Here is a 56,077-nt window from a genome sequence, read left to right as displayed (position 1 = left end):
ACGACGGCGAGCCAGGACATCCCGCCGTCGACGGCCGCGGTGAACCCGGCGAGCTTGCCCGCGAACACCACCGTCGGCGGGGTCCCGACCAGCCCGAGCAGCCCGACGGCGAGCGCCACCGCGAGCACCGGGTGGCGCCGGGCGAGGCCGCGCTGATCGGCGACCTCGAGGGCGTGCGGGCGCGCGGCCAGGACGGCGAACACCGCCAGGTTCGTCACCGCGTAGGCGGCGAGGTAGCCCAGCAGCGCGGGCAGCGCGAGCGGGGTGCGCGTGGCGACGGCGACGGGCACGAGCAGGTAGCCGACCTGGCTGACCGTCGAGTACGCGAGCAGGCGGCGCAGCGAGGTCTGGGCGAAGGCGGCCAGGTTCCCGAGCGTCATCGAGGCCGTGGCCAGGACGGCGACGAGCAGCGGCCAGGGGACGGCCGTCGTCGGGACCGCCGCGAGCAGCCGCCAGGCGGCGACGAGCCCGCCGAGCTTGGCCGTCGTCGTGAGGACGGCGCCGGTGACCGGGTGGGTGCCGTCGACGGCGTCCGGGACCCAGAAATGGGCCGGGACCCCGCCGATCGTCATGAGCAGACCGGCGAGCACGAGCAGGAGGGCGACGGCGACGACGACGGGCGGGGTGGCCCGGCCCAGCGCCGCGTACGACGTGGCGCCGGTCAGCCCGAGCAGCACCGTCACCCCGGTGAGCAGGACGAGCCCGAACAGCGCCGAGGTCAGGAAGTACTTCAGCGCGGCCTCGGTGGCGCGGCCGTCGCGGGCCAGGCCGGCGAGCGCGGCCAGCGGGAGGCCCGCCAGCAGGACGGCGGCCGCGAGCAGGAGCAGGTCCGACGCGCCGCCGAGCACCATCGCGCCGACGCCGGAGAGCTGGACGAGGACGGCGAACGCGGTGTCCGTCCGGCCGGTCGACGGTGTGGCTTTCCGGACACCGAGCGTCTGCGATGCGACACCGCTGACGTCCCCCGCCAGCACCAGCGACACCCCCACCGCCCCCGCCACCAGCACCCGCACGGTCGTCGTCGCCACGTCCACCGTGTACGTCCCGCCGAACGCGCTCGGCCCACCGTGGACGACGAGCGCCACCACGATCGTCGCGACCGACGCCGCGATCCCGATCCCGCGCACCGGCGCCTCGCGGCCCGGCGGCAGGAACGACCCGACGAGCAGCCCCAGCACCGCCCCGAGCGCGAGGACGACCTCGGGCAGCAGGGTGACGACGTCGGCGGTCATCGGCTCACCAGGGACACCACCTGGGCGGCGGCCGGGGCGATCGTCGTCGTGAGCACCGCGGGCGCCACCCCGACGGCCACCGAGCACGCCAGCAGCAGCCCGACCGCGGTCGTCTCGACCACCCGCAGGTCGGGCGAGGACGGCGCCCGGAACCGGCCGATCCGCGGGGCGGGCGCGCGCTCGGCCGCGGCCGGGAGGTGGCGGTCGCCGAGCAGCATCGACTGCAGCGCCCGCAGGAAGAGCGCCGCCGTGACCGCGAGCCCCAGCGCCGCCACCACGACGGCGACCGGCACGGCGGGCAGCGAGCCGGCCAGCAGCGAGAACTCGCCGACGAAGCCCGAGAGCCCCGGCAGGCCGAGCGAGGCGAACGCGGCGAGCGCGAACGTCCACGAGAAGCGCGGCATCGGGCCGGCGATCCCGGACCAGGCGGCGATCTCCGACGTGCCGCCCCGCTCCCGCAGCACCCCCGCGAGCAGGAACAGCGCCGCGGTGACCAGGCCGTGGCTCACCATCTGCACCGTCGCGCCGGTGACGGCGAGGGTGCGCGCCTCCGGGCCGGCGGCGACGACCCCGGCGGCGCCGACGGCGAGCACCACGTAGCCCAGGTGCGTGATCGAGGTGTAGGCGATCATCCGCTTGAGGTCGCGCTGGGCGAGGGCGACCAGCGCGCCCCAGAGCACCGAGACCACCCCCAGCACCACGAACACGATCGCCGCCGAGCGCCACGGCCCCGGCAGCAGCGGCATCGCGATCCGCACGAAGCCGTAGGTGCCCATCTTCAGCAGCACCGCGGCGAGCACCGCGGAGCCGGCGGCGGGGGCGTCGGTGTGGGCCGGCGGCAGCCAGGTGTGCACCGGCCAGACCGGCGTCTTGATCGCGAGTCCCACCCCGATCGCGACCAGGGCCAGCACCCCGGCGGGGCCGGTCACCGGTGCCCGGGCGGCGAGGGTGGGGATGTCGAAGGTGATCCCGCCGCTCGTACGCCCGCCCACCGCGAGCACGAGGAACCCCAGGAGCATCACGAGCGAGCCCAGGAACGTGTACAGGAAGAACTGCAGCGCCGAGCGGACGCGGCCGCCGGACCCCCACCCGGCGATGACGAAGTACATCAGCACGATCGACAGGTCGAAGAACACGAAGAACAGCACGAGGTCCAGGGCGAGGAACACCCCGATCCCCACCGCCTCGAGCGCGAGGAAGAGCAGCACGAACGCGCGGGTGCGGGCCGCGTCCTCGTCGGGCGGGCGGCGGAGCGCGGACAGCGCGACGGCGAGGAACACCACCGCGGTCATCGCCACCAGCGGCGCGGAGAACCCGTCCGCGCCGAGGTGGTAGCCGACCCCGAACGCCGGGATCCACGGCGCCGCGACCTCGAACGCGAACCCGCCGCCGCGCGGCACCGCCGCCCACACGACCCCGGCCCCGCCCACCTCGGCCACCGCGAGCACGACCCACGCGCCGAGCACGACCTCCCGCCGCGCGGCCGGCACGGCGACGAGCACCGCCGCCACCGCCAGCGGGGCGAGCCACAGCGCGGTCAGCATCAGCGCACCCCCGTCACCACGAGCACCGCCACCAGCACCCCCAGCGTCCCGAGCACCACCACGCCCTGCGCGTAGTACTGGTGCTGCTGGCCGGTCTGGGGACGGCGGGCGAGATCCCCGAGGCGGCGTACCCCGCCCGCGACGCCGGACACCGCGGCCGCCAGCGGGCGCTCCCCGCGCCGGTCGACCTCCCGGGCCAGCCGCGGCACCGTCTCCGCCGCGCGCGGCAGGGCCGCGCCGAGGGCACCGTCGGCGCGGTCGAGGACGCGGGCCAGGGCGAGGACCGGGCGCACGACGACGGCCCGGGTCGCCGCCTCGAGCCCCAGCCACCCCCGGGCCGCGGCGGCGAGACGGGGGAGTACGGCCGAGCCCAGCCGGATCGGGCGGGAGTGCAGCGCCCACGCCGCGGCGGCGGCGAAGACCACGACGACGCCGGTGGTCACCAGCTCGCCGGCGTCGGCCCGCGGCACCAGGCCGGTCCACACCCCGACACCCCCGACGGCGGCCGCGGGCACGGCGAGCACGACGACCGCGGCGGTCACGGCGACCGGGACGTGACGGCGCGGCCGGTCGGCGCCGCGGCGGATGGACGGCGAGCGGGTCGGGCGCCAGAGGAACCAGGCCGCGCGGGTGGCGGCGACCGCGGACAGCGCCGTCGCCAGCAGCCCGGCCACGGTCAGCAGACCGTCCCCCAGCGGCACCCCGGCCAGCACCGCGTCCTTGGTCCACCAGATCGACAGCGGGGGCACCCCCGCGAGCGCCGCCGCGCCGACGGTGAACGCCACCCCGACCACCGGGTGCCGCCGGGCCGCGCCGCGCAGCACCGGCAGCGAGCGGGTGCGCAGCACCGCGAGCCAGCCCCCGGCGGCGAGGAAGAGCAGGGCCTTGACCGCCGCGTGCGCGACGAGCAGGCCGGCCGCGCCCGCCGTCGCACCCACCCCGGCGCCCAGGACCATGAGGCCCACCTGCGCGCACGTCGACGCGGCGAGCAGCTGCTTGAGGTCGCGCTGGGTCGCGGCGACGACCCCGAGCACGACCGCGGTCAGCGCCCCGACCCAGGCCACCAGCGTGGCCGCCCAGCCGGTCGCGGCGAGCAGCGGGCCCACGCGGACGAGCAGCACCGCCCCGGCCGCGACCATCGTCGCCGAGTGCAGCAGCGCCGAGACCGGGCTCGGCCCGACCATCGCCCCGGAGAGCCACGCCGAGAACGGCAGCTGCGCGGACTTGCCCAGGGCGGCGACGACGAGGCCGGCCGCGAGCAGGTCGCGCCAGCCGCCCGGGGCGTCGGCCGTCGCGGCGAGGGCCAGGCCGGGCACGCCCGCGGCCAGCGCCGCCCCGACCGCGACGTAGAGCCCGACGTCCGCGGTCCGCGTCGTCAGGAAGGCGCGGGTGGCGGCGGGGCCGACGGCGGGGTCGCGCCGGTCGAAGGCGATGAGCACCCAGCTCACGGCGCCCATCACCTCCCACGGCGCGAGCAGCGCGGGCAGCGTCGCGGCGGTGACCGTCGCGAGCATGGCCGCGACGAAGACCAGGACCGCGCCGACGAAGCGACCCTCCCGCAGCCGCGGCTCCCCGGCCGCGGCGAGCAGCACCAGCGCGCCGATCACGGCGACCGTCACGACGAGCACCGCGGCCAGGCCGTCGACGGTGTACCGGAACGCGATCGGCCCCAGCAGCGGGACCGAGAGCGTCGGGGCCACCGGCGCCCGCCCGACGACGGCCGCCAGCTCGACGGCGACGACCGCGGTCACCGCCGCGGTCACCCAGCCCGCCGCGACCACCAGGACGCCCTGGACGCGGGGGAAGGCCGAGAGGAGCAGGAGCCCGGCGAGCACGGGCAGCGTGAGCAGGAGCGCGAGGAGCAGTGTCATGCGGCCCTGTCCGTCGGGGTCATCGGGCGAGCTCGGTGGCGTCGTCGGTGAGATCGACCCGCCGGGCCCGGTAGAGCGCCAGCGCCACGGCGAACCCCATCGCCATCTCCAGGGCCATCACGGTCACCAGGACGACGACGAGCACCGACGCGTTGCCCGGGTGCCCGCCCGCCCACCAGATTCCCCCGGCCGCGAGCACCAGGCCGTTCACGACGAGCTCGAGCCCCATCATGATCATGACGATCGACTGCTGGGAGAGCGCCCCGTACAGCCCGGTCGCCACCAGCGCCGCGGCGACGACGAGCACGACGCGCAGGGTCAGCTCCGTCATCGCCGGCTCCCTCGGGTGGCGGACACGGCCACGGTCCCGACGATCGTCGCGAGGATCGCCAGCCCCAGCACCGTCATCGTGAGCATCTGGGGGCCCATGAGGTCGGCGCCCAGGGCGGTCGTGGGATCCCCCGGCGGGCCCGGCCGCACCGGCCAGGGGACGACGAGCGCGCCCGCGGCCAGCACCGCGAAGACGGCCAGCGCGATCAGCCGGGCGCCCCACCGGTTGTGGACCATCGTCATCGGCTCGAGGCCCGCGGGGTTCATCATCAGCATCACCATGAAGACGACCATGATCATCATCTCGATGGTCATCATGAGCACCACGACGATCCCGAGGTAGGCGAGGCCGAACGCGAGCAGCACGACCGCGACCGCGACGAACGAGGCGAGCAGCAGGAACGTCGCGCGCGCCATCGAGTCGGCGACGAACACGCCGATCCCGGTGACGACGGCGACGACGCCCAGCGCCGCGGCGAGGACCAGCAGCGTCACAGCAGCACCACCACCGTCACCACCAGCGCCTGGGCGACGGCGAGCGGGATCAGGACGACCCAGGCCAGCGTCACGAAGCGCTCCATCCGCAGCACCGGCATGACCCGGCGCAGCCCGAGGAGCACGGCGAGCACGACCAGCAGCTTGACCACGACCCACGCCCACGCCGGACCGCCGAACGCGTCCGGGCCGGTGATCGGCGGTGGCGCGCCGCCGCCGAGGAAGAGCGGCACCGCCATCGCCGCCGCCGCGACCAGCAGCATCCAGCGCCCCGCGCGCAGCAGCAGGCGATCGAGGCCGGCGTGCTCGGCGGCCGCCCCGCCGGCGAGGTCGCGTCCCAGCGGGGCCGCGAACGGCCCCCAGAACGCCATCGCCGCGGTGGAGACGAGGTAGAGCACGAACGCCACCGGCATCCACACCGCGTACCAGAGGCCGTGCTGGGCGCCGGCGACCGTCGCCGGGTCCAGCGAGCCGGCCGCGATCGCCGGGGTGATGAGCGCGAGCATGTGCGGCAGCTCGTAGGCCAGCCCGAGGGGCAGCATCCGGTAACCCCCGACGAGCGCCGTGACCGCATTCGGCCCCCAGCCCGCGGTCCACACCGCGAACCAGGCCAGCACCTCCATGGCGTTGAACCACACGATCCCGACGTCGAGGCCGACCGGCGCGCCCCGGGGCAGGCCCAGCGGCACGACGGCGAGCGCGAGCACCGCGGCCACCGGGAGGACGGCGAGGCCGATCCGGGCGAGGAGCGGGTCGTCGGCCGGGGTGCGCCGGCGCTGCTTCGCCAGGAGTCGCAGGGTCTCGACGACGGGTGCGGTGGGCCGGTCGCCGGCGGTCACGGCACCCGCAACGGCGGCCAGCCCCGCGGCGAGGACCAGGGCCGGGGCGAGCAGGAGCAGGGGGAGGAGGGTCGCGGGGTCAGCCATGGTGGTGATGGCCGCTCCCGGCGGGCTTGAAGGGTGCGACGGGGCCGGCGCCGAGGGCGGTGTCGGGGTCCAGGGCGGCGAGGGCGAGCCGGGCGGCGCCGAGCTCGAGCCCGACGAGGGCGGCGGCGGCCCGGTGCGGCGCGGGGCGCACGGGCGGGGCCAGGCTGCCGCCGAGACCCGCGGCGAGCGCCCGGACGCGGGCCTCGACGGTGGGCTCGGGGACCGGGACGTGGTCGGTGGCCGTGAGCGGGATGCCGCGCAGGGTCCAGGCGAGGGTGCGCGAGCGGGCGATCCGGCGGCCGAACGCGGTGAGCTCGCCGGGGCCGGGGTGGCCGTCGCGCAGGGCCCGGGCCCGGGCGGCAGCCCGGTCGGCGCCGGCCAGGGCGAGGACGCGGACGAGGGCGTCGAGCCGGAGGTGGTCGGGGCCGCGCGGGGTGCGGCGGCGTCCGGCGCGCTCGCGGGGTCCGGGGACGTCGAGGACCTCGGCGCGGGCGTCGGTGACCAGGTCGCCGGCGAGGGTGGCGTGCACGACGAGCCCGGCCGGCCAGTGGGGGAGCACCGGCCCGAGGGCGGTGTGGACGACGTCGAGGGCGAGGCCGTCGCGGTCGTCGTCGGCGAGGCCGGCCATGACCGGGGTCGCCTCTGGTGCAAGCGAAGCGTCGTTGCTTGCGTCCAGTGGGAGAAAAGCCCCGTCGTCGGGGGAGCCCGTGATCATCGAGAATGCGGCGTTCCTGTCACTGGATGCAAGCAACGACGCTTCGCTTGCACTCAGGGGCCCGCCACCACTCAGGGGCCCGCCACCACTCAGGGGCCCGCCACCACTCACGGGGCCGGCACCGCCCCGGGCCAGCTCCGCCACCGCCGCGTCCAGGGCGTCCCCGAGCTCCGACGGCGCGCCGACGCGGACCAGCACCCGTGGCGCCGGCACCGTCGCCCACACCGCCCGCACCACCTCGGCCAGCCGCGGGCCGACCTCGCCCGCCACGAGCACCAGGTCGGTGTCGGCGGGGGAGTCGGCGGCGGGCCAGCCCCGGGACGCGAGCGCCGCCTCGGCCGCGAGCCGCACGTCGAGCAGGCCGTCGCTGACCGGGGCGGGGGCGATGACGAGCACGTGGGGACGGCGGGCGGCGACGCGCAGGAACGGGCGCGCGAGGCTCAGGACCACCGGAACGCGCCCTCCCGCCACGCGTAGAGCACCCCGACGAGCAGCACGCCGAGGAACGCGAACATCTCCACCGCCGCCCCGGCCCCGCTGCGCGCGAGCACGAGCGTCCACGGGTACATGAAGATCATCTCCATGTCGAAGGCGAGGAAGACGAGCGCGATCGTGGACCACCGCACGTGGAAGCGCGAGACGGCGTGCTCCACCGGGGGGAACCCACCCGCGTGCGGCGCCGCGACCAGCGGCCGGCGCGCCACCCGCACGAGCCACGACACCGCCACCACGACGCCGACTCCGACGACCGCCGCCCCGGCCACCACCGCGAGCGCCAGGACCCCGCTCACCCTCGGACGCCGGGGGTGAAGCGGCGCAGGCGCAGGCTGTTGGTCACCACGAACACGCTCGAGAAGGCCATCGCGGCGCCGGCGATCATGGGGTTGAGCAGGCCGAACGCCGCGAGCGGGAGCGCGGCCACGTTGTAGGCGAACGCCCAGAACAGGTTGCCGCGGATGGTGCCCAGGGTCCGGCGGGCCAAGCGGAGCGCGTCCGGGACCGCGCCGAGGTCGTCGCGCACCAGCGTCACGTCGCCCGCCTCGATCGCGGCGTCGGTCCCGGCGCCCATCGCGAGCCCGAGGTCGGCCTGGGCGAGCGCGGCGGCGTCGTTGACCCCGTCGCCGACCATCGCGACGACGTGGCCCTGCCGCTGCAGCTCGGCGACCGCGTCGGCCTTCTGCTCGGGGAGCACCTCGGCGCGGACGTCGTCGATCCCGGCCCGCGCCGCCACGGCCCGGGCCGCGGTCGGGTGGTCACCGGTGAGCACCACCGGGTGCACCCCCAGCTCGCGCAGCGCGGCGACGGCGGCCGGCGCGGAGTCGCGCAGCGTGTCGGTCACCGGCAGGACCTCGCGGGCCGCGCCGTCCCACCCGACGACGACGGCCGTGGCCCCGCCGGCCCGCACCGCCTCGACGTGCGCGGCGAGCGCGGGGGAGAGCGGCATGCCGTGCTCGGCGAGCAGGCGCGGGCGCCCGACGACGACCTCGTGCGCGGTCTCGCCGACGTGCACCGTCCCGACGACGCCGAGGCCGTCGACGCTGCCCGCCCCGGTCACCGTCGGGAGCAGACCCGTCGTCCGGGCGGCCTCGGTGATCGCCCGGGCCAGCGGGTGCGACGAGCCGTCCTCCACCGCGCCGGCCAGCCGCAGCGCGGTGCGGTCCACCCGCTCGGGGTGGGCCAGCCGCATGACTCCCGTGGTCAGCGTGCCGGTCTTGTCGAGGACCACGGTGTCGACCCGCCGCGTGGACTCCAGCACCTCGGGCCCGCGCAACAGGATCCCCAGCTGCGCGCCGCGCCCGGTGCCGACCATCAGCGCCGTCGGGGTCGCGAGCCCCAGCGCGCAGGGGCAGGCGATGACCAGCACCGCGACCGCCGCCGTGAACGCCGCGGTCAGCCCGCCGCCGAACGCGAGCCAGCCCGCGAACGTCGCCGCCGCGATCACGACGACCACCGGGACGAACACCGCCGACACCCGGTCGGCGAGGCGCTGGACCTGGGCCTTGCCGTTCTGGGCCTGGGCGACCCGGCGCGCGATGCGGGCGAGCTGGGTGTCGGCGCCGACGCGCGTGGCGCGCACGACGAGCCGGGACCCGACGGCCACCGTCGCCCCCACGACCTCGTCGCCCGGGGAGACCTCCACCGGCACCGACTCGCCGGTCACCGTGCTCGCGTCGACCGCGCCGATCCCGTCGACGACGACGCCGTCGGTCGCCACCCGCTCCCCGGGGCGCACCACGAACTCGTCGCCGACGGCGAGCGCCTCGACCGGGATCCGCCCCTCGACCCCGTCGCGGAGGACCGCGACGTCCTTCGCGCCGAGGTCGAGCAGCGCGCGCAGGGCGGCGCCCGCGCGTCGCTTGGCCCGCGCCTCGGCCCACCGGCCGGCGAGCACGAACGTCGTCACGGCGGCGGCGGTCTCGAGGTAGATCGCGTCGCCGGCCCCGGGCGCGAGGCTGAACCCGTGGCGCATGCCGATCATCCCGGCGTCGCCGAACACCAGCGCCCACACCGACCAGGCCAGCGCGGCCAGCGTCCCCAGCGAGATCAGGGTGTCCATCGTCGCCGCGGCGTGGCGCAGGTTCACCGCGGCCGCCCGGTGGAACGGCCAGCTGCCGAGCAGGACCACGGGCGCCGCGAGGACCAGCGACACCCACTGCCAGGCGGGGAACTGCCAGGCCGGGACCATCGCGAGCGCGATCACCGGAACGGTGAGCACCAGGCTCATGAGCAGCCGCGTACGCAGGAGACCGGCCTCGTCGTCGGCCTCCTCGTCCCCCGCCGGGAGGGACGCGCCGTAGCCGAGGTGCTCGACGGTGCCCACGAGGTCGGCGAGCGCGACCGACTCGGGGTGGCTGACGCGGGCGCCCGCGGTCGCGTAGTTGACCGTCGCGGTGACGCCCTCGAGCCGGTTGAGCTTCTTCTCGATGCGCATCGCGCAGGAGGCGCAGGTCATCCCGGTGATCGCGAGCTCGGTCGTGCTCCGCCGCCCGGCGGGCGCCGCGGCCGTCGTCATCGTCGTGCCTCCCCTCACCGGCCCCAGGAATACCCCGAGGGGGTACCCGCGTCAACGCCCGACGGGATACCCCACCTGGGTATCATGCACTCGTGAGCGAGACACCGGACGAGGCGCCCGCGCCGCCGCACGGCTACTCCCCGCACAAGGAGGCGCACCTGCGTCGCCTCAAGCGCGTGGAGGGCCAGGTCCGCGGCATCGCGCGGATGATCGAGGACGACAAGTACTGCATCGACGTGCTGACCCAGGTGTCGGCCGTCACGGGGGCGCTGCAGACCCTCGCGCTGTCCCTGCTCGAGGAGCACATGGGGTCTTGCGTGGTCGACGCGGCGAAGGCCGGGGACGAGCAGGCCAAGGAGAAGGTGGCCGAGGCGTCGGCCGCGATCGCCCGGCTCGTCCGCTCGTAGAGTCGGCCTGGCGACGGCGCGTCGTTCCCGGATGATGGCCGGGTGAGTGCGGGCTTCGGTCACCGGTCCAGTGACGTCCCGTGGATCAGTCGTGTCTGGTGGTGCCGGCGCGACGCCGCCGCCTCGATGACCTCGCTGGCCCGCGCCGAATGGGACCTCGTGCTGCGGTCGGGCCCCGACGGACCGTCGGCCGCTCTCCAGGGCGCCGAGTCCGTGGCGTCCCGGGTGTCGGTGCCGGCCCCGTCGGCCTACCTGGGGATCCGGTTCGCGCGCGGCGTGTCGCTGGTGCCGCACCGCGCGGCGGCGATCGTCGACACGTCCGTCCCGTTGCCCACCGAGGACGGCGACCTCCTGCTGGGCCAGCGTCGGTGGCGGTTGCCGGAGGTCGACGAGGTCGAGGCGTTCGTCCTGGGGCTGGTCGACGCCGGCCTGCTGACCATGGCCGAGCTCCCGCCACCCGACCGGACGACGAGGACGGCCCAGCGCCACCACCGCTCGTCGACCGGTCTGACCCGCGACTTCGTGCGGCAGGTCGATCGGGCCCGCCTCGCGGCGGCGTCCCTGCGTGCCGGCGAGGCCTGGCCCTCCGTCGTGGAGGAGCTCGGCTACGTCGACCAGGCCCACCTCACCCGGGCCATGCGGCGCTTCGTGGGCCACACCCCCGGAGAGCTGGGCTCGGCCGGGGGGATCCCGTTGTCGTTCCTGTACAAGACCCCTCGCGCGGAATGTTCGTAGGGTCCTCCCGACAGATGCCGGCACCGGGTGCGTGAGGACCGTGACGATGACCGACCGCAGCGTGGTGCTCTACGAGCTGGTGTCCCTCGACGGGTTCGCCGACGATCCCGGCGAGGGGGAGTGGTTCGGCGACGCCGACGGTCGGATGATCGATTTCCTCGGTGAGGTCATCGCGGGACAGGACACCGTCCTGCTCGGTCGGCGGACGTACGAGAAGTGGGCTCCGCACTGGCCGACCTCGACGATGCAGCCGTTCGCCGACTTCATCAACCGGACCCCGAAGTACGTGTTCTCCACGGCGGCCCCCGCGCTGGACTGGACCGCCACCACGCACGTGTCCGGGCCCGCGGTGCCGTTCGTCGCCGAGCTCACGCAGCGCGCGGGCGGTGACATCGGCGTGCACGGCAGCCTGACCCTGGCCCGCACGCTGCTGGCTGCGCAGCTCGTCGACGAACTCCGGCTCGTCGTCGCCCCCAGCCTCGCCGGCTCCGGGACGCCGCTGTTCGGCCACGACGCCCCGCTGCAGCGCTTCGAACTGCTCAGCCACGAGCGCTCCGGTGACTGCTTGCTCCTGCACTACCGCCGTCGCCGCTGAGGGCGCCGCCATGCGGGTCCACCGGGTGCCTCCCGGCGGGACCCGCCTCGTCGAGTGGGCCTCCACGGCTCCCGGCGCCGCCATGCGGGTCCACTGGGTGCGCCGCGGCGGGACCCCGCCTCGTCGACTGGACCTCCACGGTCCCCGGCGCCGCCACGCGGGTCCACTGGGCGCGCCCCCGTCGGGTTCGGTCCAGCCGCAGGCACGGGCGGCACCTCACCCGGCTCCCACTGCCCGACGTGTCGCCGTGCGAGAGAGCTCGTCCGGCCGGTCAGCCGGCGGTGAGCGCGTCGACCCGGGCGCGCAGCGTGGCGGCCACGTTCTCGACGCCACCGAAGCGCCGGTCGACCACGTACTGGCCGAGGCAGGACAGCGCGACCACCGGCCACTCCATGAGCCCCACCGCACCGGCGGCCACGAACAGCCCGTAGAGCAGCAGGCTCCCCGAGTCCGGCGTGTGCGCCTCGATCCAGGCCCACACCGCCGCGTCGTCGCCCCGGTCGAGGGCGGCGAGCAGGTCCGGCGCGGTCGCCGGCGATCCGTGCCGCTCGGGCGGCAGGGCCGGAGCCGTGTCGGTGCGGGCGATCTCGGCGGCCGTCCCCGTGGGGACGCTCGTCAGGGCGCGGTCGGCCATGCAGTCCTCCGGGACCTCGGTGAACGGCCCACGCTACCTGCGGTCCACCGCCCGTGTCCCCGTCAGCCGACGGGATGTCACCGGGCCGTCACGTCGGCAGGTCCCAGACCCGGCGCAACGCGTCGCGGCGCTCGGCGCGGTCGAGGCCGCGCAGGTCGGCGACGCCGTGCTCGGTGACGACGACGTCGACGTCGTGGCTCGCCGTGGTCACCGGCCGGGAGAGCCGCCCGACCAGCGTCGGCGCGCCGCGGTGGCTGCTCGACAGCGCGATCACCGAGAGGCCCCGGCGCGAGCGGGTCGCGGCCGCGGCGTAGTCGGGGTGCCCACCGATGCCGCCGACGAGCGCGCGGGCGGTGCCCTCCACGTTGACCTGCCCGTCGCGGTCGATCTCGACGGCCGTGTTGACCGCCACCAGCGGCGGCTCCGCGGCCAGGCGGACCGGGTCGTGGGTGTGCTCGACGCCGTGGACCACCGGCCGCCCGGCCCGCCCGCGGGCGTCGGCCCAGTCGTAGAGCCGCCGCGTACCGACGAGGTAGGTGGCGACGGCGTCGGAGGCGAGCAGCCCGGCCTCGTCGAGGTCGACGACGCCGTCGCCGAGCAGCCCGGAGTCGACGTGCACCGGCCGGCCGCGCTCGAGGACGGCCGCCACGACCGCCTGCCCGAGCTGGCCCGGCGCCCACTGCAGGCGGGCGTCGCGGGGGAGCAGCCCGGCCACGTGGCGCCCGATCGCGCGATGCTCGGGGCTGGGCTCCGCCGGACCCGCGATCTCCTCGGGGCCGAGGCGGACGTGCCCGACGACGTAGGTGCGGTCGTCGGGGAGCGGCGCCCCGGCCGCCGCGCGGGGGAGGGCGTCGTCGACGACGGCCGCGATCGGCACGCCGGCGTCGATCACCGACCGCACCCACGACACCTCGCTCCCGAGCACGAGCCCCCGCGGGTCGGGGGCGGCGCCCACGAGCAGCAGGTCGGGCCGCAGCGCCCCGGTGACCAGGGCCGGCGTCGCCGACAGTCGTGCCGGGACGGCGCGCACGTCACCCGCCGTCACCGCACGGCGCAGGCCCCAGCCGGGCATGACGGTGCGCGCGTCGGCGAAGGCGGCCAGGTCAAGGCCCTCCGGCGCGGCCGGCATCCAGCCGAGCAGCGCACGGAGGTCGCCCCGCTCCCGCGCCAGGGCCGACAGCGCGGCGAACGCGGCGCGGGGCGTCCCGCACCCGTCGGCGATCGCGATCCGGGCTCCGGGGCGCACGAGGGCGGCGAGCGCGGCGGCGTCGATCGGGTCCGGGGCGGGGGAAGGGTTCACGGACGGGTGCTCCGAGGGGTCGGCGAGGGTGGGGAATCGGCGCAGCGTGATCATGCCGGACGGGTCGGCGCGACCCCGGGTGGTCTCTGGGACACCTGTGGGTGATCACGCGTGGCGTGGCGCGGCGGCGTGGCCCGACCTTCCTAGCGTGCCGCCACATGGGGGTTCAAACTCGTCCGAACGGGCGCACTGGCCGTCGCGCTGCGGCCTTCGTCGTCGCCGTCGTCGCGCTCGTCGTCGTCACCGTGGGCCGCACCGCGGTGGCCGCCCCCGTCCTCCCGATCTCCCCGGGGCTCCCGACGGCGGGCGGATCGGCCCAGCCGGTCGCGGTGCAGCGCGCGGCAACGGCCAAGGTGGCCGACCTCATCGGCAAGGGCTCCATCAACGACACCGGCACGCGCTGGGGCGTCGAGGGCACCGACCTCGGCCACATGTTCATGGTCGGGTCGAAGATGGCGATGACCTTCGGGGACACCTTCGGCGCGCCCGCGGCCCAGGACTTCTACTCGGTGGCCCACGGGGACTGGCGCTCCAACGTGATCGCCTCGATCGACCCCCCGCTCACCCCGGCGCTCGGGCTGCGGTTCCGCGGCATGATCACCGACCGTCCGGGCCACGCCAAGGAACTGATCGCGTCGAAGAAGGTCAAGGGCGTCCAGGAGACGGTGATCCCGACCTACGGGATCGCCACCGGGGCGAACAACGCCACGATGAACCTGCAGTACATGTCGGTGCAGTCGTTCGACCAGCCCGGCCACTGGCGGCTCACCGGCTCCGGGATCGCGACCTCCACCGACGGCGGCGTGACGTGGAAGGACCAGCCGGCCGCCCGGTGGCCCGCGAACTCGAAGTTCGGCCAGGTCGCCTACGTGCGCCCCGGCGGCCCGGACGACCCGAAGGCGCCGGTGCCGGCGGGCTCGACGCCGGGCGACACGGTCTACGTCTACGGCATCCCGGGCGGGCGCTACGGCGACCTGTCGCTGGCCAAGGTCCCGGCCGCCCAGCTCACCGAGGCCGCGGCCTACCGGTACTGGAACGGCTCCACCTGGGTGGCGGGCGAGGCCAACGCGACCCCGGTGATCAAGGGGCCGGTCGGCGAGCTGTCCGTGCGCTGGTCGTCGTACTACAAGCAGTGGATCATGATGTACCTGGTCGACGACACCGGCGAGATCGTCCTGCGCACCGCGCCGGCGCCGACCGGGCCGTGGAGCGCCGCCCAGGTCGTCACGACCACCAAGGAGTTCCCGAAGGCGTACGCGCCCTACCTGACCCCGCGGTGGAACGACGGCCCCGACCTCTGGTTCACGATGTCGCAGTTCACCACCTACCGGGTCGAGCTCATGAGGACTCGCCTGCAGGTCCTGCCGGCCGGCGCGTCCGTGCCCGCGGCCGACCAGCCGCAGTCGCTGTCCGCCCGGTCGCCGTCGCTCTCGGCGCCGCCACTCCCGCAGGCGGCCGCGTCGCCCACGACGACGACCGCGCCGACCGCTCCGGCGACCACGACGACGGCCCCGGGCTCCACGACCGCGGCTCAGGTCGCCCCGGCCGCCGCGACGCCCTCCACCGTCTCGACGGTGTCCTCCCCGGCGCCACCGGCGACCCCGACGACGGCCGCGGCGGGATCGGGCTCGTCACCGCCGGCGGCCGCGTCGGGCTGACCCCTCCCGGACGACCGTGATCACGACGTCGGTGGCGACGCGCGCAACGAGCGCCAGGACGCGCCGCCGACGTCGTGATCTCCGTCAGGACGACGCCCGCCGCCCGACGCGCGGGCCGGGCGCCGATTGCGCGAGGATCGTCCCCTCCGTCCACCCGAGGTGAGGGCCAGCCGATGCGCTACGACGACGACGCCCAGCTCGACACGTCCGAGGTCACCGACGACCGCGGCGAGGGCGGCGCCGCGGGCTTCGGCGGCGGCGGGCTCGGCGGCGGGGGACTGGGCGGCGGGCTGCTGCCGCTGCTGATCGGGTTCCTGTTCCGCGGACGCAGCGGCAAGGCGAGCTGGGTCGTCATCCTCGTCGTCGTCGTGGGGTTCTTCGCGGTGCAGTACCTCGGCGGCGGCAGCGGGACCTCGTCGTCCGTGGCCAACGGCTTCGGCGACCCGGGCGGGCCGGGACGGGCCGGCACCTCGGACCTCGCGAGCGAGTGCCGCACCGGGGCCGACGCCAACTCCAAGCTCGACTGCGCGATCGTCGCCGACATCAACTCGATCCAGTCCTACTGGTCGACCACGGGGTACGCGCCCCTGGCGCGGACCGTGCGGGGAGCGGCGCCGCGCTACCAGCCGGTCGACACGGTGTTCTTCACGAACTCGGTGAACACCCGCTGCGGCAGCGCCGACGCGAGCGCCGGCCCCTTCTACTGCCCGGGCGACAAGCTCGTCTACATCGACCTGAGCTTCTACGACCAGCTCAAGAGCCAGTTCGGCGCCGAGGGCGGCCCGCTGGTCAACGCCTACGTGCTCGCCCACGAGTACGGCCACCACGTGCAGGACCTGCTCGGCACCGAGGCGAAGGTCCGCTCCCGGCAGGGGGCGTCGTCGGACTCGGTGCGCCTCGAGCTGCAGGCCGACTGCTACGCGGGCGTCTGGATGAACCACGCGTCGCAGCCGGCCGGCGGGAAGCCCGCGCTCATCACCGGCATCACCCAGGCCGACCTGGCGAGCACCGTCGACGCCGCCCAGCGCATCGGCGACGACTACATCCAGGGCAAGCTCGGCGGGGGGACGGTGAACCCCGACTCGTTCACCCACGGCACGTCGGCGCAGCGCAAGAAGTGGCTGACCACCGGCTTCACGGCCGGCGACGCCACCCGCTGCGACACCTTCTCGACGAACGACCTGGGCTGAGTTCTCCCGTTCCGCCCCATGGCTCGCCGCGGCCCTCCTAGCGTCGCGGGCCATGGGACGAGGACGAACACTGCTCCTGGCCGCGGCGCTCGCCGGGGCCGCACTGGTGGGGTCGGCCCCGGCGGCGCTGGCCGCCGAGCCGCCGTCGCCGATCACGCCCGACGGCGGCGGCTACGCGACGCTCGGGTGCGCCATCGGGTCCACGATCGAGGCCGGCATGGGCATCCCGGAGAAGTACCGGTCCTGCCACACCATCGGGCAGCTGAGCCGGCGCTTCCCGCAGACCCCCGACGGTCGGATGGCCGGGGACGACCCGAACATCGGTCCGGACGGCCAGTACGTGGGGCCCCGCGAGTAGCCCGGGCCCGCCGTCATCGCACCCCGCGCATCGCCGTCCGGATCCAGGGCGAGAGCGCGAACAGGATCCCGCCGAGCACCAGGGCGACGACGCCGAGCGTGGCGAAGTAGGTGCCCTCGACCGAGGGGTCGTAGAACGACGCCAGGCTCCCGGCCAGCGCCGACCCCAGCGAGATCGACAGGTAGTACAGCGCCACGGTCTGCGAGCGGAACAGCGCGGGCCCGATGCGGGTGGACAGCGAGAGCCCGACGGGGGAGAGGCACATCTCGGCGAGCGCGAACACGAAGAGGATCAGCACGATCGCGAGCACCGGGGTCGTGGCGCCGGTCCCGCCCGCCCAGGGCAGGAACAGCAGGAAGGCGACACCCATCCCACCGGCGCCGAGGGCGAACTTGACCGGCGTCGACGGCCCGCGCTCGCCGAGCTTCGTCCACAGCAGGGCGAACAGCGGCGCCAGGACGATCACGAAGAACGGCTCGAGCGAGTTCACCCACTCCGTCGGCATCTCCCAGCCGCCGAGGAAGCGGTTCAGCCGGTCGTCGGCGTAGATCTCGACGACCGAGAACTGCTGCTGGAACAGCGACCAGAACACGACGCTGCCCAACCACATCGGGATGAACGACCGCACCCGGCTGCGCTCCTCGGGGCCGACGCGCGGGCTGGACAGCAACAGCGCGAAGAGGCCGATCGCGATCACGGCGACGACGATCGCGACCGCGGTCGAGAGGTTCCCGGGGGAGAGCACACCGAACACGAACAGCAGCACGACGACGACGGCGGCGGCGACCACGCCGAGCACCGGGCGCACCCAGGCGCCCGGGGTGAGCGGGTTGGGCACGACCGACGCCGTCGCGGGCAGGTTCCGGCGGCCGGTCACGTAGATCGCGAGGCCGATCGCCATGCCGACCGCGGCCAGGCCGAACGCGAGGTGGTACGAGTTCAGCCCGGTCTGGACGAGTCCGGTCAGCAGCGGTCCGACCAGGGCGCCGATGTTGACGCCCATGTAGAAGATCGAGAAGCCGGCGTCGGCGCGGGGGTCGTCCCGGCGGTACAGCGAGCCGACCACCGACGTCGCGGCGGTCTTCACCCCGCCGGAGCCGAGCGCGACCAGCACCAGGCCGACGGTCACCCCCGTGAAGCCCGGGAGCACCGCGAGGGCGATGTGGCCCAGCATCACCACGCAGGCCGAGAAGAAGAGGGTCCGTTCGGCGCCGAGGACACGGTCCGCCACCCAGGCGCCGGCCACGCAGGCCAGGTAGACCGTGCCGGCGTAGGCGCCGACGATGCTGGTCGCCTCCGCCTTCTCCAGGCCCAGGCCGCCCTCGGAGACCGCGTGGTAGAGGTACAGCGTCATCACGGCCTGCATGCCGTAGAAGCTGAAGCGCTCCCACAGCTCGACCGAGAACAGGTTGGCCAGCGCGAGCGGATGGCCGAAGAAGCGGCGGTCGGCGGAGAAGTCCTCGCCGGGCTCGGGGGCGGTGGTGACGGTGCCGTCGGCGGGGTCCTCCGCCGCGGGGCCGTCCGGGGAACCGGGGGTCGTGGTCACGGGCCGACAGGGTGGCGGATCAAAGTGGTCCGCACCAGTACTCCGCCCGAAAGATGACCGTCCGTGCACGCCCGCGCCTCGTTCGTCACTCGCCGGAGGCGAAATTCCGGCACGAGGAACACGACTCGACGTCCTGCGACCACTCCGTCACCATGCGTCGCACTCACACCGATGTGACGTCGAGACGGAGGTCCCGGCATGGACCAGCCCGCGTACGTACAGCACTACTCACCGGTCCTGGGGTCGCTGGCCTGGAGCTCCTTGGTCGCGGCCCTGCCGCTGTTGGTGCTCTTCGTCCTGCTCGGCGGGCTGCGCGTCCGTGCCTGGCTGGCCTCGCTGATCGCGCTCGCGGTGTCCCTGGTGATCGCGATCGTCGTCTACGGGATGCCGGCGGGGATGGCCGTCCTGTCCGGCACCGAGGGCGCGGCGTTCGGCTTCTTCCCGATCCTCTGGATCGTGATCAACGCCCTGTGGATCTACCGGATGACGGTGCGGAGCGGGCACTTCGACGTTCTCCGCCGTTCGTTCGGATCGGTGTCGTCGGACCAGCGGGTCCAGGCGGTGATCATCGCCTTCTCGTTCGGCGCCCTGCTCGAGGCCCTGGCCGGGTTCGGCGCCCCGGTGGCGATCTGCACGATCATGCTGATCGGGCTGGGCTTCCGGCCGCTGCGGGCCGCCGTCGTCGCCCTCGTCGCGAACACCGCACCGGTGGCCTTCGGCGCGATCGCGGTGCCGATCACGACGCTGGCCCAGGTCACCAACCTGCCCGAGGACGCGCTGGGCGCGGTCGTCGGCCGCCAGACCCCGATCCTCGCGCTCTTCGTGCCGTTCGTGCTGGTGGCGCTCGTCGACGGCGCCCGCGGTCTGCGGGAGGCCTGGCCCGTCGCCCTGACCGGCGGCCTGACCTTCGGGATCGCCCAGTTCGCGGTGTCGAACTACCTGTCGGTGCCGCTGACCGACATCGTTGCGGCGCTGGTCTCCGCCGGGGCCGTCGTGCTGGTGGTGCGGGCCCGGGCCGGTGCGACGACCACGCGCGACCGTGTCGCAGTCCCCGCGGGCGGGCCCGACGTGGAGTCGTCCGGTACCGGCTCGTCCGACGACGGCGCCCACGGCGGCCCTCCGTCCGAGGGCGCCTTCGGGGCCGGCGCCGCCGGGGACCGCGACGACGCGCACCAGGACTCCCGCCGCGACGTCCTGCTCGCCTACATGCCGTACGTGATCATCATCGTGCTGTTCTCCGTGCAGCAGATCCCGCCGATCACCAAGGCCATGAATGCCGTGACCCTGAAGTTCCGCTGGCCCGGGGTCGACGTGCGCTCGCCGTCGGGGACCCAGGCCTCCTCGACGACGTTCACCTTCAACTGGCTGGCCGCCGCCGGGACGGTCCTGCTGATCGCGGGCGTGCTGACGGCCCTGGTCCTGGCGATCCGACCCGGTGACGCGCTGCGCGCCTACGGCGAGACACTCCGCGAGCTGCGCACCGCGATCGCCACCGTGATGGCGGTCCTGGCCCTGGCCTACGTCATGAACCTCTCGGGCCAGACCATCACGATCGGGCAGTGGCTGGCCGCGACCGGCGGGTTCTTCGCCGTCCTCTCCCCGGTGCTGGGCTGGCTCGGGACCGCCGTGACCGGCTCGGACACGTCGTCGAACTCCCTGTTCGGAGCCCTGCAGGTCGCCGCGGCGCAGAAGTCCGGGCTGGACCCGGTGCTGCTCGCGTCCGCGAACTCCTCGGGCGGCGTCCTCGGGAAGATGATCTCGCCGCAGAACCTCGCGATCGCCGCCGCGGCGGTCGGGATGGCCGGGCGCGAGGGGGAGATCCTCCGGCGGGTGCTCCTGTGGAGCCTGGTCTTCCTGGCCGGGATGTGCGTGCTCGTGTACCTGCAGTCGACACCGGTGCTCGGGTGGATGCTCCCGTGATCAGGGCGTGCCGGCGCGGTGCAGCGCGAGCACCCCGTCGGCCGGCCCGGTCTGCGTCCACGTGCCGGACTCGGCGGTCCAGGTGCGGCCGTCGAAGGTGACCCGGTCCAGGGCCAGGCGGGTCGCGTGCCCGACGAGCCAGGACGCGATCGCCCACCCGGTGTCGGCGGTCTGGCTCCCCGAGAGGCGGGCGGTCCCGAGCTCGTCGGTCGCGAGCCGCACCACGGTCTCCTGGGCCGGCGCGGAGAGGTCGAGGTGGGTGCAGGTCAGGGCGCCGGGGGCCTGGCCGAGGAAGGCGAGGGCGAGGGTGCGGGCCTCGGGCTCGTGGTCGGCGTAGGCCTCCGGGTAGCCGCTGCGCTGGACGCGCTGCGCGGCCTGGGTGACGTCCATGCCCGCCCACCCGGGGACGGCCAGCAGCGCGTCGTAGAACTTGGTCGTCGCCGTCACGGTGTTCGTCAGCTGCGCCTCGGTGCCCCACCCCTGGCTGGGGCGCTGCTGGAAGAGGCCGACCGAGTCGCGGTCCCCGCTCTCGAGGTTCGCGAGCCCGGACTCCTGGATGGCGGTGGCCAGCGCGATCGTCACCGCCCGGTCCGGGACGCCCATCTTCCACCCGATCCCGGCGATGGTGGCCGCGTTGTCGGTCTGCTCGACCGAGCCGCTCCACGTCGGCCGCAGGCCGGGGGAGTTCGGGGGAGCCGTCACGGTGCACTGCGGGCCGGCGGTCACGGCGGTCACCCCGTTGACGATCACGACGACGACCACGACGAGGAGCACCACGAGGACGGTGCCCAGGGCCACCGGGACCAGCCACCGCGGACGTTCGTCCCAGGCGTCGAGGACGCGACGTGCACCCGGCACCGTTCCCGTCACCGCCCCGACCCGTCGTCGTGCACGGTCGCCCAGTGTCCCATCGGCTCGAGTGTCGCCCGGCAGGTGGCGGGGCACGTCCCGGTGAGGACCGGCTGGTGGGCGGTGCGGCCGCTCGCCGCCTCGTCGGGCCGACCCGCGACCGCTCGCCGCGGGCCGCACACGCGCCTCCCACACCACTCGGCGCGCGCACAGGACGTGCACAGGGAACGCCCAGCCCGCGGCGAGGAACCCGGCTGATCGTCGGGCGCCGTGACCACCCCCGTCATCACGGCTCCGCCCGCCGACCCGGAGTCCGGACCGGCACCGCGCACCGCCGCCCGCTGGTTCCGGCCCGGCTTCGCCGGCGTGCTGGTGCTCGCCGCGCTCGTCGACCTGTGGGACGTGGGGGCGAACGGCGACGCGAACGCCTTCTACGCCGCCGCGGTGCAGGCCTCGACCCGCAACCCGGTCGCGTGGCTCTTCGCCGCCGTCGACGCCCCCGGCTTCATCACGGTCGACAAGCCGCCGGCCGACAACTGGTGGATGGGGCTCTGGGCGAACCTCGTCGGGTTCTCGCCGTGGTCGATGCTGGTGCCGCAGGCGGTGCTCGGGATCGCCACGGTGGCGCTGCTGGTGCTGACTGTGCGGCGCTGGTCCGGGCCCGGGGCGGCGCTCGTGGCGGGTGTCGTCCTCGCGCTCACCCCGGTCGCGGTGATCATGTTCCGGTTCGACGACCCCGACCCCATGCTGACGTTCCTGCTGGTCGCGGCCGCCTACGCGCTGGTGCGCGCGGTCGACGCCGCGGCACGGCGGGCCGGCACCGGGTGGCTCGTGGCGTGCGGGCTGCTCATCGGGCTCGGCTTCCTGGCGAAGATGGGCGTCGCGATGCTCGTCGTGCCCGCGTTCGCCCTCGTGCACCTCGTCGCCGCCGACGTGGCCTGGCGCCGCCGGATCGGGCAGCTCGTCGGCGGCCTCGTCGGGATCGTGGTGGGCGCGGGGTGGTTCCTCGCGCTCGTCGACCTGTGGCCGGCGTCGTCGCGGCCCTGGATCGGGGGCTCGACCGACAACTCGCTGCTCCAGCTCGCCGTCGGCTACAACGGCCTGTCGCGCATCGTCGGGCGGTCCGGGGGTGGCCCCGGCGGGGGACCGGGTCGCGGTGGTCCCCCCGGCGGCTTCGGCGGGTTCGGCGGGCAGGCCGGGCTCGGACGGATGTTCTCCGCGGAGTTCGGCGGTCAGATCGCCTGGCTTCTCCCCGCGGCGCTGCTGGTCCTCGTGGCGCTCCTCTGGGCCTCCCGGCGGGCTCCCGCGACCGACCGGCTCCGTGCCGCGGCCCTGCTCTGGGGCGGCTGGCTCGTCGTCAGCGGCGCGGTCTTCTCCTTCATGGAGGGGATCGTCCACTCCTACTACACGATCGTCATGGCGCCGCCGATCGCCGCGCTGGTCGCGATCGGCGCCCGCGAGGCGTGGGTGCGCCGCGGGGACGCGACAACTCGGGTGCTGCTCGCCGTCGGTGTCCTCGGCACCGCGGCGTGGTCGGCCGTGCTGCTCTGGCGGAGCCCGACGTTCCTCCCGTGGCTGCCCGGCACGGTCCTCGTCGCCGGGGTGCTGGCCGCCCTGCTCGTGGTCGTCCCGACGGTGCTCGCCCGCCGCGCCGGGCTCGTCGCGGCGCTGGTCCTCGGGCTCGTCGCGACCCTCGGCGGGGCGAGCGCCTACGCCGTCGACACCGTCGTCACCCCACACGGCGGGACGGAGGCGAGCGCGGGCCCGGCCGTGCGGGACCAGCGCGGGTCGCGGTTCGCGGCCGCGATGCGTACGACGCGGCCCGGGCAGGCCGGGCGCGGCGGTCCGGCCGCCGGGGGCTTCCCGGGTGGGTTCGGGGGCTTCGGCGGTCGTGGCGCGGCGGACCCGCAGGTGGTGGCGCTGCTGCGTGGGGCGGGGACGCAGTGGGCGGCCGCGACCCCGACGACGATGGCCGCAGCCGGCCTCGAGCTCGCCAGCGACACCTCGGTGATGGGCCTCGGCGGGTTCTCCGGCTCCGACCCGACGCCCACCCTGGCCCAGTTCCAGGGCGACGTCTCCTCCCACCTCGTCCGCTACTACGTGACGCCGACGGCGACGGGCGCCGGCGGCCGCGGGTTCGGTGGGTTCGGGGGACGCGGGGCCGCGCTCGCGCCGATCCAGTCGTGGGTGCAGGCCCACTACACCGGCCGGCAGGTGGGCGCGGACACCGTCTACGACCTGGCGGCCGCGGCTCACTAGGACGAGGTGGCCACGGGAGCGCTCGGCGCGGGTGGTGGGCCGAGCTGCCCACCGAGTGGGCCTCGGTGGTCGCCGGGACAACCGTGGGCGTCCACTCGGCGCGGGTGGTCGGCCGCGGTGCCCACCGAGTGGGCCTCGGCGGCTTCCGGGACGACCATGAGCGTCCACTCGGCGCGGGTGCTCACGGCGCGCGGCGCACCCGACCACGGCATGATCGGGTCGTGCTGCTCGCCGTGATCGTGCTCGGCACGGTGGGGGTCGCCGGGGCGGTGGCGCTGCTGGTCGTCGTCGTGGGGACCTTCCTGCCCCGCGTCCCGGTGGTCGGGTTCCTCGGGTCGTTCCTCTCCGGCCAGTACCCGGTGCACGTCCTCCCGGCGTCCCTCCTGGAGGTCGGCGCCGGGCTCGGGCTCGCGGCGCTCGGTGCACCGGGGTTCGGGGCGGTGGTGGCGGCCGTCGGCGGGGTCGCGTTCCTCGGCGGCTGCGTCGTGCTCGCCGCCCTGAGCCGGACCGCCCGCGCCGAGGGCGTCCGCCTGGACGGCCGGCTCGCCCTCACCGCCCTCGACCAGTCCGGCGCCCCACCGGATGCCACCGTGCGCTACCGCCCGGGCCTCGACCTCGACCTCTGGCTCCCGCCGGGCCCGGGCCCGCACCCGGTGATGGTCTGGGTGCACGGCGGCAGCTGGGTGCGGGGCGCGCGCACCGACCGGGCCCGCAGCAACCGGTGGTTCGCCGAGCACGGGCTCGCGGTCGTCTCGGTGCAGTACCGCCTGCCCGGTGACGCTCCGCTGCCCGGCGCGACGCTCGGCGAGGCCCAGCGCGACGACGTGGCCACGGCGCTGGCCTGGGTGCGCGGTGCCGGGCCGGACCACGGCCTCGACGCCGCCGCGGTGACGCTGGCCGGCCAGTCGGCCGGCGCCACACTCGCACTCACCACCGCGGCGGCCCTCGCCGGCGTCCCCGGGGCGACCCTGGCGGGCGGCACGCCGACGCCGCCCCCGGCCGCGACCGTCGCGTTCTACCCCGTCGTCGACCTCCGCCTCGTCGCGCCCGGCCTGCAGGACGCGGTGTTCGGCGCCCCCGCGCGGACGGTGCCGGCGCTCGCGCGGGCCGCGTCGCCGACCGACCTGGTCGCCGCCACGCTGCCGCCGACGATGCTCGTCGTGGGGGCCGCGGACAACTTCATCCGCGCCGACCTCGTCCGCGCCCACGACGCGGCCCTGCGCGCGGCCGGCGTCCCCGGCCGGCTGCTGCAGGTGCCCTTCGCCGACCACGTCTTCGACCGTCCCTACGGTTCCCCGGGCGGACAGATCGCCCGACCGGCCGTGCTGGCCTTCGTCCGCGAGCGGGCGTGGACCACCACGCCCCACCCGTGAGGTGCTGCGAGGATGACCACCGTGCTGCGCCACCACGGATCGCGTCGGGGGACCGGCTATGCGGCCTGGACCGTCGTCGTCGAGGGCACCGACGTGCTGCTGGTCGACGCCGGCTTCCCGGACGACGCCGAGGCTCTCGTCGCCTCCGTGACGGCGGCCGGTCGGACGCTCGACGACGTGGTGGCGGTGCTCGTCACCCACGCCCACGTCGACCACGTCGGCGGCCTCGCCGCGCTCCCGGCGCACGTGCCCGTCCTGGCCTCGCAGGGCGAGGCGGCGCACCTGCGCCGGGAGTTCCTCGAGCAGGTCTCGCCGGCCGCGATCGCCGCCCGGGCGTGGCGCCCGCGGGTGGCCCGCTGGGCGGTGGGCGTGCTCGGCGCCGGCGGCCTGCGCCCGGTGCGGGACACGCGCGCCGTCGGCGTCGACGTCGACACCGGCGAGCGGCTCGACCTGCCGGGCCGCCCGGTCGCGGTCCCGACGCCGGGCCACACCAGCGGCCACGTCGCGTGGCACTTCCCCGACGACGGCGTGGTCGCCTCCGGCGACGCGCTCGTCACCGCCCACCCCACCAGCGCGCGGACCGGCCCGCAGCTGCTCGACCGGATGTTCCACCACGATCCGGCGGCCGCCGAGGCCTCGCTCGCGGCACTGCGCGGCCTGGACGCGGACCGGCTCTTCCCCGGCCACGGCCCGGCCGTGCGGTGGGCACGGGGCCGGAGTCGCTGACGTTCGCCGCCCAGATCGGGATCGTCGCCGAGCACCTGGGCCACCCGATCGAGGTCCGCGCGGTGGATCCGGCGACCGCCCGGGAGCGAATGGCCGCACGTGTGCCCGAGGGGGTGGTGGAGTCGTTGTTCCGCTACTGGGAGCAGACCATCGACGGTCCGGCGCCGGTCACGGGCGAGGTCGCCGAGCGCACCGGTCACCCGGCCCGGAGCTACGCCTCGTGGGTCGCCGACACGCTGTGACCGCGACGCGCCGAGGAGCCACGTTCACCGTCCGGTAACCCTTGACTGCTCCCTGCTGCCGAGTACGGTCGAACCTGTCGATGTGGTCCCGATCACACGGTTTGATCCCATCCGAGAGCCCGTGGATCGAACCGCACGGCGTGCCCCACCCCCGACGAGGAGGCAGGTGATCCATTGATCGCAGGGATGATCCCGCACTGGACCGGCCCCCACCGCTCGTCGGATCACGGCCGCCCGTAGCTCCTCGAGGCACGGCGACGGCACGCCCACGAGAGCGCAACCCCACGAGCGGTGCGCCGGGACACCCGGAGCGGGTCCCGAATCCGAACGTTCCTCCGAGCCCGGGACGGCGTCACCCCCACGCGGGGAGGCGCCGTCCCGGCATGTCCGGGGTCGTTAGTAGTGCACGACGCCGGGCTGGCCGCCCCCGGCCCCGATCGAGTCGCCGGTGATCGCCACCGAGCGGGGCGAGGACAGGAACACCACGACGTCGGCCACCTCGGCCGCGGTGATCAGCCGCCGCAGGCTGGTGGACGACTCCAGGCCCCGGCGCACCTCCGCGTCGGGGACACCCCGCGCGGCCGCCTGGTCGGCGACCAGCTGCGGGATCCGCTCGGTCTCGGTCATCCCCGGGTGCACGCACGTCGCGCCGATGCCGTGCGGGCCGAGCTCGTCGGCGAGGTTCGCGGTGAGGGCGGCGACCGCGACGTTGCGGATGGTCCCCGCGATCGAGCCGGTGCGGCGCGCGTTCAACCCGCTGATGTTGACGATCCGCCCGGCCCCCTGGGCGATCATCGACGGCGCGACCGCCCGGGCGCAGCGCAGGTAGCCCATCACCTTGGTGTCGAACTCGCCGGTGACGGCGTCGTCGGTCAGCTCGGTCAGCGGCGGGATCGGGCCCCCGCCGGCCGGGCGGGCGGCGGCGTTGACGAGGACGTCGACGCCGCCCCACTCCCGCACCACCCGCGCCACCATCGCGCGCACGGCGTCGTCGTCGGTGGTGTCGGCGACGACGGCGAGGGTGGTGCCCTCCACCGTCGCGGCCGCGCGCTCCAGGTCGTCGGCGGACCGGGCGACGAGCGCGACCGAGGCGCCCTCGCCCGCCAGCGCCTGCGCGCAGGCCAGCCCGATCCCCCGTGAGGCGCCGGTGACGATCGCGCGGGCACCGTCCAGTCCGAGATCCATGCGCCCGTCCTTCCCCTCCCGGCCCCGGTTCACGCCCCGCCCGCGCCCGGGTCGTCCGCCACGCCGGGCAGCAGCAGGGTGACCGTGGTCGGCGCGGGGGAGCGCAGCCGCAACCGGCCCCCCTGCGCCTCGGCCAGCCGCCGCGCCAGCGCGAGCCCGATGCCGTGCCCGTCGCGACCCCCGCCGTCCGGGGCCCGGTCGCCCGAGCGGCCGGCGAACAGGGCCGCCTCGTCGACGGTCAGCGTGCCCTCGTCGGCGACGTCCACCGCCACCGCGGGGCCGGCGTTGCGGGTGGTGACGCTCACCGCGCCGGTGCCGTGGACCAGCGCGTTCTCCACCAGCACCGTCAGGATCTGGCGGACGGCGGCCGCCGACCCGTGGGCGTGCAGGTCGCCGTCCTCGAAGTGCACCGACACGGTCCGCCCCTCGGGGACGTCGGCCCGGACCTCGGCGACCACCCGGCCCACGAGGTCGTCCACCGCGAGCTCCTCCCGGCGGGCCCCGGCCGGCTCCCGGGCGAGGCGCAGCAGCTCCTCGACGGTGCGGTCGAGGCGGTCCGCGGCCTCGAGGGCCGAGTCGACGGCCTCGCGGACCCCCGGCGAGCCCGGCGGGAGGCTCGCGGCCTCCTCGAGCCGCAGCCGCAGCCCGGCCAGCGGGGTGCGCAGCTGGTGGGAGGCCTCGGCCGAGAAGGCCCGCTCCCGGGTGACGAGCTCGTCGAGCCGGGACGCGGTGACGGCGAGCGAGCGGTGCACCGCGGCGATCTCCGGCACCGGGTCCCGCCGCCCGCTCGGCGGGGGCTCGGACACGGTGAAGTCGCCCTCGCCGAGGCGGGCCGCGTCGCCCGCCAGCACCTCGAGCGGCGCGGAGAGCCGCACCGCCAGCCGCCGCGCCACCAGCCGGGTGCCCGCCACGGCCGCCACGCCCAGGACGAGCATCACCGCCCACGTCACCCCGGTCCGCTCGTAGGACTCGGCCTGGGCGCGGGAGGCCCGCAGGGCGCCCACGCGGCGGTCGCCGTCGAGCACCGGCACCGCCACGAGGTAGTCGCCCTCGGCGCTGGAGCGGACGACGCGGCCGGTCAGCGCCCCGGAGAGGGCCGGCGACAGCCGCGGCGGCCCGTCGCCGGTGATCTTGTGGCCGTCGAGGCCGTAGACCGCGGCGGGACTCTCGGCGGAGACGGGGGAGACGTCGACCGGGACGTGGCCCGCGGCGAGCACCGGCGCGATGCCGTCGGCCGCGACCTGCGCGTCGCCCTCGAGGTCGCTCTGCTCGTCGACGACGTAGTAGCGCGCCGCGCCGACCGCCAGCGGCAGACCGAAGACGGTGATCGCGACCATCGACACGATCACCGCGAACCGGGTGATCCGGGCCTGCACCTCAGCTCCCCGGCCGCTCGAGGCGGTAGCCGTGCCCGCGGACGGTGGCGATGGCGGGCGTCGCGCCGAGCTTGCGGCGCAGGGCGGCGATGTGGACGTCGAGGGTCTTCGTCGAGCCCGACCAGTGCTCGTCCCACACGTCGCTCATCAGGGCCTCCCGGGTGACGACGGCGCCCGCCTCCGACGCGAGCCGGGCGAGCAGGTCGAACTCCTTGGCGCGCAGCGGGACCTCGGCGCCGGCGCGGGTGACGGTGCGGGCCGCGAGGTCGACGGTGAGGTCGCCGACGGCGAGCCGCCCGCCCCGCCCCGCGCCCTCCGGCGGCGGGGCACCCGCCCGGCGCAGGTGGGCGCGCACCCGCGCGGCGAGCTCGGTGTAGCGGACCGGCTTGACGAGGTAGTCGTCGGCGCCCGCCTCGAGGGCCACGACCACGTCCATCTCGTCGGCCCGGGCGGTGAGCACGACGATGACGGAGTCCGGGTGGCCGATGCGCAGCCGGCGGCAGACCTCGGCGCCCTCGAGGTCGGGGAGGCCGAGGTCGAGCAGCACGAGATCCGGGCCCGGCAGCGACCGGTCGAGCGAGGAGGTGCCGTCGGCGAACGCCCGCACCCGGTGACCCTCCGCCTCGAAGCGCGAGGCGAGCACCCCCCGGATGGTCTCGTCGTCCTCGACGACCCAGAGCTGCGCCACAACCGACCACCATATTGTTGTGGTTCGTCTTGCCGACCGTTAACCCGGACCGGCGCAGAGTCGTGACCGTGACTCTCCGTCGACCGGCCCGGCTGCCCGTCCGGGCCCGCGCCGCCGTGGTGGCGGCCCGCGTCGTGAGCGGGGCCGCCCGCCGCGCGGGCCGGCACGGCTCGGTCATCGGTGGGCGCGTGGCGACGATGGTCGACCGCCGCGTCCTCGCCCGGCTCGCCGCCGAACGGACCGTCGTGCTCGTCACCGGGACCAACGGCAAGACCACCACCACCTCGATGATCGCCCGCGTCCTCGGCGGCGCGGGCCACGAGGTCGCGACCAACCACCTCGGCGCCAACATGCCCGACGGCATCACGACCGCCCTGCTCGACGCCCTGGCGTCCTCCGCCGGGACCGCCGGCTCCGGGTCGGTGGCGGTGATGGAGGTCGACGAGTCCTACCTCGGCGAGGTCGCCGCGGCGACCGACCCGCGGGTGATCGTGCTGCTGAACTTCAGCCGCGACCAGCTCGACCGCGTCGGCGAGGTGCGCACCGTCGCCCGCCGCGTGGGCGACGCGGTCGCCGCCCACCCGACGGCGCGGGTGGTCGCCTTCGCGGACGACGTCCTCTGCGCCGGGGCCGGGTTCTCCGCCGCGGCCCCGCTGTGGGTGTCCTCGCCGAGCCGGTGGAACGGCGACGCCGGGGTCTGCCCCCGCTGCGACGGCCCGGTGGAGCACGCCGGGGTCCGCTGGGCCTGCTCGGCGTGCGGGCTGGCCCGCCCGGACGGCGACTGGACTCTCGTCGAGGAGGGCGGCACCGCCACGGTGCGCGGCCCCGACGGGACGGCGACGACGCTCGACCTGCAGCTGCCCGGGCACGTGAACCGGCTGAACGCCACCTTCGCGCTGGCCGTGGGGGCGGAGCTCGGGGTCGAGCCCGCCGTCGCGGCCGGGCGGCTGCGGGACCTCGCGCAGGTCGGCGGCCGGTACCGCACCGTCACCCGCCCCGGCGGGACCACACGGCTGCTGCTCGCGAAGAACCCGGCGGGGTGGGCGCAGGTGCTCGACCTGCTCGACGAGGGGCCGGCCCGGCCCGTCGTCGTCGCCGTCAACTCCCGCGAGGCCGACGGCCGCGACGTGTCGTGGCTGTGGGACGTCGAGTTCGAACGGCTCGCCCGCCATCCGCTGGTGGCGGCCGGCGAACGGGCGGCCGACCTGTCGGTGCGGCTGGCCTACGCCGGGGTCGGGCATCGGTTGGCAGATGACGCCGTCGCCGCGACGCGCGACACTGTGGGTGACGTGGACCTGGTCGGGAACTACACCGCCTTCCACGACGCCACCCGGGCGCTGACGTGAGCGACGCCCGTGTCGCGACCTTCCCGGAGGGGATCCCGATGAGCCCGGTGCCGACGTCTCCCGCGGGGGACGCAGTCGACCCGGTGACCGTCGTGCTGCTGCTGCCCGAGGTGCTCGGCACCTACGGCGACGCCGGCAACGCGGCCGTGCTCGCCACGCGCCTGCGGTGGCGCGGGATCCCGGCCCGCGTGCTGACCGTGGGCTGGACCGACGCGGTCCCCGCCGACGGCGACCTCTACGTCCTCGGCGGCGGCGAGGACGCGGCCCAGGTGCTGGCGTGCGACCGGCTCCGCGACTCGATCGGGCTGCGCCGCGCCCTCGACCGCGGCGCCCCCACCCTCGCGGTGTGTGCCGGCCTGCAGGTGCTCGGCACCTCCTTCACCATCGCCGACGGCACGCGGGTCGCGGGCCTCGGCGCGCTCGACCTCGAGACCCGCCCGGGCGGCGGGCCGCGCCGGATCGGCGACGTGGTCGCGGACCCGCTCCTCGAGGGGCTCGACGGCCCGCTCGAGGGCTTCGAGAACCACGGTGGCCTCACCGAGCTCGGCCCCGACGCCGCCCCGCTCGCCCGGCTGCGTGAGCCCGCCCGCCAGGGGGGCGCCGGCAACGGCCCCGGGGGGCTCGAGGGCGCGGTCTCGGACCGCGGGCACGGCAACGTCGTCGGGACCTACCTGCACGGACCGGTGCTCGCCCGCAACCCGGTGCTCGCGGACCTGCTGCTCACCCGCGCGGTGGGGGAGCTGCCGCCGCTGGTGCTGCCCGAGGGGCTGCCGACCGCGACCGCCGAGCGGTTGCGGGGCCGGCGCCGCGTCTGCGGCGACGTCAGGTCAGGCGCTCGGCGACGTGCGGGGGCATGAGGACGGCGCGGCGCGCCAGCAGGGCCACGAAGCGTGAGGTGAGGGCGTCGGGCTCGGCCCCCGTCGTGGCGGCGAGCTCGCGCTCGACGCGGGGGACCGGCCGGGCGATGCGGCCCGTGAACGACGACGGCACGATCCCCGCGGGCACCAGGGCGGGCCCGATCCCGGCGGCGACCAGCTGGGGGGCCATCGCGGTCTGCTCGGTGCGCACCGCCAGCCGGGGGCGGAAGCCGGCCGCCCCGGCCGCGGCGTCCAGGTCGGCGGAGAGCCCGTGGCTGGGCGCGTACTGCACCCAGGCCACGTCGGCCAGCCGGGAGAGGGCGATCTCGCCGCCGCGGACGTCGGGCGGGCCGTCCGGTGGGAGGAGCACGACGAGCTCCTCGGTGCCCAGCACCCGGACCCGACCCCGCCACCCGTGCGGCGTCGGGCCGATCCCGACGTCGGCCTGACCGTCCTGCATGACCGTGGTCAGGGAGTCCACGCCGTTCTGCTCGAGCAGGCGCACGCCGACGCCGGGATGGTCGGCGCGCCAGCGGGTGAGCACGCCTGGGAGCAGGCCGAGCCCGACCGAGTAGACGACCGCGATCCGCAGCTCCCCGGCCGAGGTCCCGGCCACCGAGCGCGCCGCGGTGGTGGCGCGCGACGCCGCGTCCACGCAGGCGCGGGCGTGGGGGAGCAGCGCGCGCCCGGTGGGCGTCAGAGTCACCGAGCGGGGCAGGCGGCTGAACAGCGACGAGCCCAGCTCGCGCTCCAGGGCCGCCACCTGCTGGGACAGACCGGGCTGGGAGACCCCGAGTCGCTGGGCGGCCCGTGTGAACGAGCCCTCGTCGACGACCGTGAGGTAGGCCTCGAACTGGCGCAGCGTCGGCACGTGACCAGCATGCACAAGCTGTGCTTATGAGGTCGAGAGCGGAGGTTCTTCGACTTATGGCGAGGTGGGGACAAGCCTGGTCCGCGCTGTTGCTGGATCGATCCCGAAGGACATGCCGTGCTCCCCCTCCGCCGCCTCCCCGTGGGCCTCTCGCTGTTCGCCCTCGCCGTCGGCACGTTCGGCATCGGCACCACCGAGTTCGTGATCATGGGTCTGCTCCCGCAGGTCGCGGCCGGTCTCGGTGTCACCGAGCCCGAAGCGGGCCACCTCATCTCGGCCTACGCGCTCGGCGTCGTCGTCGGCGCCCCGCTGCTCGCCGGCCTCTCGGTGACCCTGCGCCGCCGGACCGTGCTGATGGCCCTGATGGCCACGTTCGCCGTCGGCAACCTGCTCTCCGCGCTCGCGCCCGGGATGGACGCCCTGATGGCGATCCGGTTCCTCACCGGGCTGCCGCACGGGGCGTTCTTCGGCGCCGCGTCCGTCGCCGGCGCCTCGATGGTCGACCACGCCCACCGGGCGCGGGCCGTCTCGAAGGTCTTCCTCGGGCTGACCGTCGCCAACGTGGCCGGCGTCCCGCTCGGGACGCTGCTCGGCCAGGCCCTCGGATGGCGCGCGACCTTCGCGTCCGTCGGCGTCGTCGGGCTGCTCGCGGTCGCCGCCGTGTGGGCCTTCGTCCCCGACGCCGCGCCCGCCGAGGGCGGCCGCTCCGCCCTGCGCCACGAGGTCGGCGCGCTGCGCCACCCCCAGGTGCTGCTCTCCCTCGGCGCCGTCGTCTTCGGCTTCGGCGCCATGTTCGCCTGCTACTCCTACGTGACGCCGATGCTCACCCAGGTCGGCGGCTTCTCCCCGTCGGTGGTGACGCTGCTGCTGGCGGTGGTCGGGCTCGGCATGACGGCGGGCTCGGTGCTCGGCGGGCGCTTCGCCGACCGGGCGCCGCTGAAGACCCTCTGCGGCTGCCTCGTGGCGCTCGCGGTGGTGCTGGCGACGTTCCCGCTGACCGTCGGGACCCCGCTGCTCGCCGTGGCCTCGCTCTTCGGTGCGGGGATGTTCTCGCTGGCGCTCGGCCCGGCCATCCAGACGCGGATCATGGACATCGTGGGGGAGGCCCCGACGATGGCCTCCGCGGCGATCCAGTCGGCGTCGAACGTGGCCAACTCCCTCGGCGCCTGGCTCGGCGGCCTGGTCATCGCGGCCGGGTTCGGGCTGCTGGCGCCCGCGCTGGTCGGCGCGGTCCTCGCCCTCGCCGGGCTCGCGGTGCTCATGGTCAGCGGCGGGCTGCAGGTGCACGCGCGGCGCCTGGCCCGTGAGCAGGAGGCCGTGGCGGACGGGGTGGTGCCGGTCCCGGCCTGACCCGCCCCTTCCGGCGCGAGGGGACCCCTCGGTCGACTAGAGCGGCCGAATCGTCCCCTCGCGCCCGGGGGTCGGGTTCGCGAGGGGAGGATCGGGTCGCTCTAGTCGGCCGAAGGGTCCCCTCGCGCGGGAGAGGCCTCGTCACGACGCCGACCAGCCCGACCACCGCGTCACCGTCACCTCGATGACCGGGCCCTCGGGCGGGTCGGCGACGTGCTGCGGGTACCGGGCCCCGAGCGCCGCCCGGGCCTCGGCCAGCGCCGCGTCGTCGTCGCGCACCGCCGCGCGGCCGTCGACGCGGACCCACCACAGGCCCGACCAGTCCTCGGCGTACTCGTCGGCGAGCAGGCAGACCGCCGGGTTCTCGGTGATGTTCGCCAGCCGCCGCAGCGACCGGGTCCGCTTGGGCTTGCCGTCGATCGCGACGAGCACGCGGTCGTCGACGACCGCGAACACCACGGGCACCAGGTGCGGCACCCCCTCGCCCGACACCGTCGCGAGCCGGGCGACGCGCGCGGCGGCGAACCGCTCCCGCGCGTCGTCCGGCTCGAGCGTCGGCACCGCTCAGCTCCCCACCAGCGGTGCGAGCTCGTCGAGCTCCTTCAGCACGGTGTCGCGGTCGGACGAGCTGACGCCGTAGATGACGCGGTCCATCCCGACCCGGTGGTAGCCCTCGATCGCCTCGGGCGACGTCTCGCCGCCGAAGAGCGACATCGGGATCCGACCCCGGCCGGCGTCGGCGGCGCGCTGCTGGAGCTTCCCCGCCCGCTCGGCGAACTCGTCGAGGTTGTCGGGCCCGACCCGCTGGGGCATCCACTCGTCGCCGAAGTCGAGGATGCGGTCCTCGACGCCGGGCCCCATGCCGCCGACCAGGACCGGCGGGTGCGGGTCCTGCAGCGGCTTCGGCCAGGCCCAGGAGCGCTCGAAGTCCACGAACTCGCCGTGGAACTCCGCCTCCTCCTGCGTCCACAGCGCCTTCATCGCCTTGACCTGCTCGGCCAGCAGCCGCATCCGCGTCTTCGGGTTGGTGCCGTGGTGGGCCATCTCCTCGCGGTTCCACCCGGCGCCGACGCCGAACAGGAACCGGCCGCCGGAGAGCCGGTCCAGCGACGCGACCTCCTTGGCGGTGTGGATGGTGTCGCGCTGGATGACCAGCGCGATCCCGGTGCCGACCTTCAGCGTCGTCGTCGCGGCCGCCGCGGCCATGAGGCCGACGAAGGGGTCGTAGGTGTGCACGTACATCCGGGGGAGGTCGCCCCCGCCCGGGTACGGCGACGTCCGCGACACCGGGATGTGGGAGTGCTCGGGGAACCAGAGCGAGTCGAAACCGCGGTCCTCCACCTCTTTCGCGAGGCTCGCCGGGTCGATCGCGTAGTCGGTCGGGAACATCATGATGCCGTGATCCACGTCGGGCAGGGTCCCCCGGCGCAGGCACCGCCACACGGCCCGCGCGCGACGACGGGTCGGTGGTCCATCATGCGCGCGTGGCCTGGGACGAGACCCTCACCGAGCAGGAGAAGCGGCGCGCCCGCGAGCAGCTCGAGCAGCTGCTGGAACGGCAGGCGCGGATGGGGACGGCCGACGTCGTCACCTACCACCCGCCGGAGGCGATCGCCCAGCGCGACCTGTTCGCGCTGGCCGGGACGCACGTCGACGGCACCCAGTGGACCGTGGGCGACTGCGACCACCGCTTCCCGCTCCAGTCGATCTCCAAGGTGTTCACCTACGCGCTGGCGCTCGAGGACAACGGGCGGGAGGCGACGCTGACGCGGGTCGGCGTCGAGCCCTCCGGCGACCCGTTCAACTCGCTGGCCTTCGACGAGATCCACCGCCGCCCGCACAACCCGATGGTGAACGCGGGCGCCCTGGTCGCCGCGGACATCGTCGGCGGCGCGGACGTGGAGGAGAAGGTGGGCCGGCTGCTGGAACGCCTCCGGATCTTCACCGGGAACCCGGATCTCGAGGTCGACCAGGAGCTGCTCGACGCCCAGCTCGCCGACGCCGACCGCAACCTCGGCATCAGCTACTACATGCGCTCGCTGGGGATGCTGGTCGGCGAGGTGATCGACATCCTGACCGTGTACCTGTCGGTCTGCTCGGTGATGGTGACGACGGCGGAGCTCTCGGTCGCGGGGGCCACGCTGGCCCACGGCGGGATCAACCCGCGCACCGGCGAGCCCGCGATGGCCCGGACCTACGTCCGCGACGTCATCGGGGTGATGTTCACCTGCGGCATGTACGACGCGGCCGGCCAATGGGCCAACGACGTCGGCATCCCGGCCAAGAGCGGCGTCTCGGGCGGCATCCTCGCGGCCATCCCCAACCAGGTCGGGCTCGGGGTGTTCTCCCCGGGCCTCGACATGCACGGGAACTCGGTCCGCGGGGTCAACGTGTGCCGCGAGCTCTCCGACCGCTTCGGCCTGCACATCTTCGCCGACCCGAGCGAGACCCAGCTCGGCCGCCTCGGCGCCCGCGTCTGGCCCGAGCCGGAGCCCGAGCCGGAGCCCGGCGCGCTGGATCCGGAGCCCCGGGACGAGGTGCCCGACGTCGTCGACCAAGCCGTCGGGCCCGAGCACGGCGCGCGTCCGGTGGTCGAGTCGCAGAGCTGACGGCGGTCGGACCAGCGCCCCGGTTGCGGGGCATCCCCGTTACGGTGCGGCCGTGGGCATCCTCGATCGCTTCCGTCTCGACGACCGCGTGGCGGTCGTCACCGGCGCCTCCTCCGGGCTGGGTGCCGTCTTCGCGCGCACGCTGGCCGAGGCCGGGGCCGACGTCGTGCTCGGCGCGCGGCGCATCGACCGCCTCGACGAGACCCGGGCCGAGGTGGAGAAGCTCGGCCGGCGTGCGGTCGCGGTGCGCACCGACGTCGCCGAGCCCGAGGACTGCCAGACGCTCATCGACGCGGCGATGACCGAGTTCGACCACGTCGACGTGCTGGTCAACAACGCCGGGGTCGGCACCGCGGTGCCGGCCACGAGGGAGACCCCCGAGCAGTTCCGCCAGGTCATCGACATCAACCTCAACGGGGCCTACTGGATGGCGCAGGCCGCCGCGAAGGCGATGGCGCCGGGGAGCTCGATCGTCAACATCGCCTCGGTCCTCGGCCTCACCACCGCCGGCCTGCCCCAGGCCGCCTACTCGGCGTCCAAGGCGGGGCTGATCGGGCTGACCCGCGACCTCGCCCAGCAGTGGACGCCGCGCAAGGGCATCCGCGTCAACGCGCTCGCGCCCGGGTTCTTCACCTCGGAGATGACCGACAGCTACCAGGAGGGCTACCTCGAGTCGCAGCTCCCGCGGGTACTCGCCGGCCGGATCGGCGACCCCGACGAGCTCGCGGCCGCGCTGGTCTTCCTCGCCTCCGACGCCGGGTCCTACGTCACCGGGGTGACGCTGCCGGTGGAGGGTGGGCTCCTCACCAGCTGACGCAGGTGAACGGATCCGGTCGCCAGGACGACCACATCCGTTCACATGGCGCGCAGCGCCGTCGCCGCCTCGAGCAGGCTCGGTCCGTACCAGGTCAGCAGCCGGCCGCTGATCAGCGCGGACGGGGCCTCGAACGCCTCGGGACCGTCGTCGGCGGTGAAGCGGTAGGGCTCGTCGGGCAGGACGACGAGGTCGTGCGGCGGGAGGTCGGCGACGTCGACGCGCGGGTAGCGCTCCGCGCCCGGCCCGCCGTCGGCGAACGCGTTGTCGATCCCGAGCCGGTCGAGGACCGCCCCGGTGAACGTGTCGCGGCCGACGACCATCCACGGCTTGCGCCAGATCGGGACGATCGCGGTGCGCCGGTCGGCGTCGGCGACCCGCGGCAGGTCGGCCCACGCCTTCTCCGCGCCCTCGAGCCACGCCGGGCGCTCGAGCCCGCACGCGGCGAGCATCCCGTCGAGGCTCGCGAAGGCCCCGTCGACGGTGCGCACGTCGGTGACGTAGACGGCGAGCCCGGCGTCGCGGAGGGCCTGCAGGTCGGCCGGGCGGTTCTCCTCGTCGTTGGCGACGACGAGGTCCGGCGCGAGGGCGACGATCGCGTCGACGTCGGGGTTCTTGGTGCCGCGGATCCGGGCGGGCGCGGACGCCCCGGCGGTGTCGAGGTCGAGCGGGTGGGTGCACCAGTCGGTGACCCCCACGAGCAGACCGGGCTCGGTCACGCCGATCGCCTCGGTCAGCGACGGGACCAGGCTCACCACGCGCCGGACGCGGTCCGGCACCGGCACGGTGGTCCCCAGGTCGTCGCGGACGACGTCGCGGGTCTCCTCGGTCGCTCGGTCGGCCATGTCCCCGATCCTGCCAGGGCGGGCGACGGATGCGCGGCATCACCCGGTACCGTTGGTCCCGGATAGATTGCGGGAGGGGTACGCGATGGACCGCTGGGCGTCCGGGATCGACACGGCGTGGCTGCAGCTCGAGCAGGAGACCAACCGGATGGTGGTCCACGGGGTGCTGTTCTGTGAGGGCCCGGTGAACCTGGACGCGTTGCGCGCCCGGGTGCAGGAGCGGTGGGTCGAGGTCTACCCCGGGTTCCGCCAGCGTCCCACGTGGCCGACCGGGCCCGTCGGGCTCGCCCGCTGGGTGGACGCACCCCCGGACCTGACGGCGCACGTCACGACGATGGCGCTCCCCGCGCCCGGCGACGACGCCGCCCTCGCCCGCCGGCTCGGCGAGCTGATGTCGCAGCCCCTGCCCACCGACCGGCCGTGGTGGCGGATCGAGCTGGTGACGGGGTACGCGGGCGGGACGGCCGTCCACGTCGCCATCCACCACGGGCTCGCCGACGGCGTCGCGCTCAGCCACCTCTTCCACGCCCTCGCCGACCCCGTCGCCGACCCCCGGACGCCCGCCGCCTACGGCCGGGCGCCCCGTGAGCCCCGGCCGGTGCACGACCTGCGGCTGATGCGCCGGGAGGTCCGCGACCGGGCCTCGTCGCTGTGGCGGACCCTCAAGCGGTCGGGCACCCCCGAAGGCGCCTCGGAGCTCGTCGCGACCGGCCGGGCGGTGAAGTCCTCGGCCATGCTCCTGGCCCGGCCGCCGCGGGAGAAGCCGTCGCCGCTGCAGGGCCGGCCCGGCGTGGCGAAGGCGGCCCGCTGGACCTCCGACGTGCCCCTGGACGCGGTGAAGGCGGCGGCGAAGACCGCGGGCGCCAGCGTCAACGACGTGGTCTGCGCCGCGATCGCCGGGGCGCTGCGGACCTTCCTCGGCGACGGTGACGTGCCCCGGCTGCGCGCGGTGATGCCGACCAACCTGCGCCCGCTCGACCAGCCGATCTCCGCGGAGCTCGGCAACGAGTTCGGGCTCGTCCTGCCCCCGCTGCCCACCGACGAGGCCGACCCGGCCCGCCGGGTCGAGCGGATGCACCACGCGATGGCGACGATCAAGCGGACCAACCAGGCGCTGGCCAGCTTCTCCGGGATCGCCGCGGCGGGCCTCGGGACGCCGGCGCACACCCAGAACCTCGTGGGCCGGTACGCCCGCGCCGCGTCGCTGATCATCTCCAACGTCCCGGGCCCGCTCGAGGAGCTGACGATCGGTGACGTGCGCGTGCGCGACCTGATGTTCTGGGTGCCGTGCTCGGGGAACCTCGGGCTCGGGGTCTCGGTGCTCTCCTACGCCGGCCGGGTGCGGCTCGGCGTCGATGCCGACCTCGGGCTGCTCGGCGGCGAGGACGGCGTCGACCGCTTCACCGGAGCGCTCGACCGGGAGCTGGCCGCACTCGCCCGGACCTGAGCCCACCGGCCGCTCAGGCCAGCGGCCGGCGCCCCCGGTGCACGAGCTGGTCCTTCGCGAGCACGACGAGGCCGCCGAGCACGACGACGAGCGCCATGTCGCCCCCGAGCCGTTGCAGCCCCTCGAGGACCAGCCCGGCGTCCAGGCTCACCACGCCCATGCCGAGCACGCCCGCGGCCGGCACGAGGGCCAGGGCGATGAGCGCGCCCGCGAGGACCGCCTCGCGGAACGACGTGACGATCACGAGGCCGGCCAGGGCGCCGGCTGCGGCCACGAGCCAGTCGGCGGCGGTGGGATCGAGGATCAGGTGCATGCCCTCGCTGCTCGCCAGCGTCTTCGGGGAGGCCAGTCCGAGGGCCCGTAGGACGACGAAGGCGAGCCCGCCGCCCGCGGCCATGAGCAGGTAGCCGACGACGATCGAGACGACCGCCCGCCGGATCGCGTACCCGCTGCGTCGGACGAGCGCCACGCCGAGCATCGCCACCGGCTCGAACGCGGGCGCGAGCACCGCGCACGCGGCCAGGGCGAGCGCCTGGGGGACCGGCGGTGAGAGCAGGCCCGCGACGCCGATCGCCCCGCCCAGGACCATGAGCACGAGGTAGTTGACCGAGAGCCGGCCGTGGTGGCGCAGCGAGCGCTCGAACTCCTCCCAGGGGGTCTCGTCCGCGTCGTCGTCGATCGCCGACTGCGCGCCGGTGGCGACGATGCTCGACACCCCGCCGGTCGCGACGGCGACGCGGCCGTGGTCCTGGGCGTGCGAGGCGGCGGCGAGCACGTCGTCGATCGAGCGGTTGAGGGCGTGCACGGTGACGACGTCACCGGGCGGTTTCACCCCGGCGTCGCGCTCCACCGACAGGGCGAGCACGCCCTCGATCTTCTCGAGGGCCGCCAACGTCTCGTCGGTGGCCGCCGCCGGTAGGACCATCTCGACGGTGTGGTGCACCCGGCCTCCCTCGTGCCTCGCGGTCGGACCACCCGCCCGGGTTCGGACGGGGGCGCCGGGCGTTACCCGAACCCGACGAACCGCACACGGACGCTTCCCGTGGGCAGCGGACCGGCGGTCGCGGCGCTCCGGCACGGGATGTGCGCGTGCCGCGCACTCCTCTCGCTCCTCGTCACAGGCACCGCCACGGATCGCCCAATGCACTGGGCCGACCGAGTAGAGGTGACGACGATCACGTCACTCGCTGCCACACTCGGAGGTGAAAGGACACCCGGAGGAGGAGGTGGTCGCCGTGATCGACAGTCCGGCGCAGGCCGACGAGACGTGGATGGCGCGCTTCAACGCGGCCGACACCGACGGGCTGCTGGCCCTCTACGAACCGGACGGGCTGCTGGTCGGCGAGCCCGGCGGCAAGCCGCTCGTCGGCCACGACGCGATCCGGCAGTTCGCCGAGACGTTCTTCGCGATGTCGCCGCGGATCGACCTGCGCACCGCGGCGATCCTCGAGCGCGACACGGACGCGCTGACCTACTCGACCTGGACGATGACCGGGAACGGTCCTGAGGGGCCGTTCGAGATGGAGGGCCGGGCGACGGTGCTGCTGCGCAAGCAGGCCGACGGGTCGTGGCTGATCGCGGTCGACGACCCGTGGAGCCAGGGGTGATCGGAGGGAACGTCCCGGGCCGAGGCGCCCGGACGCTCCTGCTCCTGCTGTTCGGGGTCGTGCTCGCCGTCGGGACCGCCTGCGCGGGCGCAGGCGGGTACACCTCCGGCGCGGTCACGACGCCCGCCGCGGCCGCGCCGTCGTCGGGTGCCGTGGCGTCCACGACCCAGGACCCCGCCGTCCACTCGGCGGCGATGGCGGCACCGATCACGGCGATCCCGCTGGGTACGTACCGCAACCAGGTCACGCCCGAGGGACCCCAGACGCTGATCATCGGGGCCGGGGCCAGCTACACGCAGGTGGTCACGAACAGCGGGCAGAGCTGGCAGGGCACCCTCGCGCAGGACAACGCGGGCCGGGTGACGTTCACGAGTGCCGCCGGCGCCCCGTGCGCGGGCCAGCCCGGGCTCTACCGCGTGAACCTCAACGGGTCGGACCTGAGCATGCAGACCGTGTCCGACTCCTGTCCGAGCCGGGCCACGGCGTTCACCTCGGGCCCCTGGGTGCGCTGACGCGCTCGCGAGCAGAAAGTGTCGGTATACCGACACTTTCTGCTCACGAGGCCGCAGGCCACCTACATGGAGCGCCGGTACTGCCCGCCCACCTCGAAGAACGCCTCGGTGAGTTGGCCGAGCGAGCACACCCGGGCGGCCTTCATCAGTTCGGCGAAGACGTTCTCGCCGTTGGTCGCCGCGTCCTGCAGCCGCCGGATCGCCACGGCCGACTCCGACGCGTGCCGGGCCTGGAAGTCGTCGAGCCGCTGGAGCTGCGAGGTCTTCTCCTCCTCGGTCGCCCGCGACAGCTCGATCTCCTTCGGCTCCTCACCGTCGGCGTCGGCAGGCGGGAGGAAGGTGTTGACCCCGACGATCGGCAGTGAGCCGTCGTGCTTGCGCGACTCGTAGAGCATCGACTCGTCCTGGATCTTGCCGCGCTGGTAGCCGGTCTCCATGGCGCCCAGCACGCCGCCGCGCTCGGCGATCCGGTCGAACTCGGCGAGCACGGCCTCCTCGACGAGGTCGGTGAGCTCCTCGACGACGAACGAGCCCTGCAGCGGGTTCTCGTTGAGCGAGAGCCCCCACTCGCGGTTGATGATCAGCTGGATCGCCAGCGCCCGGCGGACCGATTCCTGCGACGGCGTGGTCACGGCCTCGTCGTAGGCGTTGGTGTGCAGCGAGTTCGCGTTGTCGTAGAGCGCGCAGAGGGCCTGCAGCGTGGTGCGGATGTCGTTGAACTGCATCTCCTGCGCGTGCAGCGAGCGACCCGAGGTCTGCACGTGGTACTTGAGCTTCTGGGAGCGCTCGTTCGCCCCGTAGCGCTCGCGCATCGCGACGGCCCAGATCCGGCGCGCGACCCGCCCGATCACCGAGTACTCGGCGTCCATGCCGTTGGAGAAGAAGAACGACAGGTTCGGGGCGAAGTCGTCGATCGCCATCCCGCGGGCGAGGTAGGACTCGACGTAGGTGAACCCGTTGGCCAGCGTGAACGCGAGCTGCGAGATGGGGTTCGCCCCGGCCTCGGCGATGTGGTAGCCGGAGATCGAGACCGAGTAGAAGTTGCGGACCTTGTGCGCGATGAACCATTCCTGGATGTCGGCCATCATGCGCAGCGAGAACTCGGTCGAGAAGATGCAGGTGTTCTGGCCCTGGTCCTCCTTGAGGATGTCGGCCTGCACCGTGCCGCGGACGTTCGCCACCGCGTGCGCCACCAGGTCCTCGCGCTCCGACGACGACGGGTCGCGGCCCTCGGACTCCCGGAACGCGTCCACCACCTGGTCGATCGCGGTGTTGAGGAAGAACGCCAGCACCGTCGGCGCCGGGCCGTTGATCGTCATCGACACGCTCGTCGTCGGCGACGTCAGGTCGAAGCCCGAGTAGAGGACCTCCATGTCGTCGAGCGTCGCGATCGAGACGCCGGAGGTGCCGACCTTGCCGTAGACGTCCGGGGGAGTGGCGGGGTCGCGGCCGTAGAGGGTGACCGAGTCGAACGCCGTCGAGAGCCGCTTGGCCGGCGAGTCCTGCGAGAGGTAGTGGAACCGGCGGTTGGTGCGGAACGCGTCGCCCTCGCCGGCGAACATGCGGGCGGGGTCCTCGCCCTCGCGCTTGAACGCGAACACGCCCGCGGTGAACGGGAAGTACCCGGGGAGGTTCTCGGTGCGCAGGAACCGCAGCACCTCGGCCTCGTCGGTGTACTTCGGCAACGACACCCGGTTGACCTTCGAGCCCGAGAGGGTCTCGCGGGTCAGCTGGATGCGGTTCTCCTTGTCGCGGACGGTGTAGACGAGCTCGTCGCCGGCGTAGTCCTCCGTGGTGCGCGCCCAGCCGTCGAGCAGCTCCGCCGCCTCGCGGGGCAGGTCGCGCTCGGCCTCCTCGAGCACCGCGGGCAGCTCGCCGGGGTCGCGGTCGCCGAGCGCCTCGCGGGCCTGGCGCAGGGCCGACCGGCGCCGGGCCGCGGCGACCATCGAGTCGGTCTCGTCGTGGTAGCCGCGCACCGTGGCGGCGATGTCGGCGAGGTAGCGCTCCCGGTCGGCGGGGATCGCCGAGCCGGCGAACGTCGAGACCGCGGTGTCGGGGATCTCCAGACGGCCCTCGCCGGCGGGCAGGCCGTGCTCGCCGAGCAGCGTCATCAGCTTGCCGTAGAGGGCGGTGACGCCCTCGTCGTGGAAGGTCGCGGCGCTGGTGCCGTAGACCGGCATGTCCTCCCAGCTCGACCCGTACGCGTCGCGGTTGCGCAGCAGCTGGCGGGCGACGTCGCGCCGGGCGTCGTCACCGCCGCGGCGCTCGAACTTGTTGATGGCGACGACGTCGGCGAAGTCCAGCATGTCGATCTTCTCGAGCTGCGACGCGGCGCCGAACTCCGGCGTCATCACGTACAGCGAGACGTCGGCGTACTCGACGATGCCCGCGTCGCCCTGCCCGATGCCGGGGGTCTCGACGACGACGAGGTCGGCCCCGGAGGCGCGCAGCACGGCGATGACGTCGGCCAGGCGCTCGGGCAGTGCCGTGCCCGAGCCGCGGTTGGCCATCGACCGGAAGGCGATGGGTCCGCCGAGCGCGTTCATGCGGATGCGGTCGCCGAGCAGGGCGCCACCCCCGCGCCGGCGGGTGGGGTCGACGGCGAGGACGGCCACCTTCAGCTTGTCCTCGCGGTCGAGGCGGGCGCGGCGGACCAGCTCGTCGGTGAGCGAGGACTTCCCGGAGCCGCCGGTGCCGGTGATGCCGAGGACCGGCACGTGGCGGTCGCCGTTCGCGGCGTCGACGCGCTCGCGGACCTCGTCGGGGAGAGCTCCGGACTCGGCCATGGTCACCGCCCGCGCCACGACCGCGCGCTCGCCGGTGAACAGGCCCTCCCAGTTCGACGGCGCCCGGGCGGCCAGGTCCTCGTCGCACTCCCGGATGATCGTGTTGATCATGCCGGGCAGGCCGAGCTGCTGGCCGTCCTGCGGGGAGAAGATGCGGGCGACGCCGTGGGCGTGGAGCTGGTCGATCTCGCGCTGGACGATGACGCCGCCGCCCCCGCCGTAGACCCGCACGTGCCCGGCGCCGCGCTCGCGCAGCAGGTCGACCAGGTACGTGAAGTACTCGACGTGGCCGCCCTGGTACGAGCTGATCGCGACGGCGTGCGCGTCCTCCTCGACGGCGGCCGAGACGACGTCGTCGACCGAGCGGTCGTGCCCGAGGTGGATCACCTCGGCGCCCTGGCGCTGGAGGATCCGCCGCATGATGTTGATCGCGGCGTCGTGCCCGTCGAACAGGCTCGCCGCCGTGACCACCCGGATCGGGTTGGTCGGCACGTACAGATCGCTCTGCGACTCGGCCATGGGCTGGATCGTCCTCGCTGCTCGACACCGGCGCCGGGCGGCGCCGTCCCGCCAATATAGTAGGACGTCCGACTATTGGGGAGAGGTGGTGCTCTCCGCCACGTAGGCCAGCAGTCCGACCAGGGTGCCCGAGCCGAGCAGCTCGCCCGCCCCGGCGAGCCGGACGACGTCGGACACCGGCACCCACCGGGCGCGCCCCGGTTCGTGGCGGTCGAGGGGCTCGTCGGTGGGCTCGGCGTCGCGCCACAGGTGCACGTGCACCGTCGTGGAGACCCCGCCGGGCAGCGGTTCGAAGTCGATCAGCGGCCGGCCCGGGCCGCGGGGCCGCCAGCCGGTCTCCTCGGCCACCTCCCGGGCCGCGGCGACCCGCGCCTCCTCGCCGTCGTCGACGCCGCCCCCGGGCAGCTCCCAGCCGTAGCGGTTCACCGGGTAGCGGTAGGTGCGCAGCATGAGCACCTCCTCGCCCGACTCGCCCTCCCGGACGACGAGCGCCACCGCCACCTGCGGCAGGTGGACCACCGGGTAGTCGAAACGGTCGCCCTCCGGAGCGGTGACGTCGTGCACCTCGACGCGCACCCCGGCGTCCCCCGCGGGGCCGGACGCCGACCACACGGTCGTCGCCGCATGGGTGGCCCATGAGTCAGCGGGAGTCACATCAGCACCTCGTGTCTCCCCGCGCGACGATTCGTGATCGAACAGATCCCCCGAAGTGGTGAGTTCGTGGGGCCCGTGTGTGTTCACGAGGTCACGCTCGGGTATCAAGCAGTCCCGACCACACCGGTCGGAGAGAGACGAGGGAAACCATGATCATCCTCGGCGTCATCCTGATCATCATCGGAGCCGTCACGGGTATCTCGATCCTGTACACGATCGGCGCGATCCTCGCGATCGTCGGGCTGATCCTGACCATCCTCGGCGCGGTCGGCCGTGGTGTGGGTGGCCGCAAGACGTACTTCTAGCTCCCCCCACGTCGTGCGAGCCCGCCCCTGGCGAGAGGGGCGGGCGAGCCCGGCTCAGACCAGGCCGCGCACCACCTGCGCCGCGGGCGTCGCGACGGCCTCGAGGAAGTGTCCGACACGCTCCGAGGCCGACGGGCCGCCCGCCATCGGGACCGCGACGACGGGGAGGGCGTCCGGCCCCTCGGCCCTCACGCGGCCCCGCCCCGGCCGCCAGGGACGAACGCGTCGTCCGTGGCGTCTAGGTGCACGAACGAGTCGTTCGTCCCGCACCCGGGCCGAACCGGAACTCGCCCGCCGCCTCCCACGGTCCGTGACGGTATCGCCACAGCGCGAGGGCCTCGACGACGGTGTCGTACGGGGTGTGGTCCGCGCGCACGCTCGCGAGCGTCCGGCGGGCCTCGTCGGGCCCGACCTTGTTCTGCAGGGTGAGGTGCGGGCGCCAGGGGCGCGCGTCCTGGGCGGTGAGGTCGTCGCGGAAGCGGTCGGCGATCGTCGCGCGGATCTCCTTCAGCGCCGGCGACGGCGTCCGGACGGCCACGCCCCGCCCCAGGCCGAAGGCCTCGCCGACGGTGATCGCCGGCGCCGGGCGCTCCCCGGTGAGCTCGCGCAGCGCCGCCGCGACCTCGGGGGCCCGGTCGCCGGGCAGGGCGTGGAAGAGCGTGAGGTGCGCCCCGACCTGCAGCCGCTCGGCGGGGAACCACCGGCGACGGCGGGCGTCGAGGTCGTCCTGCGCCCCCGCGGCGAGCACGGCGCTGACGATCAACGGGTCGCTCACGCGAGCCATCCCGCCGGGTCGTCCCACGCGGACAGCGTGCGCCGGCTGTGGACGGTCCGGCGCTCGCCCGTGCGGGGATCGGGCCAGGACAGCGTCGCGGCGAGCAGCTGCAGCGGGGTGCGGAAGTCGTCGAGCGGCACGTCGCGCAGCTCCGGGTAGAACGGGTCGCCGAGGATCGGGACGCCGAGGGAGGCCAGGTGCAGCCGCAGCTGGTGGGTCCGGCCGGTGCGCGGGGTCAGGCGGTAGCGGGCGATCGGGCCCAGGTGCGCGTCGTCGCGGTGCTCGAGCAGCTCGACGAGGGTCTCGGCGTTCGGCTCCCCGGGGACCTCCCGCGCGGTGATCACGCCGCGCTCCTTCGTGATGCGCGAGCGGACGGTCGTCGTCGCCGGGAGCGCGGGGTCGTACCGGGTGACCGCGGTGTAGGTCTTCGCCACGCGGCGATCGCGGAAGAGGTTCTGGTAGGTGCCGCGGGCCTCGCGGCGGACCACGAACAGCACCAGGCCCGCGGTCACGCGGTCGAGGCGGTGGGCGGGGGACAGGTCGGGCAGGCCGTGCTCGTCGCGCAGCCGCACGAGGGCGGTCTCGCGGACGTGGCGCCCGCGGGGGATCGTCGCGAGGAAGTGCGGCTTGTCGGCGACGAGGACGTCGTCGTCGCGGTGCGCCACGTCGATCGGGAACGGCACCGGGGCCTCGTCGGGCAGGTCGCGGTGGAACCAGACCGACCCGCCGCTGACGTAGGGCGCGTCGGCGTCGAGGGGCCCCTCGGCGTCGTGGAAGCGGCCGGCGGCGAACATCGCGTCGATCTGGGCCGCGGGCAGCGGCACCCGGGTCACCAGGTGCTCGCGGATCGTCGACCAGCGGTCCGAGACCGGTAGCCGCATCCGGGCCGGGTCGAGCCCGAACCGGGGCGGCAGCGAGGCGGGCGGGCGCATCGGTGTCCAGTGTGCCGTTCCTGCGCGAGGGGACCTCTCGGTCGACCAGAGCGACCGAGGGGTCCCCTCGCGCAGGGCGGCTCAGTGCCCGACCAGCGCGTCCGAGACGATCTTGCGCTGGATCTCCGACGTCCCCTCGAAGATCTTGGTGAGTCGGGCGTCGCGCCAGTACCGCTCGGCCGAGTACTCCGTCGTGTAGCCGTTCCCGCCGAAGATCTGCAGCGCCTGGCTCGTCACCTGCTCCGCGGTCTCCGACGCGACGAGCTTGGCCTGTGAGGTCTCGACGTCGGCGGCGGCTCCGCTGTCGACCAACCACGCCGCGTGCATCCACAGCTGGCGGGCCGCCTCGACCTGCGCGGACATGTCGGCGATCGCGTGGCGGATCACCTGCTGGTCGCCGATCGGGTGCCCGAACTGCACCCGCTGCCGGCAGTAGGCCACCGCGTCCTCCAGGGCGCCCCGCGCCAGCCCGACGGCCCGGGCCGCCGTCTGCACCCGCGCCGGCCCGAGCCAGCGCAGGCTGTCCTTGAAGCCCTGGCCCTCGGCCTGCCCGGTGTCCTGCAGCGCGTCGGCCGGGAGGCGCAGGCCGTCGAAGCGGAGCTCCCACGTCGTGAGCCCGAAGTAGCCGATCTTGTCGATCGGCGTGCCGGAGACGCCGTCGGGGAAGACGCCGCGCTCCTTCTCGACGAGGAACAGCTCCAGCCCGTCCGAGCGGCTCTCGCCCTCGCGCGGGTCGCGGGTGCGGGCGAGCAGGTGCAGGAAGTCGGCGCGCAGCGCGTGCCCGACCCACCGCTTCGTCCCGGTGATCACCCACTCGTCGCCGTCGCGCTCGGCGGCGCACTCGACGCCCGCCAGGTCCGACCCCGCCGACGGCTCCGAGAACGCGATCCCGCCGATCCACTCGCCGCGGGCCGAGCGCCGGAGCAGGGCCGCGCGGCGGTCGTCGTCGGGCGAGGCGCAGCCGGTGCCGTTGCCGCGGGCGATGATGCTCGCGACGCTCATCCACCCGCGGGCCAGCTCCTCGCAGACCAGGCAGTACTCGAACACCCCGAGGCCGAGCCCGCCGTGCTCGCGGTCGACCATGATCCCGAAGTAGCCCAGTTCCGCGAGCCGGGCCAGGAGCGCGTCGGGGATCTCCCCGCGCCGGGGGTCGAGCTCGTCGGCGACCGGGAGCACCTCGGTCATCGCGAACTCCCGCGCCGTGCGCTGCAGCTCGAGGCGCTCCGACGTGAGGTACACGCTCGCCGTGGGCGCGATCGTCGCGACGTCCTCGAGGTTCTTGCGGCTCCAGGTCACGGACCGACAGTTCCCGACAATGCAGCTGAGCACGCCGATAGGGGCGGGCGCCGCACCCGGGCGGGCGCAGGTCACCCTCGCGTCAGACCCGGTCCGCCCCGGCGCGGAGGGCCTTGAACTTCTCCCAGACGACGGTCGGGTGCACCTCGGGCTGGTAGCTCGCGCGCGAGGAGAACCCGCAGTCGGCGCCGGCGATGACCTGCTCGCGGCCGACCGCGTCCACGTAGTGCCGCAGCATCTCGGCGACCAGGTCCGGGTGCTCGACGTAGTTCTGGGCGTGCCCGAGCAGGCCGGGGATGAGGACCGCGTCGCCCAGCCGGCGCTTCAGGTCCGCGTCGGACCAGATCGTCCACTCGTGCATGTGTCGCGGGTTCGCGACCTCGAACGAGTACGCCCCCGCCCGGATCGCGAGCATCGGCCCGGCCACCTCGGCCATCGTGATGTCGTGGACGCGCGGGCCGTGGTTGAGCCCGTAACAGGTGTGCAGGCGGATCTTCTCGGTCGGGATGTCGCGCAGCGCGTGGTTGACGATCTCGGCGTGCTCGGCCGCGGTGCGCTGCCGCTCCTCGGGCTCCAGCGCCGGGTCCGAGAGGATCTCGATGAGCCACGGGTCGTCGATCTGGAGCAGGAACCCGGCGTCGACGATCGCCAGGTACTCCTCGCGCAGCGCCTCGGCGACGGCGGCGTAGTACTCGGTGTCGGTGGCGTAGTACTCGTTGCGGCCGAACCCGCGCGGCGACGTCGAGGGCATGAACGCCTCGGTCGCGTCGACCCCGACCAGCGCCGCCCGCAGGTTCTCGATGTCGGTGCGCAGCTGGTCCTGGCCGGTGTAGGAGACCGGCCCGACGCAGGCCACGGTCACCATCGGCGCGACCGTCTTCGAGTACTTCCCCAGGTACTGCGCGTAGTACTCGGGGAAGGCGTCGATCTCGAGCTGCCACGACGGCGGCAGCAGCTTCTCCCCGGACGACGGCGAGAACCCCTCGAGGCGGTCCTGGACGTAGGTCGCGAAGCTGACCTTGCCCATCTCGCCGTCGGTGACGACGTCGAGGCCGACCGCGACCTGCGTGGCGACGACGTCCCGTACCGCCTCGGTGATCTGCTTCGCGAAGCCGGCCGCGTCGTACGGGCGGCCGTGCTCCTTCTCGCGCATGGTGTCGAGCAGGGCCTCCGGACGGGCGAGGCTGCCGACGTGGGTGGTGAGGATCCGCTCGCTGCTGCGCTGCATGGCGCCGACGCTAGGAACGCGGCGGCCATGGGGGCACCGCGGTGTTCGCGGGACCGGAACGGTCGTCCAGGACGTGCAGGAGCTCGCCCTGCCGGTCGACCAGCGTCGCGATCGCGTCGTGCAGCGCGACGAACCGGCAGAGGTAGACGAGCCCCCGGTCGTCGCCCTCGCCCGCGACGGTGTGCTGCCACCGGTCCCGGGTCTCGGTGGTCGTCGCGTGGACGACGACGGTGCGCTGCGGGGTGTTCTCCGGCGTCGGGAAGTCGTGCTCGCCGAGCCGGCGGCCGACGACGACGTCGGTCACCCCGGTCTCCTCGCCGACCTCCCGGGCGGCCGCCTGCTCGACCGACTCGCCCGGGTCGATCCCGCCGCCCGGCATCTGGGTGCCGGCCTCCGGGTAGTCGCGGTGGTCGAAGACGAGCAGCTCCGGGCCGGCCGGGGTGTCGCGGGTGAGGGCGACGCTCACCCGCCGTCGGGGCTCACGAGTGGTCACCGGGTGATCGTGCCCCGGCCCGGCGACGGAGACGGCTCGAGTGGACGCCCACGGCTCCTGCGACAGCCGTGAGGGCCCACTCGACGACTCAGCCGGCCCGGGCCGCCTCGACCGCGCGACGGATCGCGATCACCGCCCGGTCCCGCTCGGCGACCAGGTCCGCGAACGACCGCGCCCCGGCCTCGGCCGCGGTGCCCGTCACCATCGCGTCCCGCAGCGCCCCGGTCAGCTCCGGCGCCCCGAGGCGGGTCCACGGCGCGAGCAGCGAGGGCCCGAAGTGGTCGAGCATGTGCGCCATCCCGCCCTCCCCGCCGGCCAGGTGGAACGTCAGGCACGGCCCGTGCACCGGCCAGCGCAGCCCGGGGCCCTCGGTGATCGCCGCGTCGATCTGGTCGACCGTCGCCTCGCCGCGCGCGACCATGTGCAGCGCCTCGCGCCAGAGGGCCTCCTGCAGCCGGTTCGCGACGAAGCCCGGGACCTCGCGGTCCATCTCGATCACCGACTTGCCGGTGGCCCGGTAGAACGCCGCGGCCCGCTCGACGACGGCGGGTGCGGTGGCCTCGCCGCCGACCACCTCGACGAGCGGGATGAGGTAGGGCGGGTTGAACGGGTGCCCGACGACGAGGCGCGACGGGTCCCGGGCCTCGGTCGCCATGTCCGACATCGGGAAGCCCGAGGTGGACGAGGCGATAACGACGTCGTCCCCGGTCGCGTCGGCGAGCTCGGCCAGCAGCGACCGCTTGAGCGCGAGGTCCTCGGGCGCCGACTCCTGGACGAACACCGCCCCCGCGCACGCCTCGCCGAGGGTGGCCGCCATGCGCAGCCGCGACCGATCCGCGCCGTCGTCGAGACCCAGCTCGGTCAGCGCGGGCCAAGCCGCGTCGACCGTCCGCCGCAGCCGGGCCTCGGCGTCGGGCGCCGGGTCCCAGGCGACGACATCGAACCCGCGGGCGAGGAACCACGCGGCCCAGCCGCCCCCGATGACGCCCGCCCCGATGCAGGCGACGTCCCGGCTCACCGGGCGGCCGCGGTCAGGCCGAAGATCTCGCGGGCCTGGTCCGGGGTCGCGACGCTCGCGCCGAGGCCCTCCACGATCGACACCGCCCGGTCGACGAGCTGGGCGTTCGTCGCCTTCACCCCGCGGGAGAGGTACAGGTTGTCCTCCAGCCCCACGCGGGCGTGGCCGCCGAGCAGCACCGACTGCGCCACCCACGGCAGCTGGTCGCGGCCGAGGGCGAACGAGGTGAACCGGGCGTCGTCGGGGAGCAGGTTGACCATCGCCGCGAGCAGTCCGGGGTCGGCGGGGGCGCCGTAGGGCACGCCCATGCAGAGCTGGACGAGCGCGGGCGCGTCGATGAGGCCCTCGTCGTGCATGACCTTGGCGAACCAGAGCTGCCCGGTGTCGAAGACCTCCAGCTCGGGCTTGACGCCGAGCTCCTGGAACCGCTTCGCGCCGGCCCGCAGCATGTCGGTGGTCGACACGTACAGGGCGCTGCCGTCGCCGAAGTTGTAGGAGCCGCAGTCCAGCGTCGCGATGTCGGGGAGGAGCTCCTCGACGTGCGGGAGCCGGTCGAGGGCGTTGACCAGGTCGGTCCCGTCGACCGGCTTGAGCGGGTCCTCCTGATCGACGACGAGGTCGCCGCCCATGCCGGCGGTGAGGTTGAGGACGACGTCGACGCCGCTCGCGCGGATCAACCGGACCGCCTCGCGGTACAGCGCGACGTCGCGGGAGCGGATGCCGGTCTCGGGGTGGCGCACGTGGACGTGGACGACGGCCGCGCCGGCGCGGGCGGCGGCGATCGCGTCGTCGGCGATCTGGGCCGGGGTGACCGGCACGTGGGGACTCTTGGCGGGGGAGTCGGCGGCGCCGGTCAGCGCGCAGGTGATGACGACGGTGCGGGTCATCGGGCGGGGTCCGGTCATCGGGGGTCTCCCAGGCGGATCGAGGTGTCGACGAAGTCGTGCAGGGCGGCGCGCATCGCCGCCGGGTCGGAGGACCGGGTCATGACCCCGATCCCGAGCCCGTCGACGAGGGCGGTGAGCTGGCGGGCGCGGAGCTCCTGGTCCCCGGGCCGGAAGACCCCGGCGGCCGCGCCGTCGTGCAGCGTCATGAGGACGGTGCGGAACCACCGGTCCTGCGCCTCGCGGTAGAGGGCCCGGCGCCGATGGTCGTCCGGGGCGGTGTCCCCGGTGTCGAGGACCGCCTCGACCCAGACCTGCATCCAGATCGACCACTCGGGCTCGAGGACCGGCCCGTCGGGCATCTGGAGCTCGAGCAGGCGCAGCAGTCGCGCGTGGGGGTCGGGGATGTCGGCCAGGGCCGCGGACTGGCGGTCGAAGGCGAGCTCGACGTTGTGGCGCAGCGCCTCGCCGAGCAGCGCGTCCTTGCCGGGGAAGTGGTAGTGCACGGCGGCGCTGCTGGTGCCGGCGGCCGCGGCGACGTCGGCGACGCGGACCTGGTGGTAGCCGCGGGTGGCGATGAGGGTCCAGGCGGCGTCGAGGATCCGTTTGCGGGCGCCGTCGGGATCCTCGCCCTGCGCCCGGGTGCGCACCGCGGGGCCGGGCTCGGCGGTCACGGCCTGCCCGGTGCCGCGCAGCAGCCAGGTCAGGCTCGCCCCGGTGTGCTCGGCGATCGCGGTGAGCTCGGCGGTGGTGAACCGCCGCCGCCCGGCGAGGGCCTTCGACAGCTTCGTCTCCTCGAGCCCGATCGCGGCGGCGAGGTCCCGCCGGCTGCCGGACGCGTCGGCGGCCTCGCGCACCCGCCGTCGCAGGGCCTCGTCGTCGGTCACGGCTCGGGAGGCTAGGGCGTGGCTTGCCGTGATCGCAAGGCTGACTGATTCATCAGTCAGTGCCGCGGACGTCTGCCATGCTGCCCGGCATGGCGTACGCGAACGACGTCGGCGGGATGCACGGGTTCGGCGAGCTCCCGGAGGGCGGCGGGCCGACGTTCGAGTCGGTGTGGGAAGCGCAGACCTTCGTGCTGAACCAGGCCTTCGTCGCGGCCGGCGCCTACACGCTCGACGAGTTCCGGGCGACGATGGAGCGGATCCCGCCGGCGGAGTACTACGCGATGCCCTACTACGAGCGGTGGCTGACCGCGCTCGAGCACCTGGTGGGGGAGTCGTGAGCTTCGCGGTGGGCGACCGGGTGCGGGTGCTGACGATGAACCCGCCGGGCCACAACCGCGCGCCCCGCTACGTGCGCGGGCACGTCGGGGAGGTCGTGCGGCTGGTCGGCGACGGCCGGTTCCCCGACGAGTCCGCGGTGATCGGCGACGCGGCCCGGCGCGAGGACATCGTCACCGTCGCCTTCGCCGGCCCGGAGCTGTGGGGCCCGGACTCGCACACCGGGGACCGGGTGCACGTCGACCTGTTCGTGAGCTACCTGGAGGCCGTGGGCGAGCGGAGCGACGGGGGGAGGACCCGGTGAGCGGGGCCGGGCACCACCGCAACGCCGAGCTGCAGGCCCGGGTGAACCGCCTGCTCGACCTCGCCGAGTCCCGGGGCGTGATCACCCGTGGCCAGGTGGACGCGCGCATCGAGGCCTTCGGGGACCGGGTGACCGCCCGCAACGGCGCCGACATGGTGGTGCGCGCGTGGAACTCGCCGGAGTACCGGGAGCGGCTGCTCGCGGACGCCGGCGCCGCGGCCGCCGAGCTCGGGCACGCCGGGGGCGGATACAGCTCGGACATCCGGCTGCACGCGGTGGCGAACACGCCGACGGTCCACCACGTCGTCGTCTGCACGCTCTGCTCCTGCTACCCGCTGGCGTGGCTGGGACCGCCGCCGGCCTGGTACAAGAGCGAGGCCTACCGGTCGCGGGTGGTGCGCGACCCGCGGGGCGTGCTGCGGGAGTTCGGGCTCGTCCTGCCGAACTCGACCGAGGTGCGGGTGTGGGACGCGAGCGCCGAGGCCCGCTACCTCGTGGTGCCGCAGCGGCCGCCCGGGGCGGAGGAGCTGTCGGAGGACGCCCAGCGCGACCTGGTCACGCGGGACTGCCTCATCGGGGTGGCCGTCCCGAGGCTGCCGGCGGAGGTCTCCCGGTGACGACGCGGAAGACCGCGGCCCGGGTCCTGGTGGGGCTGGTCGGCGCGATGACCGCCGGGGGAGCGCTCGCGGCCGACGCCCTCGTGCCGGAGACGGCCCGCCAGCACCTGCGCAACCCGCGCTGGCCGGGCCACGCCAAGTTCCACGACGCCCAGTACATCGTCATGAGCATGCTGCTGGGCGGCTACTCGCTCCGGCTCGTGACGTCCCGGCGGGGCGACCCCGACCGCAACCTCCTCGCGGCCGCGGCGATCTCCTCGACGCCGTGGTTGGGCATGTACGGGGCCGCGGCGTTCCCGGGGACGGAGCTGGTGGACGAGGAGTTCGACACCCCGAAGGTCCTCGGGCTCGACCCCAACCTGTTCGTCGCGACGGCGTGCTTGACCGCGCTCGGGACCGCCGTCGGGCTGGCCCGCTCGGGTCGGTAGCCGAGGGGCTCCCGGCGGCGGATGTCAAGACGGCTCCGTTCTGACGTCAGGTGTCAGCGACGGACCACCGCTGGCCCGACGACGGGGCTTTTCTGCCACTGGATGCAAGCAACGCCGCTTCGCTTGCACCGGGGGACGGGGTCAGTCGGTCGCCCGGTCCAGCGCCGCCGTGATCCGCTCCGCGGCGCGCCGCACGCCCTGCACCACGGCCGGCTTGCGGGGCCCGAGCACCCGGGACGTCGAGCCGACGACCGACACCGCCGCCACCGCCCGCCGGCCCGACCGACCGCTCCCGCCAAGGATCGGTGCCGCGATCGAGGACCAGCCGAGGTCGTACTCGTCCCGGCAGGTCGCGTACCCCTGCTCGCGGGTCTGGATCAGCGTCCGGTGCCAGCGCTGCGGGTCGACGACCGTGAACGGCGTCCGCCGCTCCAGCCCCCGCTCGAGGATCGCCGCGGTGAGCTCCCGGTCCGAGGCGGCGAGCACCCGGCCGATCGACGACGAGTGCGCCGGGTTGCGGTGGTAGTCGGTGCGGAACCGCAGCCCCGCGCCCGCCGTCTCGAGCCGCTCGAGGTAGAGCACGTCGGTCCCGACGGCGACCCCGAGCTGCACGGTCTCGCGGACCGTCTCGCGCAGCTCGCCGAGCACCGGCATCGCGACCTCGCGCAGCAGCAGCCGGTCGACCGCGAGCTGGCCGTACTCGAAGAGCCGCAGGCCGAGCCGGTACCGTCCGGCGCCGGACCGTTCGAGCAGCCCGCCGGCGGCGAGCGCCGCCAGCATCCGGCACGCCGTCGACTTCGCGATCCCGAGCCGCGCCGCCACCTTCGTCGCCCCGAGCTCCGGCTCGGTGGTGAAGCAGTCCAGCACGGCGACCGCGGTCGACACCGACCGCAGCGGCGAGTCCTCGGCGTCCTCGGGGAGCACCGCGGAGAAGGGCAGGACGGTCATCACGCCTCCCAGTTCGGGAACTCGTCGGCCGGGGGCACGTTCACCTCGGTGACCCGGTTGCGGTACGAGACGAAGGCGCTCCGGCCGCCCTCGCGCATCTTGACCCGGATCTCCTCGGTGTTGAGGGGCTCGCCGGGGTCGTAGCCGTGCGCCCACGTGGCGAAGGCGCGCATCGGGCCGGAGTGGGTCGCGGCGAGGATCCGCCGGTGGGTCAGCGAGCCGTCGGCGCGGCGCGACTCCGC

General features: G+C 74.9%; 58 protein-coding genes (2 of these 58 running past the window's edge). 24 read left to right on the top strand and 34 right to left on the bottom strand.

Annotated features, from left to right (window positions below):
• The 9 genes in view from HH311_RS15180 to HH311_RS15140 are tightly spaced (at most 19 nt apart) and all read right to left on the bottom strand, a layout consistent with a single transcriptional unit that may run on beyond the window.
• Positions 1–1,232, bottom strand: the 5' portion of a protein-coding gene (locus HH311_RS15180; protein ID WP_169184492.1) for an NADH-quinone oxidoreductase subunit N. 175 nt of this gene lie to the left of the window's left edge; 1,232 of the gene's 1,407 nt are visible here — the first part of the coding sequence; its start codon is at positions 1,230–1,232; its stop codon lies off the left edge, out of view.
• Entirely contained in the window at positions 1,229–2,776 is a 1,548-nt protein-coding gene (locus HH311_RS15175; protein WP_169184491.1) for a NuoM family protein, read from the bottom strand. Before HH311_RS15175 ends, HH311_RS15180 begins: the two co-directional genes overlap by 4 nt.
• Complete coding sequence (locus HH311_RS15170; RefSeq protein ID WP_169184490.1) at positions 2,776–4,647, bottom strand: proton-conducting transporter membrane subunit; 1,872 nt, start codon at positions 4,645–4,647, stop codon at positions 2,776–2,778. Before HH311_RS15170 ends, HH311_RS15175 begins: the two co-directional genes overlap by 1 nt.
• 19 nt (positions 4,648–4,666) lie before the next feature.
• On the bottom strand, positions 4,667–4,978 hold the full coding sequence (locus tag HH311_RS15165) for an NADH-quinone oxidoreductase subunit K (RefSeq protein WP_211190265.1): 312 nt from the start codon (positions 4,976–4,978) through the stop codon (positions 4,667–4,669).
• Positions 4,975–5,472, bottom strand: coding sequence for an NADH-quinone oxidoreductase subunit J (locus HH311_RS15160; protein ID WP_169184489.1), 498 nt, complete (start codon positions 5,470–5,472; stop codon positions 4,975–4,977). Before HH311_RS15160 ends, HH311_RS15165 begins: the two co-directional genes overlap by 4 nt.
• Positions 5,469–6,398 carry an NADH-quinone oxidoreductase subunit H gene (locus HH311_RS15155; RefSeq protein WP_169184488.1) on the bottom strand — a complete coding sequence of 310 codons (930 nt, stop codon included), beginning with the start codon at positions 6,396–6,398 and terminating at the stop codon, positions 5,469–5,471. The genes HH311_RS15160 and HH311_RS15155 overlap by 4 nt, the downstream gene beginning before the upstream one ends.
• Positions 6,391–7,563 (bottom strand): hypothetical protein, encoded by a 1,173-nt coding sequence (locus HH311_RS15150; protein ID WP_169184487.1) that lies wholly within the window; start codon positions 7,561–7,563, stop codon positions 6,391–6,393. The genes HH311_RS15155 and HH311_RS15150 overlap by 8 nt, the downstream gene beginning before the upstream one ends.
• Positions 7,554–7,904, bottom strand: a complete 351-nt coding sequence (locus HH311_RS15145; RefSeq protein WP_169184486.1) for an NADH-quinone oxidoreductase subunit A — start codon at positions 7,902–7,904, stop codon at positions 7,554–7,556. The genes HH311_RS15150 and HH311_RS15145 overlap by 10 nt, the downstream gene beginning before the upstream one ends.
• Entirely contained in the window at positions 7,901–10,126 is a 2,226-nt protein-coding gene (locus HH311_RS15140; protein ID WP_169184485.1) for a cation-translocating P-type ATPase, read from the bottom strand. Before HH311_RS15140 ends, HH311_RS15145 begins: the two co-directional genes overlap by 4 nt.
• A gap of 92 nt (positions 10,127–10,218) precedes the next feature.
• Here HH311_RS15140 and HH311_RS15135 point away from each other — a divergent pair, with 92 nt between their 5' ends.
• The 3 genes from HH311_RS15135 to HH311_RS15125 are packed head-to-tail and all read left to right on the top strand — an operon-like array spanning position 10,219 to position 11,863.
• Positions 10,219–10,533, top strand: coding sequence for a metal-sensitive transcriptional regulator (locus HH311_RS15135; protein ID WP_169184484.1), 315 nt, complete (start codon positions 10,219–10,221; stop codon positions 10,531–10,533).
• Positions 10,534–10,575: 42 nt separating this feature from the next.
• Complete coding sequence (locus tag HH311_RS15130; protein ID WP_169184483.1) at positions 10,576–11,268, top strand: helix-turn-helix transcriptional regulator; 693 nt, start codon at positions 10,576–10,578, stop codon at positions 11,266–11,268.
• Positions 11,269–11,314: 46 nt separating this feature from the next.
• Positions 11,315–11,863: a dihydrofolate reductase family protein gene (locus HH311_RS15125; protein ID WP_169184482.1), complete on the top strand. Its 549-nt coding sequence runs from the start codon at positions 11,315–11,317 to the stop codon at positions 11,861–11,863.
• Between the two features lie 271 nt (positions 11,864–12,134).
• On the opposite strand, the gene HH311_RS15120 is transcribed toward HH311_RS15125, so the two are convergent.
• On the bottom strand, positions 12,135–12,497 hold the full coding sequence (locus tag HH311_RS15120; protein WP_169184481.1) for a hypothetical protein: 363 nt from the start codon (positions 12,495–12,497) through the stop codon (positions 12,135–12,137).
• Positions 12,498–12,585: 88 nt separating this feature from the next.
• Positions 12,586–13,851 carry an acetyl-CoA hydrolase/transferase C-terminal domain-containing protein gene (locus HH311_RS15115; RefSeq protein ID WP_169184480.1) on the bottom strand — a complete coding sequence of 422 codons (1,266 nt, stop codon included), beginning with the start codon at positions 13,849–13,851 and terminating at the stop codon, positions 12,586–12,588.
• A 104-nt stretch (positions 13,852–13,955) separates the two neighbouring features.
• Between HH311_RS15115 and HH311_RS15110 the strand changes: the two genes are divergently transcribed.
• The 3 genes from HH311_RS15110 to HH311_RS15100 all read left to right on the top strand — a co-directional run bounded on the left by HH311_RS15110 (position 13,956) and on the right by HH311_RS15100 (position 17,003).
• The gene (locus HH311_RS15110; protein ID WP_169184479.1) at positions 13,956–15,455 is read left to right on the top strand and encodes a DUF4185 domain-containing protein; all 1,500 of its coding nucleotides are present in this window, start codon (positions 13,956–13,958) and stop codon (positions 15,453–15,455) included.
• 173 nt (positions 15,456–15,628) lie between these two features.
• On the top strand, positions 15,629–16,645 hold the full coding sequence (locus tag HH311_RS15105; protein WP_169184478.1) for a neutral zinc metallopeptidase: 1,017 nt from the start codon (positions 15,629–15,631) through the stop codon (positions 16,643–16,645).
• 52 nt (positions 16,646–16,697) lie between these two features.
• Positions 16,698–17,003, top strand: coding sequence for a hypothetical protein (locus HH311_RS15100; protein ID WP_169184477.1), 306 nt, complete (start codon positions 16,698–16,700; stop codon positions 17,001–17,003).
• Positions 17,004–17,016: 13 nt separating this feature from the next.
• Here the strand turns inward: HH311_RS15100 and HH311_RS15095 are convergent, their stop codons facing one another.
• Positions 17,017–18,549 (bottom strand): peptide MFS transporter, encoded by a 1,533-nt coding sequence (locus tag HH311_RS15095; protein WP_169184476.1) that lies wholly within the window; start codon positions 18,547–18,549, stop codon positions 17,017–17,019.
• Positions 18,550–18,747: 198 nt separating this feature from the next.
• Between HH311_RS15095 and HH311_RS15090 the strand changes: the two genes are divergently transcribed.
• Positions 18,748–20,469, top strand: coding sequence for an L-lactate permease (locus tag HH311_RS15090; protein WP_169184475.1), 1,722 nt, complete (start codon positions 18,748–18,750; stop codon positions 20,467–20,469).
• Here HH311_RS15090 and HH311_RS15085 read toward each other — a convergent pair whose 3' ends face one another.
• Positions 20,470–21,327 carry a hypothetical protein gene (locus HH311_RS15085; protein ID WP_312030169.1) on the bottom strand — a complete coding sequence of 286 codons (858 nt, stop codon included), beginning with the start codon at positions 21,325–21,327 and terminating at the stop codon, positions 20,470–20,472. It lies immediately after the preceding gene.
• Between the two features lie 261 nt (positions 21,328–21,588).
• Between HH311_RS15085 and HH311_RS15080 the strand changes: the two genes are divergently transcribed.
• The 4 genes from HH311_RS15080 to HH311_RS15065 all read left to right on the top strand — a co-directional run bounded on the left by HH311_RS15080 (position 21,589) and on the right by HH311_RS15065 (position 25,918).
• Positions 21,589–23,577, top strand: coding sequence for a glycosyltransferase family 39 protein (locus HH311_RS15080; protein ID WP_169184474.1), 1,989 nt, complete (start codon positions 21,589–21,591; stop codon positions 23,575–23,577).
• A 221-nt stretch (positions 23,578–23,798) separates the two neighbouring features.
• The gene (locus HH311_RS15075) at positions 23,799–24,950 is read left to right on the top strand and encodes an alpha/beta hydrolase (protein WP_169184473.1); all 1,152 of its coding nucleotides are present in this window, start codon (positions 23,799–23,801) and stop codon (positions 24,948–24,950) included.
• A gap of 12 nt (positions 24,951–24,962) precedes the next feature.
• A complete protein-coding gene (locus HH311_RS15070; RefSeq protein ID WP_169184472.1) occupies positions 24,963–25,676 on the top strand; it encodes an MBL fold metallo-hydrolase in 714 nt (237 codons plus the stop codon).
• On the top strand, positions 25,652–25,918 hold the full coding sequence (locus tag HH311_RS15065) for a hypothetical protein (RefSeq protein WP_169184471.1): 267 nt from the start codon (positions 25,652–25,654) through the stop codon (positions 25,916–25,918). Before HH311_RS15070 ends, HH311_RS15065 begins: the two co-directional genes overlap by 25 nt.
• A 396-nt stretch (positions 25,919–26,314) precedes the next feature.
• On the opposite strand, the gene HH311_RS15060 is transcribed toward HH311_RS15065, so the two are convergent.
• From HH311_RS15060 to HH311_RS15050, 3 genes are read right to left on the bottom strand one after another with little or no spacing between them, the layout of a single operon-like run.
• Positions 26,315–27,103: an SDR family NAD(P)-dependent oxidoreductase gene (locus HH311_RS15060; RefSeq protein WP_169184470.1), complete on the bottom strand. Its 789-nt coding sequence runs from the start codon at positions 27,101–27,103 to the stop codon at positions 26,315–26,317.
• 29 nt (positions 27,104–27,132) lie between these two features.
• Positions 27,133–28,479 (bottom strand): HAMP domain-containing sensor histidine kinase, encoded by a 1,347-nt coding sequence (locus HH311_RS15055; protein WP_169184469.1) that lies wholly within the window; start codon positions 28,477–28,479, stop codon positions 27,133–27,135.
• 1 nt (position 28,480) lies between these two features.
• Positions 28,481–29,167 (bottom strand): response regulator transcription factor, encoded by a 687-nt coding sequence (locus HH311_RS15050; RefSeq protein WP_169184468.1) that lies wholly within the window; start codon positions 29,165–29,167, stop codon positions 28,481–28,483.
• A 68-nt stretch (positions 29,168–29,235) separates the two neighbouring features.
• Here HH311_RS15050 and HH311_RS15045 point away from each other — a divergent pair, with 68 nt between their 5' ends.
• Both HH311_RS15045 and HH311_RS15040 read left to right on the top strand, forming a co-directional pair.
• Positions 29,236–30,513, top strand: a complete 1,278-nt coding sequence (locus HH311_RS15045; protein ID WP_312030168.1) for a MurT ligase domain-containing protein — start codon at positions 29,236–29,238, stop codon at positions 30,511–30,513.
• Positions 30,514–30,551: 38 nt separating this feature from the next.
• Entirely contained in the window at positions 30,552–31,370 is an 819-nt protein-coding gene (locus tag HH311_RS15040) for a glutamine amidotransferase (RefSeq protein WP_169184523.1), read from the top strand.
• Here the strand turns inward: HH311_RS15040 and HH311_RS15035 are convergent.
• Entirely contained in the window at positions 31,336–32,241 is a 906-nt protein-coding gene (locus HH311_RS15035) for a LysR family transcriptional regulator (RefSeq protein ID WP_169184467.1), read from the bottom strand. The genes HH311_RS15040 and HH311_RS15035 overlap by 35 nt on opposite strands.
• 141 nt (positions 32,242–32,382) lie before the next feature.
• Between HH311_RS15035 and HH311_RS15030 the strand changes: the two genes are divergently transcribed.
• The gene (locus HH311_RS15030) at positions 32,383–33,591 is read left to right on the top strand and encodes an MFS transporter (protein WP_169184522.1); all 1,209 of its coding nucleotides are present in this window, start codon (positions 32,383–32,385) and stop codon (positions 33,589–33,591) included.
• A 141-nt stretch (positions 33,592–33,732) separates the two neighbouring features.
• Here the strand turns inward: HH311_RS15030 and HH311_RS15025 are convergent, their stop codons facing one another.
• Together HH311_RS15025 and HH311_RS15020 are read right to left on the bottom strand one after the other, a co-directional pair.
• The gene (locus tag HH311_RS15025) at positions 33,733–34,152 is read right to left on the bottom strand and encodes a TIGR03668 family PPOX class F420-dependent oxidoreductase (RefSeq protein ID WP_169184466.1); all 420 of its coding nucleotides are present in this window, start codon (positions 34,150–34,152) and stop codon (positions 33,733–33,735) included.
• 3 nt (positions 34,153–34,155) lie between these two features.
• Positions 34,156–34,998 carry an LLM class F420-dependent oxidoreductase gene (locus tag HH311_RS15020; RefSeq protein ID WP_169184465.1) on the bottom strand — a complete coding sequence of 281 codons (843 nt, stop codon included), beginning with the start codon at positions 34,996–34,998 and terminating at the stop codon, positions 34,156–34,158.
• A gap of 77 nt (positions 34,999–35,075) precedes the next feature.
• Between HH311_RS15020 and glsA the strand changes: the two genes are divergently transcribed.
• Together glsA and HH311_RS15010 are read left to right on the top strand one after the other, a co-directional pair.
• Positions 35,076–36,200: a glutaminase A gene (glsA, locus tag HH311_RS15015; RefSeq protein ID WP_312030165.1), complete on the top strand. Its 1,125-nt coding sequence runs from the start codon at positions 35,076–35,078 to the stop codon at positions 36,198–36,200.
• A gap of 52 nt (positions 36,201–36,252) precedes the next feature.
• On the top strand, positions 36,253–37,014 hold the full coding sequence (locus tag HH311_RS15010; RefSeq protein WP_169184463.1) for an SDR family oxidoreductase: 762 nt from the start codon (positions 36,253–36,255) through the stop codon (positions 37,012–37,014).
• 41 nt (positions 37,015–37,055) lie between these two features.
• Here the strand turns inward: HH311_RS15010 and HH311_RS15005 are convergent, their stop codons facing one another.
• A complete protein-coding gene (locus HH311_RS15005; protein ID WP_169184462.1) occupies positions 37,056–37,859 on the bottom strand; it encodes a helical backbone metal receptor in 804 nt (267 codons plus the stop codon).
• Between the two features lie 85 nt (positions 37,860–37,944).
• Here HH311_RS15005 and HH311_RS15000 point away from each other — a divergent pair, with 85 nt between their 5' ends.
• Positions 37,945–39,306 carry a wax ester/triacylglycerol synthase domain-containing protein gene (locus tag HH311_RS15000; RefSeq protein WP_169184461.1) on the top strand — a complete coding sequence of 454 codons (1,362 nt, stop codon included), beginning with the start codon at positions 37,945–37,947 and terminating at the stop codon, positions 39,304–39,306.
• A 13-nt stretch (positions 39,307–39,319) separates the two neighbouring features.
• On the opposite strand, the gene HH311_RS33340 is transcribed toward HH311_RS15000, so the two are convergent.
• Positions 39,320–40,249: a DUF389 domain-containing protein gene (locus HH311_RS33340; protein ID WP_169184460.1), complete on the bottom strand. Its 930-nt coding sequence runs from the start codon at positions 40,247–40,249 to the stop codon at positions 39,320–39,322.
• A gap of 292 nt (positions 40,250–40,541) precedes the next feature.
• Here HH311_RS33340 and HH311_RS14990 point away from each other — a divergent pair, with 292 nt between their 5' ends.
• Together HH311_RS14990 and HH311_RS14985 are read left to right on the top strand one after the other, a co-directional pair.
• Positions 40,542–40,913: an SgcJ/EcaC family oxidoreductase gene (locus tag HH311_RS14990; protein WP_169184459.1), complete on the top strand. Its 372-nt coding sequence runs from the start codon at positions 40,542–40,544 to the stop codon at positions 40,911–40,913.
• Positions 40,910–41,425, top strand: a complete 516-nt coding sequence (locus HH311_RS14985) for a hypothetical protein (RefSeq protein ID WP_169184458.1) — start codon at positions 40,910–40,912, stop codon at positions 41,423–41,425. The genes HH311_RS14990 and HH311_RS14985 overlap by 4 nt, the downstream gene beginning before the upstream one ends.
• Positions 41,426–41,487: 62 nt before the next feature.
• Here the strand turns inward: HH311_RS14985 and icmF are convergent, their stop codons facing one another.
• Together icmF and HH311_RS32700 are read right to left on the bottom strand one after the other, a co-directional pair.
• Positions 41,488–44,730, bottom strand: coding sequence for a fused isobutyryl-CoA mutase/GTPase IcmF (gene icmF, locus HH311_RS14980; RefSeq protein ID WP_169184457.1), 3,243 nt, complete (start codon positions 44,728–44,730; stop codon positions 41,488–41,490).
• Between the two features lie 72 nt (positions 44,731–44,802).
• Positions 44,803–45,306, bottom strand: a complete 504-nt coding sequence (locus HH311_RS32700; RefSeq protein WP_312030164.1) for an NUDIX domain-containing protein — start codon at positions 45,304–45,306, stop codon at positions 44,803–44,805.
• A gap of 227 nt (positions 45,307–45,533) precedes the next feature.
• On the opposite strand from HH311_RS32700, the gene HH311_RS14970 reads away from it, so the two are divergent.
• Complete coding sequence (locus tag HH311_RS14970) at positions 45,534–45,689, top strand: hypothetical protein (protein ID WP_169184456.1); 156 nt, start codon at positions 45,534–45,536, stop codon at positions 45,687–45,689.
• Between the two features lie 54 nt (positions 45,690–45,743).
• Here the strand turns inward: HH311_RS14970 and HH311_RS14965 are convergent, their stop codons facing one another.
• The 9 genes from HH311_RS14965 to HH311_RS14925 all read right to left on the bottom strand — a co-directional run bounded on the left by HH311_RS14965 (position 45,744) and on the right by HH311_RS14925 (position 53,202).
• The gene (locus HH311_RS14965) at positions 45,744–45,881 is read right to left on the bottom strand and encodes a hypothetical protein (protein ID WP_169184455.1); all 138 of its coding nucleotides are present in this window, start codon (positions 45,879–45,881) and stop codon (positions 45,744–45,746) included.
• A gap of 46 nt (positions 45,882–45,927) precedes the next feature.
• Positions 45,928–46,464: a 2'-5' RNA ligase family protein gene (locus HH311_RS14960; RefSeq protein ID WP_169184454.1), complete on the bottom strand. Its 537-nt coding sequence runs from the start codon at positions 46,462–46,464 to the stop codon at positions 45,928–45,930.
• Positions 46,461–47,396: a pseudouridine synthase gene (locus HH311_RS14955; RefSeq protein WP_169184453.1), complete on the bottom strand. Its 936-nt coding sequence runs from the start codon at positions 47,394–47,396 to the stop codon at positions 46,461–46,463. The genes HH311_RS14960 and HH311_RS14955 overlap by 4 nt, the downstream gene beginning before the upstream one ends.
• Positions 47,397–47,477: 81 nt before the next feature.
• A complete protein-coding gene (locus HH311_RS33335) occupies positions 47,478–48,692 on the bottom strand; it encodes an acyl-CoA dehydrogenase family protein (protein ID WP_169184452.1) in 1,215 nt (404 codons plus the stop codon).
• 82 nt (positions 48,693–48,774) lie between these two features.
• Positions 48,775–49,920: a cobalamin-independent methionine synthase II family protein gene (locus HH311_RS14945; RefSeq protein ID WP_169184451.1), complete on the bottom strand. Its 1,146-nt coding sequence runs from the start codon at positions 49,918–49,920 to the stop codon at positions 48,775–48,777.
• A gap of 10 nt (positions 49,921–49,930) precedes the next feature.
• Entirely contained in the window at positions 49,931–50,413 is a 483-nt protein-coding gene (locus tag HH311_RS14940; RefSeq protein ID WP_312030163.1) for an NUDIX domain-containing protein, read from the bottom strand.
• Between the two features lie 88 nt (positions 50,414–50,501).
• Positions 50,502–51,431: a 3-hydroxyacyl-CoA dehydrogenase NAD-binding domain-containing protein gene (locus tag HH311_RS14935; protein WP_169184450.1), complete on the bottom strand. Its 930-nt coding sequence runs from the start codon at positions 51,429–51,431 to the stop codon at positions 50,502–50,504.
• Positions 51,428–52,318: a 3-keto-5-aminohexanoate cleavage protein gene (locus HH311_RS14930; RefSeq protein WP_169184519.1), complete on the bottom strand. Its 891-nt coding sequence runs from the start codon at positions 52,316–52,318 to the stop codon at positions 51,428–51,430. The genes HH311_RS14935 and HH311_RS14930 overlap by 4 nt, the downstream gene beginning before the upstream one ends.
• 14 nt (positions 52,319–52,332) lie before the next feature.
• The gene (locus HH311_RS14925; protein WP_169184449.1) at positions 52,333–53,202 is read right to left on the bottom strand and encodes a TetR family transcriptional regulator; all 870 of its coding nucleotides are present in this window, start codon (positions 53,200–53,202) and stop codon (positions 52,333–52,335) included.
• Positions 53,203–53,291: 89 nt separating this feature from the next.
• On the opposite strand from HH311_RS14925, the gene HH311_RS33725 reads away from it, so the two are divergent.
• From HH311_RS33725 to HH311_RS14905, 4 genes are read left to right on the top strand one after another with little or no spacing between them, the layout of a single operon-like run.
• Positions 53,292–53,540, top strand: coding sequence for an SH3-like domain-containing protein (locus tag HH311_RS33725; protein ID WP_169184448.1), 249 nt, complete (start codon positions 53,292–53,294; stop codon positions 53,538–53,540).
• A complete protein-coding gene (locus tag HH311_RS33720; protein ID WP_169184447.1) occupies positions 53,537–53,842 on the top strand; it encodes an SH3-like domain-containing protein in 306 nt (101 codons plus the stop codon). Before HH311_RS33725 ends, HH311_RS33720 begins: the two co-directional genes overlap by 4 nt.
• On the top strand, positions 53,839–54,459 hold the full coding sequence (locus tag HH311_RS14910; RefSeq protein ID WP_169184446.1) for a nitrile hydratase subunit alpha: 621 nt from the start codon (positions 53,839–53,841) through the stop codon (positions 54,457–54,459). Before HH311_RS33720 ends, HH311_RS14910 begins: the two co-directional genes overlap by 4 nt.
• Complete coding sequence (locus tag HH311_RS14905; protein WP_211190264.1) at positions 54,456–54,887, top strand: DUF6640 family protein; 432 nt, start codon at positions 54,456–54,458, stop codon at positions 54,885–54,887. Before HH311_RS14910 ends, HH311_RS14905 begins: the two co-directional genes overlap by 4 nt.
• 141 nt (positions 54,888–55,028) lie before the next feature.
• On the opposite strand, the gene HH311_RS14900 is transcribed toward HH311_RS14905, so the two are convergent.
• A complete protein-coding gene (locus HH311_RS14900) occupies positions 55,029–55,835 on the bottom strand; it encodes an IclR family transcriptional regulator (RefSeq protein ID WP_169184445.1) in 807 nt (268 codons plus the stop codon).
• Positions 55,835–56,077 carry the final stretch of a histidine phosphatase family protein gene (locus HH311_RS14895; protein ID WP_169184444.1) on the bottom strand. It continues 849 nt past the right edge of the window, so only the last 243 of its 1,092 coding nucleotides appear in the window; its start codon lies beyond the right edge, outside the window; it ends in the stop codon at positions 55,835–55,837. Before HH311_RS14895 ends, HH311_RS14900 begins: the two co-directional genes overlap by 1 nt.

The sequence above is a fragment of the Actinomycetospora sp. TBRC 11914 genome (genome assembly GCF_012933465.1).
In the GTDB taxonomy this organism is placed as follows: domain Bacteria; phylum Actinomycetota; class Actinomycetes; order Mycobacteriales; family Pseudonocardiaceae; genus Actinomycetospora.
This window is presented reverse-complemented; position numbering and strand designations above follow the sequence as displayed.

What these genes read in the sequence shown, in the direction of transcription:
- HH311_RS15175 (WP_169184491.1), bottom strand. Translation starts at nt 2,776, where the DNA reads ATGCTGACCGCGCTGTGGCTCGCCCCGCTGGCGGTGGCGGCGGTGCTC.
- HH311_RS15170 (WP_169184490.1), bottom strand. Translation starts at nt 4,647, where the DNA reads ATGACACTGCTCCTCGCGCTCCTGCTCACGCTGCCCGTGCTCGCCGGG.
- HH311_RS15165 (WP_211190265.1), bottom strand. Translation starts at nt 4,978, where the DNA reads ATGACGGAGCTGACCCTGCGCGTCGTGCTCGTCGTCGCCGCGGCGCTG.
- HH311_RS15155 (WP_169184488.1), bottom strand. Translation starts at nt 6,398, where the DNA reads ATGGCTGACCCCGCGACCCTCCTCCCCCTGCTCCTGCTCGCCCCGGCC.
- HH311_RS15140 (WP_169184485.1), bottom strand. Translation starts at nt 10,126, where the DNA reads ATGACGACGGCCGCGGCGCCCGCCGGGCGGCGGAGCACGACCGAGCTC.
- HH311_RS15125 (WP_169184482.1), top strand. Translation starts at nt 11,315, where the DNA reads ATGACCGACCGCAGCGTGGTGCTCTACGAGCTGGTGTCCCTCGACGGG.
- HH311_RS15120 (WP_169184481.1), bottom strand. Translation starts at nt 12,497, where the DNA reads ATGGCCGACCGCGCCCTGACGAGCGTCCCCACGGGGACGGCCGCCGAG.
- HH311_RS15115 (WP_169184480.1), bottom strand. Translation starts at nt 13,851, where the DNA reads ATGATCACGCTGCGCCGATTCCCCACCCTCGCCGACCCCTCGGAGCAC.
- HH311_RS15110 (WP_169184479.1), top strand. Translation starts at nt 13,956, where the DNA reads ATGGGGGTTCAAACTCGTCCGAACGGGCGCACTGGCCGTCGCGCTGCG.
- HH311_RS15105 (WP_169184478.1), top strand. Translation starts at nt 15,629, where the DNA reads ATGCGCTACGACGACGACGCCCAGCTCGACACGTCCGAGGTCACCGAC.
- HH311_RS15100 (WP_169184477.1), top strand. Translation starts at nt 16,698, where the DNA reads ATGGGACGAGGACGAACACTGCTCCTGGCCGCGGCGCTCGCCGGGGCC.
- HH311_RS15090 (WP_169184475.1), top strand. Translation starts at nt 18,748, where the DNA reads ATGGACCAGCCCGCGTACGTACAGCACTACTCACCGGTCCTGGGGTCG.
- HH311_RS15070 (WP_169184472.1), top strand. Translation starts at nt 24,963, where the DNA reads ATGACCACCGTGCTGCGCCACCACGGATCGCGTCGGGGGACCGGCTAT.
- HH311_RS15060 (WP_169184470.1), bottom strand. Translation starts at nt 27,103, where the DNA reads ATGGATCTCGGACTGGACGGTGCCCGCGCGATCGTCACCGGCGCCTCA.
- HH311_RS15040 (WP_169184523.1), top strand. Translation starts at nt 30,552, where the DNA reads ATGAGCCCGGTGCCGACGTCTCCCGCGGGGGACGCAGTCGACCCGGTG.
- HH311_RS15005 (WP_169184462.1), bottom strand. Translation starts at nt 37,859, where the DNA reads ATGGCCGACCGAGCGACCGAGGAGACCCGCGACGTCGTCCGCGACGAC.
- HH311_RS15000 (WP_169184461.1), top strand. Translation starts at nt 37,945, where the DNA reads ATGGACCGCTGGGCGTCCGGGATCGACACGGCGTGGCTGCAGCTCGAG.
- icmF (WP_169184457.1), bottom strand. Translation starts at nt 44,730, where the DNA reads ATGGCCGAGTCGCAGAGCGATCTGTACGTGCCGACCAACCCGATCCGG.
- HH311_RS14970 (WP_169184456.1), top strand. Translation starts at nt 45,534, where the DNA reads ATGATCATCCTCGGCGTCATCCTGATCATCATCGGAGCCGTCACGGGT.
- HH311_RS14955 (WP_169184453.1), bottom strand. Translation starts at nt 47,396, where the DNA reads ATGCGCCCGCCCGCCTCGCTGCCGCCCCGGTTCGGGCTCGACCCGGCC.
- HH311_RS14945 (WP_169184451.1), bottom strand. Translation starts at nt 49,920, where the DNA reads ATGCAGCGCAGCAGCGAGCGGATCCTCACCACCCACGTCGGCAGCCTC.
- HH311_RS14930 (WP_169184519.1), bottom strand. Translation starts at nt 52,318, where the DNA reads ATGACCCGCACCGTCGTCATCACCTGCGCGCTGACCGGCGCCGCCGAC.
- HH311_RS33725 (WP_169184448.1), top strand. Translation starts at nt 53,292, where the DNA reads ATGGCGTACGCGAACGACGTCGGCGGGATGCACGGGTTCGGCGAGCTC.
- HH311_RS14900 (WP_169184445.1), bottom strand. Translation starts at nt 55,835, where the DNA reads ATGACCGTCCTGCCCTTCTCCGCGGTGCTCCCCGAGGACGCCGAGGAC.